This window comes from Psychrobacter sp. Ps4 (assembly GCF_022129285.1).
Lineage (GTDB): Bacteria > Pseudomonadota > Gammaproteobacteria > Pseudomonadales > Moraxellaceae > Psychrobacter > Psychrobacter immobilis_A.
Genome location: NZ_JADQAK010000008.1, coordinates 1 through 57,671 on the forward strand (window position 1 = coordinate 1; position 57,671 = coordinate 57,671).

Consider the following 57,671-nt stretch of genomic DNA (forward strand, 5'->3'; position numbering starts at 1 on the left):
GAATCAGCAAAAATCCACACAAGTTGTTCTTTAGTTATGCTTTTAAATAGTGCTCAATCACTGTCGTCCAGTAACTGATATATAGGGTAATTCTCTTGCTGTTTAGTCTCAAACCCTTGAGGGTCAAGCTATCTAGCGAGCCGACTATCTTATCATAATGATTTCGATTGTCAAGCTTTTTTATGTTTTGTTTCAGTAAGTTATTCAGGTTTGTTATATGTAATTCACATATAAGCGTTCCTGCTTTGCCTTAATGAGGTGCGTATTATAGAGGGTTTGAATCTTTAGTCAAGGGCTATTTTAGCTTAATTCAAATAAATTTGGTGATTAGACTAAACTGGCAGAATGGCGACGCTACTTTTGCTTTAACTGGATGGCAGTGTATGGGGTTTTGAGCAAGGATAGCTTTTTTCCCTTAAAACTGCTTGCCTCTTTTCTATAAATGGCAACTTTACAGTTTGCCTATCTTTTTGAAGAATTCTTTATAAGCAGCGACTTTTTTATTTAAGGCTAAAGGATAGGCACGTGAGGTAGAAGGCAACCTATATAAGGTAAGATTATTTACATCGACTTTTCGATTGTGATCGTTTTGCCATTGATATGGATAATCCATACTTTGATTGGTCTTAGGATACTTGGATTTAGCAGGTGGCTTGGCTAATAAACCAAGCAGCACCTCTGTTGCTTTACCGCCTGTGGTAAATAAGGTTTCAATCTTTGGCACTTGTGGCAATATACTATCTAGGTCAACTGCTGTGACGACCGTTAAGTTTTTATCTGAAGCATTGCCGGTTTCACGAATCGCTTGCTTGACGGTCGGACAAGAAGCAATTCCGCGCTCGAACATAAAGGCGCGAATACGCTCAGGATCAAAGCGCTTCTCATCCCCTACTCTAAAATAATCCACGTCATCAAAAAAAACACTACCATAGATACGCCACATGTCATTGTAAAAGTTTGGATAGTGAAATGGCATTGCCCATTTATCAGCGGTCGGTGGAAAAGTACCCATCATCATTACCGTAGCATTAGGTGGTAAAACGGGAGCGAACGGATGCGTTTCTACCTCTGCTGCTTGGGCTTCAGATAATATCAAGCGATTATCGGTTTGATGCGTATTATTATGGGTGTGATATGGTTGTGTAGTCATAAGATTCTTCATCAGAAAAGCGGTTTTTTTGCTATTATAGCAAGCCTAAACACTGCTTCATTTATTAGGGCGCTATTATAGTCAAACATAGTCGGCTTAAATAAAACCAACCCTGCCATAAATATACTTGACTTACTTTATTATCAAAGCAGTAAGCTTACTATTTGTGAGATAGATATAAGGTTGAAGTGCAGTAAGTGTTTGTATCTTTTATACTAATGGCAACCGCAGTAACTGCGCAAGCATCAGACCAAAAACCAAGAGAAACCTTATGAGCGACTTAAAAATCACCGTCATTGATCACCCGTTAGTCCGTCATAAACTCAGCCTTATGCGCGAAAAAGACTGTAGCACTTATAAGTTTCGCACGTTGACCAAAGAGCTTGCACGCTTGATGGCATATGAAGCAAGCCGTGATTTTGAAATTGAAACCTTCCCAATGCAAGGCTGGTGCGGTGAAATCACAGGTGAACAAATCATCGGTAAGACCGCAACGATTGTACCGATTTTACGTGCGGGTATTGGCATGTTGGACGGGGTACTCGATTTGATTCCTACAGCAAAAATCTCTGTCGTCGGTTTACAGCGTGATGAAGAAACCTTACAACCTGTGCCGTTCTTTGAAAAATTTGTCAGCCATATGGACAAACGCCCAGCCCTTATCATTGACCCAATGTTAGCCACTGGCGGATCTATGGTTGCGACCATCGAGATGCTAAAGAAAAATGGCTGTACCAACATTAAAGCATTGGTATTGGTTGCCGCGCCTGAAGGCGTACGTGTGGTCAATGAAGCACATCCTGACGTCACCATTTATACCGCCGCACTAGACAGCCATTTGGATGAGCACGGTTATATCATCCCAGGTTTAGGCGATGCGGGCGATAAAATCTTTGGTAAGCAATTATTCAACAAGTAAGAAAAAAAATGAATCAAAACTAGCTATCGTCGTAACACCCATGACACATGTGCAAAACATCAATGATAAGGATATAAGATGAACGTATTGATTACAGGAGCAAGCGCAGGTTTTGGTAAAGCGCTGGCCGAGCGTTTGGTTGCCAATGGTCATCGCGTGATTGGCTGTGCCAGACGCTTAGACAAACTAAATGCTTTAGCAGACACTTTAGGCGAAGCATTTTTACCTGTGGTGATGGATGTGAGTGACACGGCTACTATCCCACAAATCATTGCTGATTTGCCTGCTGACTTTAGTCAAATCGATGTCTTGGTCAATAACGCTGGGCTAGCGTTAGGTACAGAGCCTGCGCACAAGGCAAATCTTGATGACTGGATGCGTATGACTGATACCAATGTGAAAGGGTTGATGGCGCTAACCCATGCAGTCTTGCCAGCGATGGTGGCGCGCGATAGCGGTTATATTATCAACGTTGGTTCAATTGCGGGCAGTTGGCCTTACTTCGGCGGTAACGTCTATGGTGCGACCAAAGCCTTTGTCAAACAGTTTAGCCTAAATCTGCGCGCGGATCTCATCGGTACGCAAGTGCGAGTGACCAACCTTGAACCGGGTAATGTAGCGGGTACTGAGTTTTCAAACGTGCGCTTTTATGGCGATGACGATAAAGCCGCCAAGGTTTACGACGGCTTTAAAACCATGACCGGCGATGATATTGGCGATATTTTATTATGGCTGATTGAATCGCCTGCTCATATTAACGTCAATCGTTTAGAAGTGATGCCTGTCGCGCAAACTTATAACGGGCTGACGATTGCTAAGCAAGATTCTTAAACGCTTAACCGACCGTTTGGCTCATTAACGTAATTCATAAGACCGAAGCAATATAGTCTCATCTATATTGCTTCTTTTTTTGCCTCTTATATTCATCTCATTGACCAAGCGCAAATCCTGAAAGTCTAAAATCAATACCTCATTGCGCAAGCGCTCGCTAGTACGTTTATTATGGCGTATCGGAAATCCCAATACGTGTTTACCTTTCACCACTATCTGATTGATAATGGTAATTGGATTATTCATCCTAACTTTCCTACTCAGCTTTTGCGCATTAATCACGGCAGTGGCGGGATTAACAGTTGTGGTTAAAGTCTTTATCTGGCGCACGCTTTTTGGTAAATCCCCTGCAAAAAACAATACCTGACCTAGCGGTAAATACTGCGCGTGACGCATCAATTCTTGACGAAACAGCAAAGGCATATCACTATTGAAACTGTCTTCTGTTTGCTGAGAGAACGCCGTAAAATTACGCTGCAAGTAACGCCCAAATACACTGCTATTAATCCAGTCTTGATAAGTATCATTTTTTAACAGCTGCTTTGTGAAAGCATCAGCATCTGGCACCTCCTCTGCCATAAGAATCGCTAGTAATAGCGCCTGCGGATTGAGCAAGGTTTGCTGCTGCCAGATTTGCGGATATAGGCTGCTATCAAGCAATGGTAACGTCAGCTTGCCCATAGACTGATATCCTTATATTTTACTTGCTGACGTTTGATTCGATTGGTCAAAGTCTATGACAAGTCACTACTTTTACCACTCAACTGCTTTTAACCCTAAACAGTTTTTATGCTATGGTTAATTACCTACTTTAATATAGCAGTCTTTTAGAAATGAGATAAAGACTTTTGCTACGATACATTTTGGCTCAATCGACTTGGTAAAACCGCTTAATGAAAACAAGGTACATTGCCTTATGAAGAAAAACTTAATCAACTTGCCTATTAACTACCAGTTGAAAACGATTGATATCACTTTAACTGATGGTACGTTGCTACCAGTGTCAGTCATAGGCAGTGGCAAACCTGTAATATTACTGCATGCTTATGGTATGGACGCGCGTGAGTTTTTGCCATTTATTTTACCTTTGGTTGGCAAGTATGCCTTTTACCTGCCGCACTTACGAGGATTTGGCGCTGCAAAAAATATCGACCTCACCCAGTTTGATTTTGTGCGCCAGTATGCCGATGATATCAGTGTCGTCATTGAGCAAATTTGCTTAGCGCGCAATATAGAGTCCTTGCCTGTTGCCGCTATTTCGATGGGCGCACAAGTGATGTGGGCGTATTTTGAGCGTTATGGCAGCGCAAAAGTCAGCCGTTATTTGAATATTGACCAAAGTCCTGCTATCCATAATCAGCCTGATTGGCAAGGTGGATTGTTTGGTGCGCGGCAGCAAGAAGTATTCGATATCTTTCACGAAGTAATTGAGAAAACTTTACCTTATGCTGAAATAAAAAGCTTTACCCACCTACCGTTTGCTCTAAAACGCCGTGCAACGGACGTTGAACGACTGTTTTCTCTATTATCCGTCAACCGCACACGCTCAAAAGCCTTTATACAAGTAATGACCTACAAGAATGACCCCAAACTTGCGCTTTATGATCATAGTATTTGGCATCATAAGATGCGCTGTTTACAAGCTTATTTAACATTGCCATACGACTTTCGCGGCGCTTTAGAGCGGGTGACCATTCCGGTGGTTAATCTGATTGGCGGGCACTCTAAGCTATATGATGCTAAGTGGCAGCAAAAAACCACCCAGATGCTACCTAACGCCACTGAAGTGCTGTTGCCGCGCTCAGGTCATGCGATACCAATGGATGAGCCTGTTGGATTTTATAAAGTATTAAAAGGGTTTTTAGAAGCGTCAGCTAAGAATCAAACATTAACAAATTCTCAAAATGAGCCGCCAGTCCATGTATAAAAAGCTAGTACGCTAGCAATGACGATGGCATAAGAAACCAGCGTCTGTAGTAATCCTTGGAGAACTGCCCGCAAGAGCTTATGAGAATAATGATAAGACATGAGCATATAGACAAGCCAAGTAATAGGAACGATGACTACCCAAAAAAGCTTATCTGATGATGAAATAGGCGGTTTTTGATTGAGATAAACATCTAACCAATTGATAAATAAGTAAATAACGAACTGGACTATAAGTACTGATAGCTGCCATAACAAAGGTACATTTTTATTTTTATGTATTTGCATCTATAAGTTACCTGTTATTTTAAATTATTCCACGAGCGCTTTAATCAATTCAAACCGTGGTACTTCTTTACCATCAACTTCAACAGTTTCAGTAAACATCGCTAATGGTCGTACCCACACGCCATACTCACCGTATAGGCAACGGTAAACCACTAGCAGTTCTTCTGTTTCTGAATGCTGAGCCGTATGCAGTACTTGATAAAGACTGCCTTTATAATGGCGGTAAATGCCTTGGGGAATGGCTTGAGTCATTTTCAAATCCTAAATTTTATTATAAATGTACGAATTACATACTGCCGAAGTATATTCATATCGCAAAATAAGTAAGGTCGACAATCAATGTCGACCTTACTTTTAATACCAATAGCTTGTCCCAGTCACTTATTAAGCAACCGTCACTTTCGCATAAGCCTTTTTGCCCGCTTGGATAACGACCGTTTGACCCGACGTTAAGTTAAAGCCAGCATCGACCACTTCGCCATCTACTTTTACTGCGCCACGCTTAATCATATCTTTAGCTGATGAGCTATTTTTAGCCAATCCAGCTTGGTTGAGTACTTGAGTAATAAATAGCGCCTCAGCACCTTCCAAATCTAGCGTCACTTCTGGCAAATCAACAGGCAGTTCACCATCAGCTAATACGTTACCTGCTGACTTGTGCGCAATGGCAGCAGCATCGGCATCGTGGAAACGCTCGATTAATTCTTCAGCAAGAATACGTTTGATTTCTTGTGGGTTGCGACCGTTTTCCATCTCTGCCATTAACGCTTCGACTTCTTCCATTGGCTTAAAGCTTAAAAATTCAAAGTAGCGACGGATTAAGGTATCTGGCATTGACAGCAGTTTTTGGTACATGGTGCCCGGTGCATCGTAAATGCCGACATAGTTGCCAAGAGACTTAGACATTTTATTAACACCGTCTAGCCCTTCTAAGATTGGTACGGTGATACAAACTTGTGGCTCTTGACCATAGCGACCTTGCAGGGTGCGCCCCATTAGGATGTTAAAGGTTTGGTCAGTACCACCAAGCTCGACGTCCGCTTTTAGCGCGATAGAGTCATAACCTTGCACCAATGGGTAGAGAAACTCATGGATAGCAATTGGCGTTTGCGCGGCATAGCGTTTAGAGAAATCATCGCGCTCAAGCATACGTGAGACGGTCAATTGGCTAGAAAGCTGAATCATGTCACCCGCTGACATATCCTTGAACCATTCGGAGTTAAAGACAATCTTGGTTTTTTCTTTATCCAAAATTTTAAAAACTTGTTCCGCATAAGTCTGTGCGTTGACTTTGATTTGCTCATCGGTCAATGGCGGACGGGTGCTGTTCTTACCAGAAGGGTCACCAATCTTGGCAGTATAATCACCGATTAGAAAATAAATTTCATGACCCAAGTCTTGAAAATGCTTAAGTTTATTAATCAACACGGTATGACCCAAATGTAGGTCAGGCGCAGTGGGATCAAAGCCTGCTTTGATACGCAGCGGGCGATTCAGTTTTAACTTCTTAATCAAATCTTCTTCAGATAGGATTTCTTGTGTACCGCGTTGGATTAGGGCAAGCTGTTCTTCTAGGGTGTAGGTTTGCGTGGTCATGATGCTCTCTTTATTGTCTTTATTAAAAGGGTAACGCGTTTGGGCTATTTAGAATCTCGTAGCCAGTAAAAGATGTTAGAATTTGAGAGATATACTAGCGTTTTTTAAGGTAAATTGCCATGACCAAGCCGCCAAATATGATTTCATGGAAATTCATCTCTATTTATATAATAGAAGAGTAAGAACAGCTAGAATCTATTCAGATAAGCTAAAAGTTAAAAGATTTGATCTAGTTTTGATTATAACTAAAACTACTCTTAGTATTTCTATGTGAAGCTATTATTATCAAAGCTCTGAGCTCCTAAAAAGATTTGAACGGATTTTCATTTAATATTTGAGTACTATTCACGTTATGAGAGAGAAAATGAACACACAACGTACATACGCTATAATTAATGATTTACTAACTAAGCAATCGGAAAAGGACTGGATTGAATTTAAGCACAATAATAATGATGCTGTCATGATCGGTAAAAAAATTTCTGCATTAGCAAATGCAGCTAGCCTATTGGATCAGCCAGTCGCTTATCTGCTATGGGGTATTGAAGACGATACTCACAAAGCCTTAGGCACCAATTTTGAACCCTTTATCCAGACTCAAAGTCGAGAACCTTTAATATTTTGGCTAACTAAACGATTAAAACCAAATTTAGATTTTAGGTTTGAGACTATAGACTATGAAGGTCATAACTTAGTTTTATTGACAATACCTGCAACAACAACCTCTCCTTTAGAATTTGAACAAACCGCTTATATCCGTATCGGCAGCGCAACACCGAAGCTATCAGATCATCCTGCTAAGCTAAGTTCTTTATGGACAAAGATACAATCTTATGTATGGGAGTCTGGTACAGCTGCAGGATTTCAAACTAGTGATGAAGTCTTACAAAAGCTTGACTACGTTAGTTATTTTGACTTGACTAAACAACCCTTGCCTGACAATCGAAAAGGTATTCTAGAAAAACTACAAGCAGATGCCATTATTATGGTTGATGTTGGTGAGCGTTGGAATATAACTAACCTAGGCGCAATTTTACTTGCTAAAAGTTTAAAAGTCTTTTCACTGTCAATTGCCAGGAAAGCAGTGCGCTTCATTCAATACAATGGTAATAACCGTGCCGCCAAAGTGGTAAACCGTCAAGAAGGAGATAAAGGTTATGCTAGTGGCTATCAGGGATTACTTCAATATATAGATAATCTGCTTCCTAGAAATGAACATATTGGTCAGGCTTTTAGAGAAGAAGAACCTTTGTATCCAGAGATAGCTATACGTGAATTAGTTGCTAATGCGCTAATTCATCAAGATATGACTGTCACAGGTTCAGGTCCTATGGTAGAAATGTTTTCTGATCGTTTAGAAATTACAAATCCTGGTAAGCCATTAATCGAACCTAGAAGGTTTATTGATTATCCTCCACGTTCTCGTAACGAACGTCTAGCTGCTTTGACTAGACGTATGGGTATTTGTGAGGAGTAAGGCTCAGGTATAGATAAGGTCATTGCCGCAGCTGAGATACATCAATTGCCACCTCCAGACTTTCAGGAAAAAGGGGAGGCTGTTTGTGTCACTCTTTTTGCCCCGAGGCGTTTCGCTAATATGACTCCCGATGAACGTGTTAGAGCTTGTTATCAACATGCAGTTCTAAGTTTCCTTAGTGGTAACAAGATGAAAAACTCAACGCTATGTCAACGCTTAGGTATTGATAGTAAAAACTCTTCACAAGCTTCAGTAGTTATAAAACAGACACTTGATGAAGGATTAGTAAAACCTGCTGATACTAATCATCCACGTTCAGGCTATGTTCCTTTTTGGGCATAAAGAAAGATTTGATCGTGTTTTGATTATAGGTACAGTTTTAAGCAATGCTATAATTTAAACCTTTTTATATCAACAACTTAAAACTAAAAATACTTTTGATTGAGTTTTGATTTTACTATATTTCTATAATATTCATTCTAAATTAATTTGATAATTTGAGTCTTAATATGCTTACAGAAAACAATAATTTTGCTGAAATCAATGAAGATCTAAACTATGCCACCTTGACCGATGCACTCGAGCAAACCGTGTTTGAAAATTTCGATGATGGCTTATATATCGGCATGATGTCTGGCACCAGCTTAGACGGGATGGATGCGGTTCTTTGTCAGTTTAGTAGTGATAGTAGTGCTGAAAAAGATACACAGCAACCGATGCGACTGTTTGCAACTCATAGCCAAGAGTTTCCGCCGCGTTTGCGTAAAGTGTTATTGGCTTTATGCCAGCCTAATGGTGTTCAAGAATTACTACCCGCAGAGGGTGAGCCAAACAGCGAATTAGACTGGTTCGGTTGGGCAAGTAAAGAATACGCTGAATTTGCCAGCGAGGTGGTCAATAATTTATTGCAGCAATCGAATACTGATGTAGAGTCGGTATTGGCGATTGGCTGTCACGGTCAAACGGTACGCCATCGTCCGCAACTGGGCTTTAGCTTGCAATTGGTCGATGCCAATATCATTGCTGAGCGTACTGGCATTAGCGTCGTCAGCGATTTTCGCCGCCGCGATATGGCAGTTGGTGGACAAGGAGCGCCGTTGGTTCCAGCTTTTCATCAAGCGTTATTTGCCACGCCTGATAGCACGCGCGTGTTATTAAATTTAGGCGGTATTGCCAATATCACTGTCTTGCCAGCAAGCGATAGTCCTGTGATTGGTTATGACACGGGTCCTGCCAATTTATTGTTGGATGCGTGGACAACACTGCATACCGAAAAAGATTATGATGCGGGCGGCGCATGGGCGCAGTCAGGACAAGTGGTTGAGCCGCTACTTAATCAGCTTTTGGAACATCCTTTTTTTCATAAAAGCTATCCTAAAAGTACAGGGCGCGAAGATTTTAACTTAGCATGGCTACAGGATGAGCTGCAAAAGTTCGATCAGGCATCTGCCCATATTCGCTATTCGTCAGCGGATGTGCAGGCAACGCTCACTGAGCTGACAGCGATGAGTGCCAGCATGCAAATTAATATGTTTATTAATGCTCATGAAAATAGCTCGGTTTACGTCTGCGGTGGCGGTGCATTAAACGATTATTTGATGACTCGCTTGCAAGCGCATCTGCCCCATTGCACAGTAGAGACCACCGCAAGCTTAGGACTGAATCCAGCGTGGGTCGAAGCCGTCGCCTTTGCATGGCTCGCACGCCAAACACTAATAGGCGAAACGGGTAACTTACCAGCGGTCACTGGCGCCAGTAAAGGCGTGGTTTTGGGTCAGGTTTGTTTTGCCTGACTGGTCAAATTTTAGTTTACACACGTGCACTTATGTGTTTTATAATGAATTCTGAAATACCCTCCTCTTAGGACTCGTAAGTACAGGATATATCGCATGAGCCAACACAGCAGTTCACTTACTGATCAAGCTACCAATGATGCTAGCGCAACAGCAGAGCATCAACCGCGTCAGAAACTACCGCACTATGAGCGTAGCGATGACTTGCGCGTCGTAATTACGGGTATGGGTGCGTTGACACCTTTGGGACTCGACGTCGATAGCTCATGGACTAAGCTGCTCAATGGTGATAGCGGCATCGCGCCAATTACACATTTTGATGCTACTGGCTATCGCGCTCAAATTGCTGGCGTGGTCAAGGATTTCGATGCCAAGCAGTATATGAATGCCAAAGACGCGCGACGCTATGATGAATTTATTCATTATGGTATTGCCGCCTCTAGTATGGCATTACAGAACGCTGGTTTTATCGATGAAGTAAGTGCTGCTGATGCACCTGTACAAAATGTCGATCAAGAGCGATTCGGCATTATTTTAGGCTCAGGTATTGGTGGTATCCAAACCATTGAAAACAGTCGCGATACGCTACGAGAAAAAGGCGCTATGAAAGTTTCGCCCTTTATCATTCCTGGCTCTATTGTGAATATGGCAGCAGGCTTAGTGGCCATTAAACATACCTTAAAGGGTCCCAACCTTGCGACATCGACGGCTTGTACCACCGCTACCCATGCGATGGGTCTCGCTGCACGTCTGATTGCTTATGGTGACGCCGATGTCATGCTAGCAGGTGGTAGTGAAAAAGGCTCAAGCCCACTTGGCATATCAGGTTTTGGTGCCATGCATGCCCTCTCAACTCGCAATGACGAACCGACCAAGGCGTCGCGTCCCTTTGACAAAGACCGTGATGGCTTTGTGCTCGGTGATGGCGCGGGTATGGTGGTACTAGAAAGCCTCGCTCATGCCAAAGCACGCGGTGCAACCATACTCGCTGAACTGGTCGGCTTTGGGATGAGTGATGACGCCAGTCACATCACAGCACCGCCTGAAGATGGCAGCGGTGCGGCACGAGCGATGCGTAATGCCCTAAATGATGCAGGCATTGAGCCATCGAGTGTTGGTTATGTCAATGCTCATGGCACCAGCACCCCTGCGGGTGATGTCGCTGAATCGATTGCTATTGAAACCGTTTTTGCCCCAATTAAAGACCGCATTTTGGTTAGCTCAACCAAATCGATGACGGGTCATTTGCTTGGTGCGGCTGGTGGTGTTGAAGCCATATTCACCGTCCTTGCCCTACAGCATCAGCATGTGCCACCCACCATTAATTTGGACAATGTGGAAGACAACTGTAACCTCGACTATGTCGCCAACCAATCGCGCAAAGTTGAAAACCTACAGTATGCCGTATCCAATAGCTTTGGCTTTGGTGGTACCAATGGCTCGTTAGTATTTGCGCGCTGGCCGGTGAATCATTAAGGTATAACACTCACCATATCGGTCGTTGTAACCTTGGTGTCAGATTTGCTACGTTTATCCACTTGCAGCCCCTTATCGTATTTGCGTATGATAAGGGGTAATTTTTGGAACATTTATGGACGATACCATGTCAAGCTACTCATTTTCCCATCAGTTTTACCAGCGCTGGACGTGTGCGCCTGAACCTATTCGCGCAGCAATTACCCAAGAGCTAAAAGACATCACCACCTTATTGCAAAACGATACCCCATTTGAAAGCTTTGTCTTTAATACTCATGATTTGGATACCCACATCGATGAGCTCTACGAAAACCATGAAGCGGAGCAAGCCATCGCTAAAGCCATTACTGACAAAAAGGCCGAAGAGCAAGCGACCGCAGAAAAACAGCAGCGAGAAGAACAACAAAAAGTAAAAGCGGCAGAGGATGCCAGATTAAAAGAAAGTGCTAGATTAAAAGAAGCAGCAGATACCGCGCAAAAAGAACAACAGAAAACTGAGCAAATAGCCGCTGAGAAGAAGAATATTGCTGATAAAACGATTGCTATGAATGCCAACGATGCGAGTGATTCAGAATCGCTCAGCATTGATAACACGGTTGAAAAAAACCAAAATGTTGAAAAATCGGCTGCGACGCAATCTAGCTCTGAGAACAAAACCATCAGTGAACATGCTAATGTCGCTAATGACAAGCATATCAATGACGACCACAGTATAAAAGCGGTCAACGACAAAGCCAGCGCCGCCATCAAACTGGCACTGAAAGATGCAAAACTGAGTACCACGCATCAAGAGATGATCCGTGAGCTGGAAATGCAAATTGATGACTATCTCAGTGAGCAAATGATGCTGATGTCTGAGAATTTAAAATCTTGGTTGCGTGCTGAAGTGACTCAAAATCTAAGCGAAGATGAAGCAGTAACTGACAAAGAGTCTAAAAAAAGCTAAACGCTGCGTCCTACGCATCACCCTTTAGCAATAAATCCTTAGTAACAAATTCCTAGTACTAAAAAACCCCCGTAAACTTTACGGGGGTTTTTTCATTTTAGATTCGTCGATATGAGCGTTTACTTTAGATAGCCTTAGTACGCTCAGTCAGCCATTCAAGTGCCGCACCTTCAACGCGGTCTTTTAGCTCTGCATAGACTTGGCTATGATAATTATTCAACCAATCAATTTCAATTTGAGTCAATAATGATGACTCAATTAAACGGGTGTCAATTGGGCAGTAGGTAACGGTCTCAAAATTAAGAAAATCGCCAAATTCCGTCTCTACTGGTTGGGCAACGCGTTTATTAACCATAAGGTTCTCAATACGGATACCGTATTTGCCTTCACGATATAGACCTGGCTCATTACTTGAGATCATGCCCTCTTTCATCGCACGCTCTTTCGGCATGCTGGCACTATAAGCAATCACTTGTGGACCTTCATGGACGTTCAAGAAATAACCAACGCCATGACCAGTACCGTGACCATAATCCATCTGTGCCTGCCATAATGGTGCACGGCATATCGCATCGATGAGTGGTGAAGCGATACCATCAGGGAAATGCGCTTTTGCTAAGGCAATATGGGCTTTGAGTACGGTGGTAAAGTCACGTTTGTGTTCGCTGCTTACCTGTCCAATACCGACCACACGGGTGATGTCTGTGGTGCCGTTTTGATATTGAGCGCCTGAATCAATGAGTAATAAACCACCCTCGCCTTCATTGACATCTAGGTAGCTAAATTTTTCTGGTGTTGCGCGATAATGCGGCAGCGCACCATTTTCATTAAAGCCTGCGATAGTCGGGAAACTTGGCGATACATAATGTGGCTGCTGACTGCGCACTTCGATGAGCATACTATCGACGTCCAGCTCGCTTAAACGCTCACCGTTTGCTAAACGCTGCTCAAATGCGGCAAAAAACTCACTTAATGCCGCGCCATCTTGACGCATGGCTTCACGCACATGGTCGATATCAGCGTCAGATTTAACTGATTTTAGCAACGTACTTGGCGCCATTCGCTCAATAAAACCTATGCTATCGCCCATTTTAGATAACGTACCTACTGCCACTTTACTTGGGTCTAATAGCAATAAGTCATCAGCAGTCAATGTGCCCAACGCATCTTGCACAGCATCATAATCAGCAAGGGTGATACCGCTGTCTTTTAAGCTTTGTGCTATCTCGCTACTGACTTTATTATTATCGATAAACAATGTCGCGTCATGTTCGCTAATAAGCATATGTGCCAAAAACACAGGGTTATAGTCAACATCAGCGCCGCGTAAATTGGTCAACCAAGCAATATCGTCTAAGCTTGAAAGCAAGTGATGGGTTGCGCCTGCCTCAGCCATACCTGCGCGTACAGCGGCAAGTTTTGAGGTAGCAGACTGCGCGACAAACTGCGCATCGTGTTGATATAGACTGGCAGTAGGTAGCGCTGGACGATCGCTCCATATTTCTGTCAATACGTCACGCTCAGTGATTAACGTAATATCATTGGCATCAAAGGCATTTAACAATTTATCTTGCTCAGAGATAGACAATACATTGCCATCGACTGCCACGCTATCACCCTCAGCCAAATGCTCGGCGAGCCAATCAATATGATTCGGCTGACCCGGTGCAAGCTTCTCTAAGCTAATACCGGTACCCTCTAATTGGTCAGCGGCATGTACCCAATAGCGGCTGTCCGTCCATAATCCAGCAAAATCAGCGGTAACAACGAGCGTACCGACTGAGCCTGTGAATCCTGATAACCATAAGCGCGCTTGCCAATATTCTGGCAAATACTCAGATAAATGCGGATCAGCAGACGGTACGATAATCGCGGTCAGATCTTGTGCTACCAACGCCTGACGTAGGCTGTCGATACGATCGTGGATGCTTTGTTTATTCATAAAAGGTGTCCTTATTGATTTTAAAAAATAAGATTTGGAAAAATCATATTGTGAGGCGACTATGGATAGTCGTCTTATTTGAGCGAGTAAACTGTTTTAGGCGTTAGTTATTCATCATTCACTGAATGCTTAGCATCTAAACAACCTGCGTAAGACGCTCAATGTCTTAAAAATTAAAGTGTTGTCAATGACCAGATAGATAAGGCTAACTATTTTTAGGAGCATTACAGCAGAGCATTATTAGATGTTTGGGCGGAAAGCGGACTTTCAATAGCGTGGGGGCAATAACTTACTAAGTGTCACCATAAAACGTGCTACCGATCATGGTAACACGTCTCGCCATCTAACATTTTTGCTGGTATTGCTGTTGATCCTAAATCACGTTAATCGTGTGTCTGAATTAGCTCAGCTTATCTGCACGCTCGCTTTTTTGCAGCATATTATTGATCGGTTTGGCTAATGCCAATAAGACAACGGCTGTGACCACCAAAAAGATCGTCATCATCGTAAATAAGCCCGGTAATCCTTCGATCTTATCCGCTGATACTTGACCACCAAAGAACGCAGCAACCAAATTACCTAAAGCAAGAGAAGCAAAGAAAAGCCCCATCATCTGACCTTGCATGCCTTTTGGCGCAAGCTTAGTCATTGCAGATAGACCAACAGGACTGAGCGCCAACTCACCGAGAGTCAGTAATAATAAACTACCCACTAACCATAAAGGTGAAGCCAATCCACCATCGCTAGTCAAAATGCTTTTTGAGGCAAATATCATCAAAGCAAAGCCTGCAGCGGCAAACAACATACCGAGCGCAAACTTTACCATACTATTTGGCTCAAGGCCTCGATTGGCAAGCTTGACCCAGACAATGCTGATGATCGGTGCTAATATTAAAATAAATAAGGGATTAAGCGACTGGAACCAAATACTAGGCACTTCAAAGCCTAAAACATTTAGGTCTGTATAGCGATCGGCGAACAGGTTAAAAGACGTTGGCTGCTGCTCAAAGCTTGACCAAAATAGCGTCGAGCCGATGATTAAGATAAAACAAATTAACAAACGTAGCTTGTCAGTTTTGTCCAATCGCGGTGAAATAAACATGACAGCAAAGTATAATATGACGACTGCTGCAATGAGGTAAGTCATATACTGAGCAACCATTTCAGGGTTAAATGGCATAATACCAGTCGACACTAAGACAGTAATGGCAGCAAGTAGCGCGAGAAACCCGCCAACCCAGCGACCTACATTTTTGAAACGTCCAGTCGTTTGTTCCCATTCAGGCGTAATGTTTTTGGCACGAGCATAACGATTTAAGGTTTTTTTAGCTGAAAAACGATAAATCAATAGTGAAGCTAACATGCCAAGACCACCGACACCAAAGCCTACATGCCACATACCTTTTTCTTTAAATACGCCAACGATAAGGGCAGCCAATAGCGCACCGATATTGATACCCATATAAAATAGAGTAAAGCCACTATCACGGCGTGCATCGCCTTTGGGATACAACGTTCCGACCATCACGGAGATACAGGTTTTAAATAAGCCTGAACCAAGAACGATACACATCAAACCCACAAAAAACAGCGTCATCCCAAGCATAGCGGATAGTGCGATACACAAATGACCAAGGGCGATAATAATACTACCCCACCACAGTGCACGCTCTTGACCGAGCCAATTATCAGCCAACCAGCCACCCGGTACTGCCGCTAAATATAACGAACCAGCAAAAATACCATAGATAGCAGAAGCTGTAACTTCATCGAAACCAAAACCGCCACTACCGACGGTCGCTACCATAAATAATACTAATAGTGGACGGATACTATAATAAGAGAATCGCTCCCACATTTCTGTGAAAAACAATGGACGTAGCGGCTTAGGGTGCCCCATAAATCCATTATCTAGTGCTGCCAATTCAGCAGCACTAGCCTCTGACTTTGATTCTGTACTCATAACTTTATTCCTTTAAAGACCACTGTATTAACGACCAAATATATAATTATCCCGACAAGCGGTCATATAGGCGCATCATTGTTTCACTTGGATATAATCAAGTAAAGAAATAATTGGTCAATAATTACACAAATACCCACAAAAAAGCCCGCTATCATTGGCTGAAAGCGGGCTTTTATTTTTAGCATCAATGGCAGTGATGACGATGCTGTGGTGCTTATGGTATTACAATAATATTGCCATAATACTTAGGTTTTAAGCAAAAACACTTAGGCTTTAAGCGAAAATACTTGGACTTTAAGCGAAGCGGTTTGTCGAGCCATACTTTAAAAAGGTAGCATCGACTTACGTATATTACTGTGCGGCTACCGCTACATCAGTGGTATCACCCGCTTCCAAATCACCGTCTGCTTGCTCAGCCGTTAGATCAGCATCTGCAACCGCAGTTTGACTAACTGTACCAGAAGCAGTGGCAGTACCCGCTTCTGCGGTAACCACAGCGCTATCAGTATCGGTCGCTGGGGTGACGCTTGCATCTGCAGCAGTATCAGTCGCTGTAGCATCCGCGGCTACAGGTGCTGTTTCAGCTGGCGCAGTGTCTTCAGCAGCAATCGCTTCTGCTTCATCAGCCGCCGCTGACGTTTCGGTTGTCTCAGCAGTAATGTGCTCGCCTGCTGGACGCAAAAATCCAGAAATACCAATAAGTAAGACGATACCTAAAAATAAGGCAACACCGCCTAAAGCAAATAAGAACTCTTTCTTAGGGTTGTTTTCGACAATATGTTCTGACATACCTTATCCACCTTGCACAAAATATTTAAAATATTGGTCTATTATATCGCAATTCGTACCGATTTGTTAAAACCCTTAAGTATTTAAAGGATTTATTATCAACAAACTTTGCCACTCGCTTTTATGGTTAATTCTCATAACTCATTCGAGCGATTCATTATCACTGGTAATAATAGCCAGTTATTTTAGCGACTTACCCAAACGCGGTTGCGGCATCCCACGCTTACCAAAGTAGCTCAAGACAAGTAACAGCGTAATGATAAAGAGAATCGGATAATTACCGAAGCTCATAAAAGGTGTATTACCAACCCGCGCCTGAACATCACCGCGCAATACGGTGCGCTCAAACTGCGGTGCACGCTCGACGATACGACCTTTATGATCGATGATAGCGGTCACGCCCGTATTGGTCGCGCGCATAAACCAACGCCCATTCTCTAGCGCGCGCATCTGCACCATTTGCAGATGTTGCAATGGACCTGCCGACGTACCAAACCAAGCATCGTTTGAGATGGTCAATAAGAAGTCCGTGCCAATCGCGTTTTTACGAGTGGTATCAGGGTAAGCCACTTCATAACAGACTGCTGAGCCCAAATTATGACCACGTACACGCAGCGGTGATTGGTTGTCACTACCACGACTATAGCTCATGATTTCTTGACTACCAGCAAGATTTGGCAAGATATCTAACATGCCTTCGAAGGGAATATATTCACCAAATGGTACCAGACGCTGCTTTTTATACATCCCCTCAGCATCACTACCTAGCGCAACCACGCTATTATAAAATGGCGGATATTTATCTGTTTTTGGGTCAAAGTTTTCTAAATCTCGATAAGGAATACCTGTTACCCATGTGGTATCTGTTTCTTTGGCCATCTTAACCATTTCACTGATAAAGCCAATCGCTTCATCTTGAAACATAGGAATAGAGGATTCTGGCCATAAGACGATATCGCGATCCCACTCAGTACTGGTCAGAGTTGCATAAATTTTCAGGGTTTCTATTTGATATTCGGTGAGCCATTTTAAATCTTGTGGAATATTACCTTGGATTAAGGACACGGACAAATCAGGCGTGCCTTTTGGTTTCGTCCATTGCGGATTAATCAACCATAACGCGCTGCTAATTACCAACAATGCTATCGACGGAATCATATAGCCGCCACGGCGACGCAATAGCTCAACCAAACTGGCTGCCAATAATACCGCCACAAAAGACACTGCAAAGACGCCAGCGACTGGTGCTAATGACGATAACCAATACTGCTCCGTAAAGGCATAACCGACAAACAACCACGGAAATCCAGTGAACAGCCACGTTTTCAGCCACTCTTGGAGTATCCATAACGCCGCAAACGACAACGGCTGACGACCGACCATACGGTTGAAAACCAACGCCAAAAAGCCATGGAATAACCCCATGCCTAACCCCATCAGCGCAATCATAATCAGCGCAAGCCATGCTGGCGTATCGCCATAAACATGAATAGAGGTGTATAACCAAAATGCACCAACGCACCAAAGTCCCGTACCGTAAGCCTGACCGATAAGAAAAGCACGCTTGCCACTCATATCAGGCATCAGTAAGGCGTATAAAATAGCAGGCGACACTAGCGCCAGTGGCCAAATGCCATAAGGCGCAAGTGCAAATATAAACACCGACCCTGCCAACAACGCAATCAATACCGTCAGCGCTATAGGCAAACCCTTGGGCTTATCAGGGTTCAGGCGTTTTTGTAAATCAACAGTAGACAGGCGCATAGCAGTTATCCAAAACCATATTTTTCAAAATTTTAAGCGTCAACATTCAGATGAAAACCAAGCTGAAGCAGACCGTATTGTGTTTTGTACAGTATCTAAAAGTTAAACCCGCCCATGATACCAGTCTCAACCCATTAATAGGTAACATTGCGTAGCAAATACCCAATAGCAAACACAAAAAAAACACGACCGCAATCGTGTTTTTTTGAGTATATCAAACAATGTTTAGGTCGCTATCGACACATCAATGACTGCCTATCAATATTTGCTGATCAGGATTGATTTTGGTGAGCTCAAGATTTTGGATAAAACGCCCTTCAACATCAGTAATAGTGATTTTCCAATCATCTATCACCACGCTTTCACCTTCCAAATCGCCCACATAACCAAGCGCCTGCATGACTAGACCACCCATGGTATCGACATCCGTATCATCAAAATGACTGCCAAGCTCATCATTACAGTCTTCAATCACGGTAGACGCTTGCACACGCCAGGTATTTGGTTTTTCAGGATCAGCGACGATGTTATTGATATCACTGTCTTCATCGAAGTCATCATGCTCATCGACGATGTCACCGACAATCTCTTCAAGCAAGTCTTCCATGGTAACGACACCGCCAAAGTTGCCGAATTCATCGACGACAATCGCCATATGTACTTGGGTACGCTGCAATGAGCGTAACAAGGTATCAGAACGTGCCGTCTCACTAATATATAGCGGCTGACGTACCAGATCTCTCAAACGTTTGCTATCGATTTTATCTTCTTGATCGCGCACCATATGCACAAGAATAGGAATCAAATCTTTGGCCAATAAGATGCCAATGACGGCATCATCATCTTGACTGTCAAAGACAGGATAACGCGAATGGGTGGTCTCAAGGATGATATCCATCACCTCAGCGAGACTGGTGCTTTCGTGCAGCCCAACCACTTGCGGACGCGGAGTCATAATTTCGCGCACTTGTGTCGCAGGCAGATCCAGCACGCCTTCCAACATATCGACGGTATCAGGCTCTAAGAACTGGCGCGAGTCTTGTACCAGACGAATCAATTCGTCACGGGTTTCGGGGGCGGTCGATAGCCAGCGTTTTAAGCCGCGCATCGACCAACTACTCGGGCTGGGAGTGTCGTCAGACATGGTGATGTGATTTAACCTCTTTAGTTAATAACAATTAAAGTAATACGTAAAAACAATAATACGTAATAACAGACGTAGATGGGGATGAATACAGCAAATAAAACAGATCTTTGATTATTAAATTATAAATAGAGCAGATCAAAGTAGCTTCACTTTAGCGCAAGGCTCACCGACATTCAACGATAAATTCACTCAAATTGTATTGTCAGTACGTTATAAACTTTGCTATGGTCAAAGCCTTCACACACCAAAGCACACCCTATGTCGCTACGTTCCTTTTTCTCTCGCCTGCTCACGCCGCACTCACATAGCCATCGTTCAGATAACGGCTTGGACACGCTTGAGCCAAATAATCATGGTTCGGATAGACACAGCTTAAAAAACAACACTGCGAATGGTCGCCAACCGACGCCTACATGGCGATATTATCTTGTACAGTTTTTCATCATTATTACCTTGCTACTGTCAGCCGTTTGGTTATTGCTGGCGATTTGGTATCAGTTTGGGGCAGGCTCTGCCATCACTTGGTTAACCGCACTTTTCATTGTTGGTGTACTAACAGCCTTACTGGGCGTTCGCTGTTGGCCAAAAATGGCTCAGCGCTTTGATCATAAACAAGGCAGCAGTAAACCATGGAGCAACAAAGCAACCATAAGTAGCAAGTCAGCAAATAAATGGTTAACCGCTTTATATGGCGCTATTTGGTTGGTAGGCGTTGGCTGGTTTTTTTCTATTGAACCTCAACAAGAGCGCGACTGGATGGCTGAGGTAAGTGAAAGAGTCACTTACGAGCGCGATGCAACCAATCCTGATTTGGTGACCCTAACCAATGTACGCAACTTTGATTGGCATACCGACACGGAGGCGACCGAACGCTGGGACACACGTACCATTGATATGTCCAAACTATCTGGCGTCGATGTCACCAACTCTTACTGGATGGGTCCACTGATTGCCCATACGTTGGTCAGCTTTCGTTTTGAAGATGATAGACCACTTGCTTTCTCATTTGAGATTCGTAAAGAAGAAGGCGAGTCGTTTTCGGCATTGGCAGGGTTTTTTAGACGCTATGAGCTGAGCCTGATTGCCGCAGAAGAGCGCGATATTATTTATACCCGAACGAATGCGCGTGGCGAGCAAGTTTATCTATTTCCCGTTAGTAACTTGCAGCAGCATGAGGTCAAGTCACTATTTGAATCTTATTTAACCGCTGCCGATGAATTGAATGCCAAGCCTGCTTGGTACAACACATTACTCAGTAATTGCACCAATATCATTTTTTATATGGCGCGTATCGTCAGTGGCGATCGCCTGCCGTGGGATTATCGGATTTGGGTCTCCGGCTGGCTGCCAAATTATCTATATGATGTCGGTATGCTTGACGCTACTCCAGAAAAGACTGGACAGCCTTGGTCAATGGATACATGGTACGAGCATACCCATATCAACTCAAAGGTTAAAGCATTTAATAATCAAATCAATCTAGAGTCTGGCGTTAATAGCAACGAAAACAGCCGTGAGTTCTCTGAGCAAATTCGTCAGAACATTCCTATCCCGCCATTGGCTGACACGCAAGAAGATGCTGAGGCAAAAGCCAAATCTGCGGCTCAGGTTTCTTATTAACATCAAGTAGCATTGTACGTTTACCCTGCAATAATACCAACGTCACTGATGTCACTGATTTCAGTAACTCTCAGTATTATCAAGGCTTCACCCAGCTGACCACCCGCTCCTCCATCGCTTCATCAGACATACCAATCTCAGAAACACAGCGCCCAGCCACGCCAACATTGGCAGCACGCATTTGTTGCTGCGTTACCACTGCATCTTGGGTCAATAACAAATGCCAACTTGGCAAATTTTGTCCTTTATACAAACGCTTATAGGCGCAGTGCGAAGGCAACCACATCATCTGCGGGAGATTGTCCATGGTTAGCTGAATACAGTCTGGCACATGCTCTTGACGCGTGTCATAGTGCTGGCAATAACCTGTCGTACAGTCCATTAGCTGGCAAGTCACATCGGTATACTCGACCAACTCTTCATCCACATCACCATGCTCATCTTCGTCAATATACTTAATCAAACAGCAGCTGCCACAGCCATCACACAATGCTTCCCATTCGCTATGATTGAGTTCTGACAATGCAAAGCGCGACCAAAAATTCGGACGCAATGTGTCATTGAGTTTACTGTCATGGTCGCTATTACTTTCATTACCACTGTCAGGAAATAAGCTCACAGCTGATTTTTCCGTGACTTTTAGCGGCAAAGTTGCGTCAGAGTCTAGGTGGGCTGCACAGTTGTTTAACAAGTTTAGTGTCATAAAGGTGCCGTAGCATTTTGATAAAGAGCGTTACAGTATTATAGCTGTTTTTGCCTAGGTTGAGCGTTAAGGTAGTAAAAGTAAGAAAAACGATGTCGCAAAAACACAGACAAATAACTTTTATAACGCAAAACTCCTCACATAAAAAAGGATAATAATATGTCAATTAAGACTTTTGAATTAATCAGTACCACCGAAAACGGTGTCCAGCTTATCAGCTATGTGGCATTGCCAGAAAATGCATCTGACGACCATCCTGTTGCGGGAATTTTAGTAGCGCCAGAATGGTGGGGTATCGTTGATCACCCAAAATCAGTGGTCGAGCGCTTGGCAGAAGCAGGTTATGCCGCCGTCGCAATGGACGTCTACGGTGAAGGCAAGCTGACCACCGATGCTGCACAAGCGAATATGTGGATGGAGCAAGTATTAGAAGATCAAGATATGCTGATGGCGCGCTGCCGTTTAATCCTTAATGACTTTAGCGACCAGTTAGCCGTTGATGGTGACAATCTAGCAGCGATTGGCTTTTGCTTCGGCGGTAAGGTCGTGCTTGATATGGCTCGCGAAGGTATGCCCTTAAAAGCGGTCGCCACTTTCCATGGCAACCCAACACCAAAACAGCCAGCGGATAAAAACTTCACCGCTGACGTATTGGTTGCTCACGGTCGCGATGATTCAATGGTATCCATGGAAGCAATAGAAGGTCTAAAATCAGAACTGGATGCTGCTGGCGTTGACTATATTATCGATGTTTATGACAACGCTAAGCATGGCTTTACCAATCCACATGCCGATGAGCGCGCTGCTAAAAATGATGTTGATCTTGGCTACAACGAAGCCGCTGCCAAGCAAAGCTGGGAAAACATGCTTGAATTTATGGAAAATAACTTAGGCAAATAATCTTTGAATCAGGCATATCAATAGCTGTTTTCAGGTTATTAACACACTATTTATTAACCCCTATCTATTAACCCACTATATAGCAGAGTGCGCCCGCCGCACTCTGCTTTTTTATCGTAAACAAATCCATATTGGTCATTACACACTTACTATTAGTAAGGATTTAAGACGCTAACATGATTATTGCACAGTCGTGATTCATATAATCGGTCACACCGCTTGCTGATAGCTCTCTAATCACTCACTAATAATAAGGTAAAACCATGAAAACCATCCAACAACTATTCGACTTTCATCATAAAACCATCATTATCAGTGGTGCAGCAGGCGCTATTGGTAGCGAGGCGGCACGGTTTTTAAGCTCATTAGGAGGCAACATTGTCCTCGCTGATTTAAATGAAGATAAAGTGAAGCAAATTGCCGCTGATATCGAAAAAGAAACAGGCAATGCAACCTTAGGCCTGAAAACCGACTTTACTGACGAGACACAAATTGCAGCCTTGGTCGATGCAACTATTGCAAAATTCGGCAAGATTTCTGCAGTAGTCAATAACGTCGGTTGGGGTGCAAATACGCCTTTGTGGGAATCTACCACCGAAAAAATGGTCAATGCGTATAAGCTCAACACCTTGGGATCTTATCATTTGACTCGTTTATGTATGCCGTATTTAAAACAAGAAGAAAACGCCTCTGTGGTATTTTCTGGATCCATGGTTGGTAATACACCATCGCCAGAATTTATCGAATACAGCACAGCTAAAGCGGGCTTGCTAAATATGGTAAAAAGTATGGCGGTCGCATCAGGTCCTGAAGTGCGCTTTAACTCATTAATTATTGGTACAGTAGATAATGGTGCCTCCTCTGAAGAAGCCGGTTATACCCAAGAGATGATCGATAATGTGGTCAAAGGTATCGTCCTAAAACGACGTGGCGTGCCAGCAGATATCGCTCAAGCGATGGCGTTTTTGTTAAGTGATGCAGCGTCTTGGATTACTGGTGCTGAACTTACAGTCAATGGTGGCGGTGTTTACAAAAGCAAAATGCCAACCTCATAAACTCAGTCATCATTTTAATCATAAATTTATAAACGATACATAATAGGGCGTGTTGAGCATTCGACCATACTGGGTAGGATTTTATCTACTCAGTATTTTTTATGCATAAACCTATTCGCTTGGACTTGGAACATAAACCATGACAACAACATTAAACGCAAAATTGCTAAAAGGCGCTATGCTTACTGGCGTAATCAATGCCTTCATTAACGGCGGCATACAATACTTCTTCTTAAAAACATACTCATCAATCGCAATATCTGTTGACTCTATTACCAATAATGAAGACACGGTGCTCGGTACCTCCGTTACCTTATCGATTACGTTAGCCATGATTTTAACTATGGTGGCTTATTTTGGTATCAAAGAAAAAAAAATAGCATTCTTCCCAACCGCTTTTTGGTTGACGATAAAGCATGGATTTTTTACCTTTGGGGTATTAACCTCTCTTGCTGTACTATGGCAAAAATACGCAGGTACGGTCGAAGTATCTTTGATTTCAGCTTTAATTATTATCGGTGTTATTGCAGGTATCGTCTCAGGTATGGTGAATTATCTAACCTTGCGTGAATGTACATTATCAGAAAGACATAAATTATATGCCGCTTAAATATCTTAGTTTATAAAGCATCAAGGTCAGCTCCATGATCGTGAACGAATAATCTTGGGCTAGCCCTTTTTTTGATGAGCGCTTTGCTTGTGTTTGCTTTGAAATCGAGTCATCATCAAGCCATCAAATATTGAGTAACGGTGTGGTAGCGCTATGTCTGATATCAGCGGGTTTGTATTGCTTGTTTGTCTAGTAGTGATTATCGTTTTTTACCATAAACTAAAGCGACGCGTTGATCAGCTTCAACAAGACATCACGCAACTGCAAGATGAGTTACAAGCGCAGCAACACCGTGTCAGCTCTATGAATAATAACGCCGATAATGACGTTGACGTTCATACTGAACCAATGGCTCAAACGATAGCTGAGACTCACTCGCCCAAACCTATTATCGAGGAGCTATTTGACTCAGCACCTCCTTTACCTACTGCTACGATTCACCCGAAACCAGCCCCTTCTCCAAAAAAACCATCGCCCATAGAGCCGGATGAGCGCTCACTGCCTATCGTCACTTCGCTGATTCACTCTATCAAAAATTGGTTTTTTGGCGGTAATCTAGTCGTACGCGTTGGCGTGATCGTCCTACTTATCGGTGTGGTGCTACTACTTCGCTTGTTAAGCGACTATATCGAAGTGTCGATAGCGTCCAAGCTTTTAGCGATAGGCATCCTCGGTTTAGGTCTAGCAGCATTAGGTCTAAAATTGGCAAAAAATCGCTTTGCTTATGGCATCACCCTACAAGGCGCAGGCTTAGCGATTGCGTATTTAACGACCTTTTTTGCCTATAGCGTTTACCAAGTCTTGCCTAGTTTACCGAGTTTTATTGGGCTTGGGCTATTATCTGCGATTACCATTGCACTCGCCGTGCGTCAAAACGCTTTTCCACTGGCTTTGTTGGCATTATCGGGTGGTTTTTTTGCGCCTATTTTGACCAGTGAAAACACGGGCAGTTTGGTGGTACTGTTTAGTTACTATCTACTATTGAACGTGACGATTGCGATTATCGCGCATTACCGCCCATGGAAAATACTGAATTTATTCGGTGTCACTGTGACATTTGGATTGGCGTACTACTGGGGCATCAGTGAGAATTTGAGCACGGTCATTGAGTCGCAGCGCTGGTCTTTAGTCTTACTGGTCACCTTACACTTACTGCTATATCTGTTTGTCGTCATTCGCTACACCCAACAAATCATTGCCTACAATACTCTTAATGAAACAGACATCATCCAGACAGAGAGCGCAGACAACGTAAAACATCTAGATAGCGTTCACGCAAGAAATAATAGATATGTATTCCCTATTGATACTGGCTTACTGTTTTCAGTGCCGATATTAGCCTTTGGTTTATTTGCGGCATTATTAGATGACATTCCTAACGCCTTAACCATCGCTAGTGCTATTTTAGCCACTGTTTATTTAGGACTTGGCTGGTTGTTTGTGCAGCGTAGCCAGCGTTATGCCTTAATCACCGAAGGCATGCTAGCTTTAGGGTTTGGCTTTTTAGCACTGGTGATCCCGCTGGCATTCGATGCTGAATGGATTGCTTTTGGCTGGTCAGTACAAGGACTGGCACTGGTGTGGTTTGGACGGCGTTCATTGCGAGCGTGGTCAGTGCTATTCGGTCTTTTATTGCAGCTAATCAGTATCGGCATGCTGATGGTAAAAGTGGTCTTCGCCATTCAAGATTATCCGACATTGGCATTAAGCATTTCCGCTATGACTTATTTAGCCACTGTATTTATTTTACGCACGAACAACTCGCCAACTACATTGAACGATAGCAGCGACATCTTGGATAACGACTTAAATGATAGCTTAGATAATCATTCAACATATTCTCAAGAGCAAAACGCCACGCCAGATGCGATAGCAACCTATGCCAACGCATTAGGTATTAGCACTCATGCCGCCCAGCAATGGCTAACCTCAATCAACAGCCACAGCACAGTATTTAATCTTGTTTGGCACAGTCCTATACTCATAAGATTTTTGACCTTTACGGCTATAGCGTGGCTACTACAAGTGCTGCTACTTGATTTTAACCAGTGGTTTGCCAGTTGGACACTAGCAACGACGACCATGATTGCACTCGCAGCACTGGTCAGTGTTGCCATTTATTGGACAATCAATCGTTATCGCTCGTGGATAGAAATCAGACAACTTAGCCACGGCTTATCGATCGTCTTTTATCTCATGCTCGTCCTACAATTGCCGCAAAAATTCGAGTTTCATTTAATATGGCAAGGAGCAGATTGGCTACTATTGACTGGTCTAATCATTGGTTGGTTGGTCATCGGACAGTTGTGGTTAAAGACGTGGTACGACCATTCCGAGCTGTCACGCTATGATGGCACAAGCTGGCTGGGAGCTAGCACTCTAATCATTGCTGCCGCCGCCCACTATGGACTCGCAGAGTCCGCTGGCGTAATGGCTGTCTTGATGCCAGCCATTTTAATATTGGCTGGATTATGGTGCTGTCATCGTTATGCCAGCTATCGTAAGCAAAATACGCGTACAAACAAGGCATTCAAGCAAAGCCCACTGTACTGGTTTGATTGGCAACAAGCGCTATTGAGCTGCGCGGCTATCTTTGCGCCCATTGCTTTAAGTTGGGTCATCATTACCAACTGGTCTTATGATGGTGTAATTTGGGATATGTCATATTTTCCGCTATTGAATTTATACGACATTACCTCTGTTCTGGCGTTATTGGTTGGGTTTAGTCTATATTACATGAGCCAACATCGCCGCGATGAGAGTCGTATCGAATCAAGTGCAGCTCCCCAAACTAAGCGCATACTTACCACCAGTTATTTATTGGTTACGTTGGGACTTATTAGCTTTTGGCTGATTTCCAGTATATTGGTCAGAACGCTACATACCTTTATCGGTACACCGCTTTGGGACAGCGCTCAGGGCGGCGCATGGAATAGCGAGCAAGTGCAGACAGGGTTGACTATTTTATGGACGCTCTTGGCTTTAGCCGCCACCATCGTCGCCAGTCGCTATTGGCAGCGGACGCTTTGGTTTATGGGTATCGGGCTATTAGGCGTCGTCGTAATTAAACTGGTAATAGTTGATTTGTCACAGACCGAAGCGATTTGGCGGGTGATATCTTTCCTTGGCGCAGGCAGTTTAATACTATTAATTGGTTATCTTGCACCGTTACCCCCTGCCCGCGATGAAATAGAAAATCTAGCTCAAGAGTAACCGCGCATCTGGTTGGGCGAAATTATGGCGTGAGTACTGTGGTTCTGTAGTAAACTGGACACCATGAAAAGTAAATGACGATCGTCTTACTTTGCGCATTTTTTATAAAAGGTTATGAAAGCAGATGGATAAGAGAGCAAGTATTCAGTGGTTCCCTGGGCACATGAACAAAGCCCGTAACGAAATCAAAGAAATCATGCCGCAGATGGATTTGGTCATCGAGGTGATCGATGCGCGTATCCCATATAGTAGTGAAAACCCAATGGTCGCGGCATTGCGCGGCGAAAAACCCGTCATCAAAATTCTGAACAAAGCCGACCTTGCTGATCCTGAATTGACCCAAGCGTGGATGGACTATCTTGAGCAGCAAAGCGGTGTGAAAGCCATTGCTTGCGATACTGATAAAGCCAATGATGTCAAACGTATCATAGCCATCTGTAAACAACTTGTGCCCAATAAAGTGGGTACGGGTCGCCAAATTAAAGCCATGATTATGGGAATTCCAAACGTTGGTAAATCAACATTGATTAATACCTTGGCTGGACGTGCTGTCGCCAGAACTGGCGATGAGCCAGCGGTCACTAAGTCGCAGCAATTGATTAAACTTGACGATGACATCATGCTCTATGACACGCCCGGTATGCTATGGCCAAAAGTCGAAAACGAAAACTCTGGCTATCGTCTGGCAGCGACGGGCGGTATTCGTGATACCGCTTTTGACTTCGCTGATGTTGCCAGCTATACCGCTGAATACTTGATGCAAGCCTATCCTGAGCTGCTAAAAACCCGCTATAAAATTGAAGAACTACCAAAGACTGATTGGGAGTTTTTTGAAGTCGCTGGACGCAATCGTGGCTGTGTACGTTCGGGCAATCAAGTCGATACCTACCGCATGTCTGAGATTTTGATCAACGAGTTACGTAGCGCTAAGCTTGGGCGTATTACGCTTGAGACGCCAGCTATGTCTGAAGCTGAAGAACTCGTCGTCGCCGAGCAACGCTTAGCAGCAGAAGAAAAAAGAATCGCTAAAGAAGAAGAAAAGCGCTTACGTCGTTTGAAAACGCGGAAGAATCGGAAGTAAATCGACAACCCTTTTTGTCTATAATGTTAGCTGCATAAAATTATTTTAGAGCTCATGCAAAAAAAGCCCCTAAGGGCTTTTTTTATGTCTACTGCTAACGATATCGAAGTTATTCGATGATATCTAAATCATTTAGCGATATCTAAGTCATCGACTACTTCTGTTTAGGCATGACTTTTTCGATAGCTTTCAACGCACAAGCTTCGTCTTGTACTGCACCGCCTGCGCCGCCCGCTGCAATAGCGCCAATCACATCATTGCCAAACTTTAACGGCACACCACCGCCGATCAGCAGTAAATCATTTACCGTATTCAGGTTATTTGAGTCTGGATTAGCGCGAGCATTATCCGCCAACGTACGTGAAGGCGTTTTGGTAGATAATGCCGTAAATGCCTTGCGAACAGCAGCATCAGTATTGTGCGGACCAACGTTATCATCGCGCTGTAGCGCGATTAAATTACCAGCACGATCAACAACTGCGACAACGGCAGATTTGCCCTCTGCGTGACAGGCTGCCATGGTGGCATCGATTAATTCATTGGCCAACTCTAAAGAAACATTGGGCTGTTGTAATACTAGATTTGGTTTGGCGGCCAAAACGTTGGCTGAACAGCCAATGACTGCTAGCGCCAATATTGCTTTAGATAAGTAGTTCGAGATTAACTTCATAAAGAGTCCTAAATATTACTCATACATGTGAGCGTTTGTTTGAAATGATGCTTAGTGAGCTTTAATAAGCGTATTTGATGAAACCAGACAACGAGTTATCGTTAACTCAAAGGTGCTCTTGCGACTCTAGCGAGAATGAGAGTCATAATCTTGCAAAAAGCACAACAATGATAAGTTAATTTTTCTACAAAATTCACTTAATTCTGTAAGATTTACTTTATAAATTTGCAACTCTACATTAAGTTTTCTGTTACATACTCTATTTTTTAACACTCATACTCAAAAGACGCTTACATCGTGGTAATCTCAAACAGCGATATCAACTTACTTCTCTCAAAAATCGGTTATAATTCATACACTAATATGCCAAAAATTGATGATATGACTCAGCTTACTCCCACTGCAAACCTCACAACGATAGAAAATAATTTTACTCAATACTCTACTTCTCTCGATTCATTCGCCCCGCGCCTACTCGATTGGTTCGCCGAAAACGGTCGCCACGATTTACCTTGGCAGCAGCACCAAACCGACGCGCCCAATCCTTATATCGTCTGGCTATCCGAAGTCATGCTACAGCAAACACAAGTAACGACAGTGCTGCCCTATTTTGCCCGTTTTATGGCATCGTTTCCGACTGTGCAAAATTTAGCCGCAGCAGAATGGGATACGGTTGCGGAGCATTGGGCAGGACTTGGTTATTATGCGCGTGCGCGTAATTTGCATAAAGGCGCGAAACAACTGGTCGAAGTCATTGATGAGACGGGCGACTTTCCGCAGACGCTAGCAGGGTGGGAAGCCATATCTGGCGTAGGGCCATCGACTGCTGGCGCGATTATGGCGATGGGCTTACATCGTTATGGCGTCATCTGTGATGGTAATGTCAAACGTGTCTTGACGCGTTGGGCAGCGATTGACGGTGATATTACCAAATCTGCCACCACCAAAGAGCTATGGGCATTGGCAGAGCGTTTAACGCCTGTCGATGACTCAGGGTTGTTCGCACAAGCGATGATGGATATGGGCGCGACGTTATGCACGCGTAGCAAACCTGCCTGCCTATTATGTCCCCTTCAAGAGGATTGTTTTGCACATGCTGAGGGACGCGAAACGGATTATCCGGTCAAAGCAAAAAAACAGCCCAAACCCAGCAAGTTTAGCAATGCACTGTTAATTAAAAATTCTGATGGCAAAATACTGTGGCTACAACGCCCTGACAATGGCATTTGGGGCGGACTGTGGAGTTTGCCTTTACAGTTTGTAGAAAAAACCGCAGGCAAAGTGAATACTAAAACTGCCGCAGAAAAGACGACTGAAATTGACGATACATCATTAAAAGTGACCAGTAATGAAAAAGTATATGAAGCAGAATTTACCACTGCCGAGCAAATTATCAATGAATGGTTAGATAAGCACAAATTGACAGCAAAAGCAGTCAGTAAAACTTTATTAGACAATACTCCTATTAAACATTCACTGACCCATTTTCATTGGTATTTAACACCGCAATCAGTCACTTTAAATGCTAAGCAAATTACCGAAATAACCGAAGCCTTACAGGCAGCAGAGATCAATATTAATTGGTTAAATGCTGTTGATGCTCAGGCAACGCTTGGATTGCCACGAGCAATGGTTAAGATTTTAGAAGATGGAGAGTAGAATAAATATTACGGAATAGTATATCTGTTATATTAATCTTTAAAAAATAATTCAGTACAACGGAATGAGAAACAATGAAAATTGAGGCAGATGATAAGGAAATCCAAGATATCTTTTCTTTAGGCATATTCAAGATCCCGAGATTTCAAAGACCTTACTCGTGGGGTAAAGCTGAAGTAGAAAACTTCTGGGACGATATCATCAACGATGTTACTGATAGCTATTTTATAGGCTCTATGGTTGTATATCAGACCAAAAAACCATATTTCGGGATCGTGGATGGACAACAACGATTGACAACAATCACTATTGTCCTGTCTGTTATTAGAGACGCTTTTGCCAAACTGGGCGATACTAATTTAGCGAAAGGTATTCATAGATACATTGAAAGGCCCAATAATGACTTTGTTGATGAGTTTGTATTGGATACAGAGACTTCTTTCCCTTATTTACAAACACATATACAGTCTTTTGACGAATCACCTTCCAAAATAAACTTCGATTGTGATGTAGGTGCAGAGGAAACAAATCTAAAGCTAGCTTACGACCTTCTTTCAAATAAACTAGAAGACCATATTCCACAAATCTCTAAAAATAGTCATCAAAGAGACCTTTTTACACCTGAAGACTCTATTATTGAGCTAAAAGCATTACGCGATAAATTTCTTTCGTTAAAGCTTGTATTTATACAACTAGACAACGAAGACGATGCTTACTTAATTTTTGAAACTTTAAATGCACGTGGTCGAGATTTGAGAACGTCCGACTTAGTCAAAAACCTTCTCTTAAAAACAATCAAATCTGCAAATACAACCTATGATAGCCCTAAGCAAGCTTGGAACAAACTTGTAAAAGGTTTCGACGATATATCTGAAAATGATGTAATAGACACTTTTTTATTACATTATTGGATTTCAAGGCAGGAATATACAACTGATAAGAAACTGTTTTCATGTATCAAAAGCCATATACTGAAATCTCCTAGTAACGCTAGAACACTACTAGAAAGTTTAAGCACGTCTGCTATAAATTACTGCGAAATGCTCAGCCCTGAAAACTCAGTATGGACTAAAGAGCAATTTGAGGTTAAATTGTCTTTAGAAGCTTTAAATAGTTTTAAGGTGAAACAGCAATCTTCCTTTGTTTTATCTCTCTTATCCGCTTATAAAGAAAGAAAAATCACGCTCAAACAATTAAAGACTATGTTAAATAAAATTGAGCATTTCCACTTCGTTTTTAATGCGATTACACAACAACGATCATCTGGTAGTATCGCAACCATGTATTCACAGCATGCTATTGATTTATCAAATACTGAAAATCCTGATGAATTGCAGAAAATATTGGCAAGTTTAAGTAGGAAGTTGAAAGATAAGTTACCTTCTTATGAAGAATTTGAAGTCAAATTTCTAGAATTACATTACTTATCAAATAAGACTAGAAACAAATCAATTATTAAGTATGCGTTGAGAAGGTTAGTAGGAAATAACAGCAATGGTTTAGATATAAATCATGATAACTTAACTATAGAACACCTGATACCTGAAGCTAGAATTAAAATAGATTTAGAAAGTGATATAGTTGGTAGCATAGGAAACCTTATTTTGACAGACTCAAATACCAACGGTCATGGACTAAAAGATAAGATCATTACTGAAAAACTAGCATTACTAACTCAAACCGGCTTTCCACTAACTAAATTCTTTTTAGATAATTCAGAGTGGAACGAGAATATGATACTAGAACGTACTAAGAAGATATCTAATGCTCTTTATGCTAAAGTAATTTTTTAATCAACCATATCTAGAATAACTTCTTAAAGAACTACCTCATATACCATAAAAAAAGCGACTCAAAATGTATCTTGAGTCGCTTTTTTTAGTTATCAGAAGATGAGAGCTTAGGACTTCGGCACTCGCAAACGCATCAGGCCTTCTTGTTGTACCGTAGCCACCAGCTTACCGTCTTGCCAAAACTGCCCATGGTTTAAGCCCTTGGCATTAGACGTGGTATCACTCCACATGTCGTATAGCATCCAACCGTTTAGATCAAAATTACGATGAAAATGCATCGAGTGGTCAATACTAGCCGCTTGCAAGCCGCTGGTCATAAAGCTAACACCATGTGACATCAGCCCTGTACCAACCAGATAAAAATCGGACGAAAATGCCAATAGCGCTTGTTGAATCGCAACAGGTTGATTGCCCAATTCACGGATACGCAACCAGTTCGCCTGCTTGGGTTTCATTGGCTCTGGATGAATCGGATCACGCGGCTTAACAGGTTTAATCTCGACATGGCGACGCCGCATAAAGCGAGCTTTGAGTGCGTCTGGGACTTTTCCGACATACTCTTCTTTTAAATCTTGCTCAGCCAGTAAATCCTCTGGTGGCGGATAGACAGGCATATCCTCTTGATATTCCAAACCCTCTTCCATCGGCGAAAACGAGGCTATCATTGAAAATATTACTTGCTCAATGGGCGCTTTACCACGCACTTCTTTATACTGAATCGCCGTCACTTCACGCGCAGACAGACTACGACCGTCACGCAAGCGGCGTACCTGATAAATCACTGGCTGCGTGATATCACCACCGCGCAAAAAATAGCCGTGCAGTGAATGACAGGGTTTGTCTTTATCCAGTGTATGCGCCGCCGCCATGATGGCTTGGGCGAGCACTTGTCCACCAAAAATACGACTGCCAACATAGTCATGGCTCTTACCCTCAAAGACATCGGGGGTCACTTCAATAAGCGCTACGGTAGCTAGCAGCTCATCAATCAATTGCGAATAATCGGACATGACGATATGTTTCCTTATTTTTATCAAAAACGCTAAGCATCTGAAAATACGCACCTAAAGATATCGATATGATATCGCGAAAGACAAAAGACACTTTGCATTTGAATGTAAAATAATATGAAATCACTTGCTGAAAATGCACAAGAGAGATTTAACACGAAAATTTTAGCGCAAAAAACACGGTCATAGCAGCGCTATCACCAGCATTTATTATATAGTTGTTTCAGCTTAGATGAAGTACAAAGCAATCGAGTACAAAGGTATATGTGATACTTCACACAAGATGCGGTCACCCTTTTATAGCAAACGGGCTATAAATCGAAAAGATAAACATCTTACCCAATATCGATGGCTTTGACTAGAGAGCGACGCTCACTTGGCAATATCATGTTGATATTTTTGCTTAACATGCCTTAAGGCGCGCTCTAGGGCGTGTCCTCATTTTAAAAATGGTCATAAAAATGAGATAAATTGTCGTCAAACAAGGAAAGTAGCGCAAATAATATCGAGATATTGATAAGCTATTTGACGATGTTTGGCAAAATTTAGCCATTTTTAGCCCATTTAGAAGATAATCGATGGAATTGAGGACACGCCCTAATATAAACGATATTAATCATAAAAAAACGAGATGCTATTAAACATCTCGTTTTTTTGATCATTTACATTTATGGCTTCACTGCCACTAACACACGGATAGAGTCTGGGACTAATAACAGACTACCTAGTGCTTGCTCACCCTGGGCTTTCAGCTGCTCCAAACGCTCAATTTCGGCAGGGCGTACGTTAGGATTAATCGTTTGTAGATGTTTTAGACGTTTGATTTCACGTGACCACTGCTGGCTAAAACGGGCACTGGCTTGTTCGCCAATCTCAGCAAGCTGCTGACGGGCAATCTCTTCCGCTTCATAATAACGCTGCTCAATTACATCACCGCGTACTTTAATGACTTGGCGAGCACGGTTTTTATCCAGACGTTCAATATGCGGCATAATCATCTCCGCACTGATACGCGAGGACAAATCACTGCCTTGCTCACTGATAAATACACGGATATTTTGCGTGGTCAGCGTCGCGGGTAAATTGAGTAACCTTGGCGCAATGGCTTCAACGCGGAAATTCACTTCGAGCAGCACCATACCTTGTGGTACAGCAGAACTTTTTAGCATCGCCACCGTGGTATTACCAAAGGTGCTGGTACTCGCCAACTCATAAATCGCGCGCATCAATGGATGCTCATGAGTGATAAATTCGATATCTTCACGTTGCAGTGCTTGCTCACGCTCGAATGTCAAGGTCATACCGTCTTCGTCACCGAGTGGCAGACCATCGATATAATCACTAATTTCAGTGCTGTCAATCGGAGCAATCACCCACGAGCCATCGCGCTGGATATTGTGATCGATATTGGCTGAGGCAAAAAAGCGCTCAATAAACTGCGGCAATAGATTATGGCCATCAAAATCGCGCATGGCGTCAGCGATACGTTTAGCAACACGTGGGCGACACGAATTGTATTCTAATAGGCGATCACGACCCGCTTGTAGCTGTGCCTCTAACCCCAATCGCGTCTGTTTCGCTTCTTCGATGATATCTTGTAGTATCGCACGGTTCTCGTCAGTATCCGCGCCTTCAAGCATGGGTTTTAGCTCTTGAATATACTGCTCTTGCACGCTCTGCGCCGTTGGAGAGATTTGATTAAACATATTCAGTGCGTCGTGATACCATTTATACAGACGCTCTTGTGCTGTGCCTTGTACATAAGGTACATGCAGCATGATTTGCTGCGTTTGTCCGATACGATCTAGGCGACCGATTCGCTGCTCTAGGGTATCTGGATTGGCTGGCAAATCCCACAATATCAGCTGGCTTGCAAACTGGAAGTTACGACCTTCCGAGCCAATCTCCGAGCATAATAATATCTGTGCGCCTTCGCTATCAGCAAAGAACGCCGCTGCTTGGTCACGCTCAAGCAAGGTCATCTGCTCGGTAAAGATAGCCGTTTTAATACCAGCATGTAAGCGTAATACCGCCTCTAAGCTCTCAACCGTCGCGCCACTACGGGCAATCAACAGCACTTTTTTGTGCTTAAGCTCGCCGCGCAAAATATCAATCAACCAAGGCACACGTGGGTCATCTTCTAGCCAGCCACCATCAGGTTGGTTTTCTTCGCCCCATAGCTGCTCACGCAATTTACCATTGGTTTGATAGCTGTCTTTCCATGCGGCAGGTAATGCCAGTGGATACGGCTGGCTGCTACGACCATAGAACCCTTTCACACTTTCACGGGTATTACGGAATAGAATACGACCTGTACCATGACGATCTAATAGCTCGTTGAGCGCATAGGTGCGCAATTTTTCGTCATCATTAATCGTTGCCAACTCATCAAGACTGATGTCTAACAAGCTGCTCAAAGCGGCAATTTGACTGTCGCTTAATGGCTTATCTTCTATCAATACACCAGCGACGGCAGCCGTTTCTGCAAAGGCTTCTTGACCATTGATAAACTCATCCAAATCATCAAAGCGATCCGGATCGAGCAAACGCAAACGAGCAAAGTGACTTTGTGCGCCAAGCTGCTCTGGCGTTGCTGTCAATAGCATGACCCCTGGCGTTTCTTCGGCAAAGTCGGCGATTAAGTCATATTTATCATTGCCGCCTTGCGCCTCATCCCAATGCAGGTGATGCGCCTCATCAACCACCAGTAAATCAAACCCTGCATCCATCGCTTGGTCGTACAAATCAGGGTGATCGAGTAATAAATCCATACCCGCAATGATACATTGCTCAGTGGCAAAGACGTTTTGCTCAGGATCGTGTTCTTTAATGGCTGCTGCACGTACCAAATCGAATAAGGCAAAATTTAGATTAAAACGACGACGCAGCTCAATCATCCACTGATATTGTAGACTGTCTGGTACCAGAATGAGCACACGCTCAGCTTTGCCTGTTAACAGCTGTTGATGAATAATCAAACCTGCTTCGATGGTTTTGCCCAAACCAACTTCGTCAGCAAGCAACACACGCGGTGCGATACGTTTGCCAACTTCATGAGCGATATAGAGCTGATGCTCAATGATATCGACACGCGCACCCATCAAACCTTTAAGCGGATGACCCGCTAGCGCCGACTGCATACGCAAGATATCTTGACGCAGCTCATACCAATCACCACGCTCAATCCGACCAGCTAGCAGACGCTCAAGCGGCTTAGCAAGCGTGATATTGGCAGCAAGACGGGTTTCCATAATGCCTCGTTCATGCTCATCGACACTGTATTTGAGTACACCCATCACTTCTTCGACCGCGGTTACGGTATAGCTCTTACCCGCTTGATCAGAAATACTATCGCCGACTTTAAACACCACGCGTGATAATGGCGCGGAGTTTTTGGCGTAGACGCGCGTCTCTTCACTTTGTGGAAATAGAATGTGCACACATCGGTCATCTACATCGATGACCACACCCAAGCCCAGCTCGGACTCCGTATCAGATAAATAACGTTGACCAACGGCAAATTCAGTATTGTGCAATGAAGCGATAGAGATAGTCATAGGGCGATGTCTTTTGTACTCAGATAATAGGAAAAAATAGATAGCTCATAATGAGAGTTGCTAGCGTGAATCACTAGCGCGATGTCATTACTTAATAGTCTGAGAGGTCGCCGGCCATACCGGCAGCGTCAGCTCATTAGCTAGGTCGCAAGATAAAGCCGACCATTATATAACGTTAGCAGCTAGATGAGTGCGCTAAGTTGACTTTTCAAGAGCAGATTATTGCAAGATTATATCAACGCCAAGCATAAGTTGGTCATATAAAACAATAAGATAACGACTCGCAAGTAAAGAAAAAATATTGTCATTATAAAATTGATTCTGTATTGTTAATAAATACAATAGAACATTTCTTCTTTCTTACCTGAATTATTCAAACGCACGTCTATACATACTCTTTTGCCGCCTAGTATTCATGATTAATTATCCTTCAGGGTTTACGGGCACATTATGGCCTTTTATAGTCCTTTAAGTTATAAAACCATCAATAGTTAAGTCGGTTAAGTTATAAGAGTAAAGCAGTACTTTTAATTTTTTGCTATATGTACAGACCATTTTAATTAAGATTACGCATTACCACCTGATTGATTGCCACCAATACCTAGCATTGGCACTCTTCTTCGTGGTCACTATTATCCAAGGACTATCACCATCATGAGTGCCTCCAAAAAAGTTGGCTTTTTTAATCAAGTCAGTACCCAAGTAACCACTATTTTATTTATTGCTTTTGCGGTCGTACTGGCGGTCGTCGTTTATGTTGTTGATAAAGAGGGCTATGAGAAAATCCGCCTTGAATCTGCAAAATTGGTGGCTGAACGTGGCAATACCGCGGTAAATAGTATTTCAGCCGATATCAATCGGGTGATGCGTAGTGCCTTACTACTACAGCAAAGCGCGCAAACCTTGCCCACAGAAGAGGCGATTTTACAAACCAGTACTGCCAATGCCTTTGATAAGCGTGATTATAACTTACTGGGTAGTGGTGGTATTTGGCCTGAAAAAGGCGCACTTGGGGCAAATACCGCGACCCATCCATTTTTGATGGTTCGTCAAAACGGTGATTATCAAGCGGTGTTGAGCGATCCAAATCCTACCAATCCTTATTATCAAGAAGATTGGTTTAGCGTCTTAAAGTTGCTCAAACCTGAGAGCTGTATTTGGAACCATGTGCGCGCCAGCCAAACCAAAGGCGAGCTTGCGATGAGCTGCGGTGTGGCAATCGAGCGTGACAATCAGTTTTGGGGTGCCAGTACGGTTAACTTTACGCTGAATCAGCTACAAGAAAACATCGTCAAGTTAAGCGAAAGCTCAGGCTCAGGCTACATTCTACTCTTGGATAATAGTGACAAGGTGATCGCCTCCTCTAACCCTGAACGCTTAAGCTATATTGATGAGAAAACGGGTACGCCGCTTGATATCAAACAAGTCATCAACTCAGACCCTGCTTGGCAACCCGTGCTTGATTTCTTAGATGTCCAACGTAATGAGATCATCGAACAAGTCGCCGCCAGCGTCTCACCACAAGTTCAGCAGGTACTGACCACGCTTGATAAAGCTGAGACTGGTACGGCAAAAGGTTATTATTTGGTGAACTACGCCGCTTACCTAAATAATGGCGAAAACAAGCAAAACGCCATGGACAGCCGCTTATTACAGAGCTTTGAGTTGGCAAAAGACAGTTACTACAACGGCAGTCAAGCCTATGTCTTTGAGATTCCTGAGACTTATTGGAAGCTGATCGTTGTCCAACCTGATGCTGAAATTAACGCCATTGCCGATAATCTCAGTGAAAACTTGGTTAACTGGATTGCATTAGCACTATTGATTACGGCTGGCGTCATTTACTTCATGCTGACCTTCTTAGCATTCAAACCCTTGAAAGAAACCACTGATAAAATCTCTGAAGCGGAAAGCTTAATTAATAATAAGCAATACAATAAGCTGAGCGAGGTTAAATTCGCAGAAGGTCGCAACGAGATTGGACTGGTGAACGGCTCTATTAATGACCTACTAGACCGAATCCAGTCTAATGAAGGTAAGCTTGCCAACATTAACCAACAGCTAGAGATTAAAGTCGAAGAACGTACCGCTGAGCTGCAAGAAACGCTAAAAGAGCTGAAAAACTCGCAGTTGCAATTGATTCGTTCAGAAAAAATGGCAACGTTGGGTCAAATGGTGGCAGGCGTTGCTCATGAAGTGAACACACCTTTATCATACGTGCAAAATAATCTTGAAATTATTGGTCAGTTAACTGAGCAATACGAAGAGCTGATTGAATTGGTACAAGGATTAAAAAGCGTTAAAACTGATGCGGCGGCTGATGGAAAAATTGACAAGCTTCTAGCAGATATTATCCGTGCTTCTGATGAAATCCAAGAAGATGACCTATCAGCTGAATTAAAAGAGCTGATTAAAGATTCGTTATTTGGCGTCGAGCAAATCACTGAGATGGTACTAAATCTACGTAACTTTGCCCGTCTTGATGAGTCAAAAGTGAAAACCATCGATGTGCGCGAATGTATCGAAGCCTCGCTTAAAATCGCTGGCAACTCTATTAGACATCAAGAGATTGTGACTGATTTTGCGCCCACGCCTGAAGTGAAATGCTCACCGTCGCAAATTAACCAAGTCTTGGTCAATCTACTGAACAATGCCGCGCAAGCCATGGGAGAAAAACCTGATGGCAAGATCGAAGTACGCACCCGTACCGATGATCACCATGTTTATATTGATGTGATCGACAACGGTAAAGGTATGAGTCCAGAAGTTCTCAATCAAATCTTTGAACCGTTCTTTACGACCAAAGGCGCAGGCGAAGGTACTGGTCTTGGTATGGCAATCAGCCAGCAAATTATGGAGCAACATAATGGCGATATCAAAGTCGTATCGACCGAAGGCGTTGGCACCACATTTACGTTAATACTGCCGATTAATAATAACTTAACAGAGCAAAACCTAGTCGCGTAAGCGCTGGATCAGCTGCCCTGTTACGTAGAACAGATTTAGATATTTAACGACTATTATTCATCATCATAAGGAACTCATCATGAATGAATTAGAAAATGACTTAACCACAGTTGAAACCAGCGCTGAGTCAAAGCCGAAGTTGGCATTTATCGACGATGAACAACGCATTTTACGGTCTATGAAACTGCTGTTTCGTAAGACCCATGACGTCTTTATCACCACCGACCCGACTGAGTATATTGACTATATCAAGAACAACCATGTACACGTGGCGGTCAGTGACCAGCGGATGCCTGAGCGAGTCGGTGTGGATATCTTACGCGAAGTAAAAGATGTCTCACCGTCTACCATGCGTATTTTATTGACGGGCTATGCCGATTTAAACGCCATTATTGGCTCTATTAACGATGGTGAGATTTATCGTTATTTGACTAAGCCTTGTAAATCTGAAGAGCTGATCACCGTGGTCGGACGCGCTACCGAAATCGCCTTGACCTATAATCCAGACGAAGATGCCGACCAATTCGACAGTTCAGGTAATAAGCAAACGCTGCTAGTAATCGATGAAACCAATGAGTTGATTGAGCAAATACGTAAGCAATTTTCTCACAGTTATAAAGTACTGCATGCTGAGAGTCTAGAAGAAGCGTACGATTATTTGGCGAATGAAGATATCGGTGTTTGTATCACCGATATCAATGTCAGCGGTGAGAATATCGCGCCGATTATCTTTACCTTAAAACAAGATGCGCCGCATTTGGTGGTTTTGGTACAGACTGAATTTCAAGACGCTGGCTTGCTGATTGATTTGATTAATAAAGGTCAGGTTTATCGCTGCTTGCCGAAACCGATGCGCGCCAGTCTGCTTGAGATTAGCGTCAACCGTGCGTTTCAGCATCATGCGAAGCTGAAAGCCAGCCCTGATTTGGTCAAACGCTATGAAGTCGAGCATGACCCTGAAAACGATGTGCGTATTGATTTAAGCAGTCGCGTACGTAGCCTTATTGGCAAATTGCGTAAACGTTTCTCTTTATAAGTGCATAAAACCAAATAAGCACAAAAGACTACTGTCTCAATAAACAAAACCTCTATTTCAATATTGAAGTAGAGGTTTTTTGCTTTGTACTTTTTTGATGGATTTTTTGACGTGCTTTTTGACTAAAATCACCAACGTGCTACATTAAGTCTATAACTATTAAAAGCATTTTAAAATAACTATTTAATAAGGAATAACCATGCGCGCGGTTTTTTTAGATAAAGGCACTTTTTCTGATGGCATCGACTTACCAGCCCCAGCAGGCATCAGCGACTACCTCACTTATGATGATACCCCAAAAGATGCTGCTGTTATCGTAGAGCGCTGCAAAGACGCCGACATCATTATCACCAATAAAGTGCAAATCAGCGCTGAAGTGATAAGCAAATTGCCCAAGCTCAAGCTTATTCAACTGACCGCTACTGGTATGAACAACGTCGATCAAGACGCTTGTGTTGAGCACCATGTGGCGCTTTACAATGTCGCAGGTTATGCAGTCAAAAGTGTGCCCGAACATACCTTTATGCTCATGCTCAACGCCATGCGCGCGGGTATTTATTATCATCAAAAAGTCGCTGATGGCACATGGCAAGCAAACGGTAATTTTTGCCTACTGGATATTCCGCTGATAGATTTGGAAGATAAAACGCTAGGTATTATTGGGGTCGGTACCATCGGCAAACGCGTGACCGATATTGCGCGCGCTTTTGGAATGACAGTATTGTGGGCGGAGCAGCAAGGACGCGCACCGCGCAATGACGACTATACCGCGTTTGACGACGTACTGGCACAGTCTGATGTACTGAGCTTGCATTGCCCATTAAACGAGAAAACTCAGCACCTGATTAATGCAGATACTTTAGCAAAAATGGTCAAACAGCCGCTCATCGTCAATGTCGCTCGTGGTGGCATCGTGGATAGCCAAGCGCTGACTGATGCCATTAACAATGAGCAAATCATCGGCTACGCCAGCGACGTTTTTGAGCAAGAGCCAATCACCGCTGACGACCCTTTATTGACCATTGCCAAGCATCCGCGCGTTATATTTAGCCCGCATAATGCGTGGGGCAGCAAAAGTGCGCAAGAAACCTTGTGGCAGATCTTAAGCAAACAAGTTACTGATTTTATTAATAGCCATTAAAAAACATTTAGCAAATGACTGTAACCAAGCGACCTTAACGACTAAAACGTAACCAATCATCTTTTATTTTGCGATGTTTGAGCATGATGCGGTCGCTTAGGTAGTTGTTTGTCACCCGCCAAGGATATATGTCACCTTGCTTGGGTAGCTCGTGTTGAGCGCGCTTGACATATCCTGAGGATAGCGCGCCCATCACGGTATCTGTCTGCGTAAGCGCTTTGGCATCTTTAGTATGCGCTTGTGGCAATACCACTTGATAGCGATGCTGATGCATATAACCCAGCAGCCGCATTACATACTGACACGCCAAATCGATTTTTAGCGTCCATGAGGCGTTGGTATAGCCAAATAGCGCCACCATATTTGGTATATCTTCAATCATGACCGCTTTATAAGTCATGCGCGAACCAATATCTATCGCCTGCCCGTCAATATATACTTTGGCACCGCCGAGCATTTGTAGCTTTAGTCCTGTCGCTGTGACGATGATATCAGCATCGAGAGAGTTACCCGATTCGAGCATGATGCCCTTCTTGGTAAAATGGCTGATTTGATCGGTGACGACGCTGGCGCGTGTACCATGCAATGCTTTGAATAAATCACTGTCTGGCACCGCACATATCCGCTGATCCCAAGGATTATAGTCCGGTACAAAATGCGCCACATCGATACCGCTACCTTTTAGCTCTGTTTTGACACCGCGTTTTAATAACGCTTTCATAAGCTTGGGTGCCAATATAGCCGCTCGATAAGTACCTTGCTGAATCAATACATTACGAGTACGCAGCAGCGTATAAGCTTGCTCTTTTGACAACGGTGAAAATTTGCCTGCTAGCCAATCAAGCGTATAATCATCGCCCGGTACGCTTGCCACATACGTGGGAGAACGCTGTAGCATAGTGACGTGACGCGCGCATTGCCCACCTTTTTCATCCACCAAAGCTGGCAACAATGTCATCGCTGTGGCACCGCTACCGATAATGACTACCTTCTTATCGTCATAATCCACATTTTGCCAATGCTGCGGATGAATGATTTCACCTTGAAAATCTGCTTCTTTATTAAAAGAGGGACGATAACCTTGTTCATAATCATAGTAACCCGTAGCGCCAACGACGAACTTTGCCGTTATCTTAAACACCTCACCGCTAGCATGATTTTTTACCATCGCCGTCCATTGTTGATGGCTACTTGACCACGATAGCTGCTTTACCTCGTGTTGATAGCGAATATGTTCGCTGATACCACACTCACGCGCCGTATCAGCAATATAGCTTTTAATATCACCGCCTTTTGCCAAAATCCTGTGATTTAGCCATGGTCTGAAACTGTAGCCAAACGTCAAGGCATCAGAGTCAGAGCGGATGCCAGGATAGGTGAATAAATCCCATGTACCACCCAAATCTGCTCGTTTTTCTAACACCAAAAATCGCTGTGCACTTTTCTGCTGTTGCTTTGATGATTTGCGTTTCTGCTTATCTGGATTTTTATGACCAAACAGTCCTTTGTGTTTTTGCTGCTGCAATCGGCACGCCATACTAATACCAGCAATTCCTGCACCGATAATCAGTACTTCATAATCCACTGGTGTGTCTGAGAGTGCCGATTTAGCTTTGAAGCGTTTCTTAACTGCCTGTTTGGCTGCCGTCATATCAAGCATAATACGTTCCTTGTTTTTGCATGATGGGTTTAAAAAAATTTGACATAAATTCATTTAAAAAGGGCTTGGGCTTTCCCAATCCATCCACGCACCAAGCGTAGGATGCTTGAGACGCAATTGCTGAGCATGGAGATTAAGCCTTGGCGCAATCGCTAAAGCCGTACCTTCTGCATAAATAGGATCGCCAATCATCACATGACCCACATGCACCATATGGACGCGCAGCTGATGACTACGACCGGTGACAGGCTTTAGCATTACGCGCGTGACTGTCTGACCGTTGCATTGCTCATGGCTGATGACTTCATATAAAGTTAAGGCATGCTTTGACCAGCTAGGATCGACGATATGGCGCGGTTTCGTCTCCGGCTCATAGCGCACTGGTACGGATATTTCACCAGTTGCGCCGGCACGCTCCCACTCTCCAAAGACGCGTGCCTGATATTTTTTTTGTGGCAGCCGTTCAATGAATTGCTTACTAATATGGGTTTGCGCTTCGACATTCTTGGCAAAAATGAGCAGCCCTGAGGTATCCATATCTAGACGATGAATCAGCTTGACTGCGGGATTGGCACGCTCAAGTCTTGCCAGCAAACTGACCTTGAGCGTTTTGCCATTGACACTCAACAGACCTACAGGCTTATCAACCACCCAAATATCATCATCTTCGTAGACAGTAATCTGTTGCGCAAATGCTTGAAAAAACTCAAGCGGATAGGCGTTTTCTTGAGCATTGAGGGCGTTGACTTCTTCAGCAGTAAAAGGCATAAAAATAGGCACTTATATAAATGGGCTTGAATGATTAATGAGCTTGCATATGAAAGCGGTCTTAAGTGGTAGATATTAGAGTATAGATATAGTGTTATAAACCGCTTATTTTTGAGCAAAAAACACAGACAGGATTATCAAGTGACAGATAACACCATGCCTGTGTCGTTATGTGTCGATTTATTGTGCTAATCGTAATTGTTAAACAATTTAACCAGCGTGTATCTGTTAACCCTGAACAAACATGTTAATATAATGGCACATTTTAACCACTTCTAAACGCTTCTTTGGTCACTCATCATTCTATTATGCAACAAATATATTAGTTGATGGATGGCGATAGAAATAATAAAACAAGAGAGATAAATTATGTCAGACCTTATTTTACATACTACCGATGCCGACTTTGACAAAGACGTATTGCAATCAGATGTGCCAGTATTGGTAGACTTCTGGGCAGCATGGTGTGGTCCTTGTAAAGCAATCGCCCCTATTTTAGAAGATCTAGCCACTGAGTACCAAGGCAAAGTTAAAATCGTCAAAGTTGATGTGGATAGCAACCCACAAGCGGCCAGCCGTTTTGGTATCCGTAATATCCCAACACTATTTGTCTTTAAAGATGGCGAAAAAGTTGACTCAGTGATGGGTCTACAGCCAAAAGCTGAATTGGCAAAAGTGTTAGACAAGCATCTCTAAGTCGAGACTTGCTCGTTTTGCATAAGCATTCTAAAGAGACAGCAACACCGCCGAAAAAGTCATTATCTAACGTAGATAGTGGCTTTTTTGCTTGTTTTTTATGCAAAAAACTCAATTAGACGACTTTTTTGGCAAAATTTATTGACAATACTATTGTGAAGACCGTATAGTCTGCTGACAACAGAAAACTAACGGTTTTCCTAACTGTCTTATCGCTATTCTCCTCGTGTTTATCAACAAAAACACAATCGTCGTTATAAACACCATTGCTGAACGAAATGACTAAACACAATTACTGATATTGAGTTTTTGACGCAGACTCTTATGTAGACTTCTTTATCCTTATTTCTTATTACCTTGCATAAACGATTGCAATTCGTATATAAGCTGACACGTAATATCCAAACTACATAAATCCAGCTCTGTGCACACACCCTCTATCACCATACTATCGTTGTTTTAATCACTGTCGTGACTTGTGCTGCTAATGGCATCTCTCATCTGATCAATTGCTAATGACCTATCTATGAATCTTACTGAATTAAAGAAAAAATCAATCGCTGAGCTATTGGCTATCGCCAAAGAAATGGGTCTTGATAATATGGCGCGTAGCCGTAAACAAGACATCATCTTTGCTATCCTAAAAACCCATGCGCGGAACGGTGAAGCCATTTATGGTGACGGCGTACTTGAGGTTCTTCCGGATGGTTTTGGCTTTTTACGCTCATCAGAAGGCTCATACTTAGCCGGTCCTGATGACATTTATGTCAGCCCTAGCCAAATTCGCCGCTTTAGTCTGAAGACGGGTGATAGTATCGCTGGTACGATTCGTCCACCAAAAGATTCTGAACGTTATTTTGCGTTATTGAAAGTTGGTGAAATCAACTTTGATACGCCAGATCGCTCACGTCATAAGCTTATCTTTGAAAACCTGACACCCCTATTCCCAACTGAGCATTTGAAACTCGAGCTTGGTAACGGCACTACTGAGGATCTGACGGGTCGTATTATCGATCTAATCGCGCCGATTGGTAAAGGTCAGCGTTCTATCATTGTTGCACCGCCAAAAGCGGGTAAAACGATGCTGCTACAGACCATTGCTCAGTCGATTACTCGTAATAACCCTGAATGCTATCTCATCGTCCTATTGATTGACGAGCGTCCAGAAGAAGTCACCGAAATGGTACGTACGGTACGCGGTGAAGTAGTTGCCTCTACCTTTGACGAGCCGCCACAGCGTCATGTACAAGTCGCTGAAATGGTTATCGAAAAAGCCAAACGTTTGGTCGAGCACAAACAAGACGTGGTTATTTTACTGGATTCGATTACTCGTTTGGCACGTGCTTATAACACGGTTATTCCGTCGTCAGGTAAAGTGTTGACCGGTGGTCTAGACGCCAATGCATTAGAGCGCCCAAAACGCTTCTTCGGTGCTGCTCGTAATGTTGAAGAAGGTGGTAGTTTGACCATTATTGCCAGTGCGCTTATCGATACGGGTAGTAAAATGGACAGCGTTATCTTTGAAGAGTTCAAAGGTACTGGTAACCAAGAGATTACGCTTGAGCGCGATCTGGCTGAAAAACGTGTCTTCCCTGCGATTAATATCAAAAAATCTGGTACACGCCGTGAAGAGCGTCTGCTTGATGAAGATAAACTGCGCAAAGTTTGGATTTTACGTAAGCTGCTTCAGCCGATGGATGGCGTACAAGCTACTGAGTTCTTACTGGACCGCTTGAAAGAAGCGAAAACCAATGACGAATTCTTTGAGCAGATGAAACGTAAATCACAGAACTAATGATAGATTCGTGCTTCTTTGCCAGACTCAATAGATAAGCAACTTAAGTAGAAAAGACCGCATTCGTGCGGTCTTTTCGTTTTGTATTCATTTTTTATATATTCAGGCATGTCCTGAATTTAAAAATGGCAATAAAATGAGAACAGACCTTAATACCTCACTATTAAACGCCAAAAGTACTATTTTAAAAACAGTTAGCTTACTATCAATATAAATACAATAACCCTAAGCAAAACCCCTACCAACGATACAGTGGAGAAACATCCTTTACAGGCTATTTGCAAAGCTTAGCGCTTTTACTACGCCTAGAAATTATTATATGGGTTAATATAGGAGCCAGTATAGATATACTCTGCTATCACGTGTTGATAGCAGTATAATTTTCGAGATATTTAACATCCTTGATGTAATCCTTACTAATGCAGACCTTTGTATGTCTTGCGGTAGCACAATAGATTATTCTAAGATACTTGCCCAAATATTTTAATACAACCTACTATCGGTATTAAAGTTAGTGGTAATAAAAATATCGTATTTTGATTTTGATAAACTAACTTGATAACCTAACAGGTGATACTATGAAATTTGCTAAAACTATCGCAATGACTGCTCTTACTAGCTCTGCCCTTATCATGGGTGGCTGTGCAACTAACGGATACAATAGTGGCTTGAGCAATACCGCTAAAGGTGCTGCTGCCGGCGCTGCTGCTGGTGCACTTATTAGAAGTGGCGGCGATAGCAAAGACATCGCTCGTGGCGCACTTGGTGGTGCTGCAGTAGGTGGCGCTGGTGCTTACATTCTTAATAACAGCAGATAATCGCTAAATGATTATTTGGTGCTATCAAGACCGTTTTTAAGCATTTCAACTGTGTGTATTTTAAATCTATTGAATATGTCTAAGACGCTCTAAAATACAAAAAGCCTGCAATCGATATTGCAGGCTTTTTGTTGGATCGCCTTTTTTAGGCGATAGTTACTACGCTAAAATATCATAGCGATACTGACTATAATGCCCCGCTAAAAGTATCACAAGACTGCACGTTGCCACTTTCCAAACCACGAGTGAACCACTGAACACGCTGCTGACTGGTGCCATGAGTGAAATTATCAGGTACGACTGCTCCACCGCTAGCGCGCGCTAAACGATCATCACCGATTTGACCAGCGGCATTGATGGCCTCATCGATATCACCTGCCTCCAAAAACTGTACACGCTCTTGGTTACGTTGTGCCCAAACCCCAGCAAAACAATCAGCCTGCAGTTCTTGTAGTACTGATAGCTTATTGGCTTGTGCACGAGTGACTTGACGGCTGGCTTCATTAACTTGCTGACTGATGCCTAACAAAGTCTGTACGTGGTGACCAACTTCATGCGCAATAACATAAGCTTGCGCAAAATCGCCCGCTTTACCTTGATTATCTTGGTCGCCAGAGCCTTGCTTATCACCCGTTATACCGAGATTTTGGCGCATTTCTACAAAGAAAGATTTGTCTAGATAGACAGTCTGATCGCCTGGGCAATAAAATGGGCCCGTCGCGGAGCTAGCACTGCCGCAGGCTGAGCTAACTTGACCATTGAAGAGAATCAATGATGGCTCCTGATAGGTGCTGCCTGCTTCTTTGAATATTTGATGCCAAACTTCTTCAGTATCAGCCAAGACTACTTTGACAAACTGCGTATCTCGATCGTTACTTGTCGCAGGTTCGGTAGCGGCACTGTTATTGCCAGCGCCTGCTACTACTTGACCCGTCTGTAAAGCGGTCATTGGGTTTACCCCAAATACCAGCCATAAAATGCCAGCAATAATAATTCCACCGATACCACCGCCTATCATTTTGCCGCCACCACTACTGGTGCGCACATTGGAACTGCCGCGTCTACCTTGCCATTTCATTGTTTCATTCCTCAAATATACGATATATATATTGCTACTCGTATTGATGATTTTTTATATAGTGTAATTTTGACTCAATTCTTTATTTTTTTGATCAAATCCGATTTCTGATACGTAAGTAGTGCCAAAGTATTTTTGATAAATTCTACTTTACTGGGCTCTTGATATCGCACTAATCAAGACATTTAATGACTATTAAACTCCTAATAGATACAATAGATGCTTAAAAACATAGTAGAAATCAAGACATCGAATAAGTCATCAGAATAGGGTGATGTCATTGATTATACGTCTATTAATTTGGCTCGTTGTATTAAAAATTATAACGAATAAGTGATGTAAAACACTATTTACAATTTTATTGTTACTTAATTGTACAGCCTATTTCTATTTATATAGAAATCCTATAGAATGCGTGAAAGCTGAGTAGCTGTAACTAAGACTAGTTGAATTCTGAGAAATCTCAGCTTTCAACCTTTTTTGCTGCTACTGATCATTTCATTTTCCCGGAGAAAACCTTATGAACTTAAAATTACTTGCTCTAGCTGGTATCATGACTGCAACTATGGGCCTTACTGCCTGTGACAGCAACAAAGAAAACGCTGCTGAAGATTTATCTGACGCACAAGAAGAAGTGCAAAATGCATCAGAAGAGCTAAACGAAGCTGCTGCTGAAGGCGAAGTAACTGCTGATGCTGACGCTGCTGTTGCTGAAGCTGAAGCTGACATCGCTGATGCTCAAGTTGCTACTGCTACTGACGAAATCGATGCTGAAGTACCTGTAGACGGTACTACTACTAGCGTTGACGTAGCTAGCGAAACTCCAGCTGTAGACGCAGCTGACGAAGTTGTAGTTATTGAAGAACCAGCTCAGTAATTTTATCGTTTATATGATAGAAATACCGTAGTAAAAAAAAGAGAGCCTAAGCTCTCTTTTTTTATGCGTGTCATTTGCAATCGTTCATGGTTATTCATAGCTAAATATGATATTTAATGGCGCTTTCAAGTGTAGATCAACCATCTCACATTAATAATAAAGCGTAACTTTAAAGACCATCATGAAGTCATGATATATTTATATGTTCAGTTTTATACTATTGACAGTTACTGCTACTCGTCAAATAGACGCTCATCAACTTGTTGACGGAATTTTTGCCCTGTCTTGAAAGTCACCACACGGCGTGCTGATACGGCGACTGGCTCTCCTGTCTTAGGGTTGCGACCTGGACGGCTATTTTTATCTTTAAGCTCGAAGTTGCCAAAGCCTGAAAGCTTGACCTCTTTGCCATCAATTAAACTCTCTGACAATTCATCAAAGAAATTCTCTACCAAACAGCGGCCTTCTTGGCGTGTTAGGTCAAGATGACTCATCAAATGTTCAATCATGTCAGATTTGGTTAAGGTGCTCACAGTACGACTCCTATGCTATGTCGTGATGTCAAATATCATGGTTTAGCGGTATGAGGGTTAATGCTAGCTATTATAAAGGTTTTCTAACCTCTTTTTAACAAAGACTGCTTTAAAATCCTTTATTAATAACCACTTAACTATTTTTATGAATAAAAATTTTATAAAATCATAATTCTTATAAATAGCAATGCCCTATAGCCTCTTTAAGAGTGAGGCTACAGAGCATGTCTATGATAAGAGTTATATGTTAGCTGTCACGCAACTTTGCAGCATGTTGCTTCGTTAGCGCCTGTACCACTTTGTCAGTCGCGGTTTTGATGGCGTCATCAGATAGCGTTTGTGCATTGTCTTGCCATATTAGCGCAAAAGCTAATGAGCGCTGACCAGCTGGCACGTTGTCGCCTTGATACACATCAAACAACCACAGATCAGCCAATAGCTCACCAGCTGCCGCGCGTATCGTCGACTCTAATGTCTGTAAGCTGATCTCACTGTCTACTAAAATGGCAATATCACGGCGTACTTGTGGAAATTTGCTTGGGGTGGTGATGGTATGCTGCTCACGGGCAAGGGTCAGTAATGGAGCAAGTGATAATTGAGCAACCCACGTAGCTGGCAAATCTAACTGCTTAGCCGTGTTAGGATGCAATTGACCCAACCAACCGACATATTCATCATCAATATAGAGCTTAGCGCTTTGACCTGGATGCAAGAAAGCAAGCTCACTGCGCTCATAGCGAATACGGGCGCTATCCATTTGTGCAGGTAATAACTGCTCAATATCATGCTTAAGATCATAAAAGTCTAACGCACGGTTTTGATACGCTTGCTCGTCCCAGACATCGCCAACTGCTACTAACGCAATACTTGGTGTCTGCACCAACTCACTAATACTTTGACCAACAAAGCTAAGCCCTGTTTCAAAGAAACGCACGCGCGGCTGTTGACGATTGAGATTGTACTGCACGCAAGGTAATAAGCTTGATAGCAAAGTACGGCGCATCACGGCTAAGTCACTAGAGATAGGATTGGCCAGTGCCAACACTTCTCCTAAGGCTTTATCATCAAGCAAGGCTTCTATTTTTGCGTCACTAAAGCTAAAGCTAATGGCTTCCATATAGCCATTATCGACTAGTGCCAGCTTCATCTCGTGAGTCAAGTCTGCGGTATCGTCATAATCCATGCTGACTTGCAAATGCGGCAACACACTTGGAATATTGTCATAGCCATAGATACGCGCAATTTCTTCAATGAGGTCTTCTTTGATACTCATGTCAAAGCGATACGATGGCGGCGTGCAAATCAGACTATCGGCTTGCTGCGCTACCTCAAAGCCCAATTGGGTTAAGATACGAACCATCACTGCTGGCTCAATCTCAATACCGATGACATCACGAACTTTAGCAATTGGTAAAGTAATCGGTGCGCGAGCTGGTAAATGCTCACTGCTTTCTGCTTTTACTATTTGTCCGGCTTGCCCATCAGTCACGCTTGTAATCAAATCAACAGCGCGTGCCAGTGCTAGCTCTGGTAACTCAAAGTCTACCCCACGCTCAAAACGTTGTGAGGCATCGGTATGTAAGCCAAAACGACGTGCGCGCGCGGCAATAGCTAGCTGACTAAAGAAAGCGCTTTCTACAACAATATTGGTTGTGCTATCAGTCACACTACTACGCTGACCGCCCATAATACCAGCAAGTGCAAGTGCGCCTTTATCATCAGCAATGAGCAATTCATCACCGGTTAAGGTAATGGTTTGCTCATTCAACAAAGTAATCGTTTCTTCAGGCTGTGCCAAACGCACCACGATATCACCAACGATGGTATCAGCATCAAACGCATGTAGCGGTTGACCCAATTCCATCAATACATAGTTGGTCACATCAACCAAAAAGTTGTGTGAACGTAGTCCTGATTGAACCAGCGCATCTTGCATCCATTTTGGGGTGTCGATGCTACGATCAATATTGCTGATTGATTGTAGTAAATAGCGTGGGCACGCTTCAATTGCACTGACCGTTACCGCTGGCGTAGCAGTACCAGCAGCGTTATCAGTAGCTGCTACGTTGGCAGGAATATCAGGCAGCTGCATTGGCAAATCATTGATAACTGATATTTCGCGTGCAATACCGCGTACACTAAAGCAGTCACCACGGTTTGGGGTGATAGAGATATCTAGTATCTGATTGTCTAAACCTAAATACTCACGAATATCCATACCAATCGGTGCATCTGCTGGCAATTCAAGCAAACCATCGATGCTATCGGTTAAATCAATTTCAGAGGCACCGCACAGCATACCGTTAGAGTCGACACCACGTAGGTTACCGTTTTTAATTTCAAAACCTGCACCATTATCAGAAGGCAAAATGGCACCAACGGTAGCAACAGGTGCTTTCATACCAACGGTGACATTGGGCGCACCGCAAACGATTTGTAACGGTTCAGCTGCACCAATATTAACCTGTGTGACGCGCAGTTTATCGGCATCTGGATGCTGCTCGACGCTGATGACTTCACCGACGACCACACCACTAAAGGCACGGGCAACCGCAAAGCGATCATCAATCTCTAGCCCTGCCATAGTGAGTTGTTCAGCCAATTGCTCACTAGTATTGTTGGGGTTTACCCATTGACGTAGCCACTGTTCGCTAATTTTCATAAATATCTCAGATCAGAATTTTATAATAAAGGTTTTGGAGTAAAGGTAGAGGTATTATTAAATAATAAAATCTAGCCAAACTGCTTTAAAAAGCGTACGTCATTTTGGAAAAATAAACGCAAATCATCGATGCCGTAATATAACATCGCGAATCGCTCAATCCCCATCCCAAAAGCAAAGCCAGTATATTTTTCAGCATCGATACCGCAGTTGGTCAGCACTTGTGGGTGTACCATACCGCAGCCCATAACCTCAAGCCATTTACCATTGTCATCGAGAATATCCACTTCAGCTGACGGCTCGGTAAAGGGGAAAAATGACGGGCGGAAACGTACAGTCAGCTCTTTGGCAAAAAATGCTTCTAAAAACTCGCTAATCAAGCCTTTTAGCTCGGCAAAGGTGCTTGACTCAGTGACCATTAAACCTTCTAGCTGATGGAACATTGGCGAATGCGTTTGATCCGAGTCATTGCGATAAACGCGACCTGGGCAAATAATGCGAATAGGCGGTTCATTCTTTTCCATGGTGCGAATCTGCACCGGGCTGGTATGCGTACGCAGTAGATAATGCGCATCAAAATAGAAGGTATCGTGCATCGCGCGTGCTGGATGATGCGACGGAATATTAAGCGCCTCAAAGTTATAATAGTCGCTTTCGACTTCAGGACCAGTAGCAACGTTAAAACCTGCTTGTATAAAATATTGCTGCATACGCTGGGTAATCATGGTCACTGGATGCAAATGACCTTTTTGACCACCGCGAGCAGGCAAGGTGATATCAATACTTTCGCTTGCAAGCTTAGCATTTAATGCAGCCACTTCTAGCTGCTGCTGCTGCTCTGTCAACGCATCTTGAATACGGCTACGGACTTGGTGTAACCAGCCGCCGTAGGTCTTTTTATCGTCGCTGCTGAGTTTACCCATCTGCTTTGACCAGCCAGTTAATTGGCTCTTTTTACCGGTCAATTGCACACGCAAATCTTGCAACGCACGCACATCGTTTACTTGTAGAACCAAGGCTTCAGCGGCACTGGCCAACTCATTTAGCTGAGCTTCATTAAGCTCGCTTAACTCTGTGGACAAGGTCGGTAGCGCCGACAAATCGGTGGTAGCAGCAGGGGTAGTCATAAGATGCATTCTTCCTGATTTAAACGGACTATTAATAATAGTGATTGGTAATTGTAGGGATTTGACCAAATATTGCAAACCATTTACCCAGTCATTCAAAAATAATACCAGTGATATGAATGGCTTGAATATTTAGACGATAATAAAAGCTATCTCAAAAAAGCATATTTAGCGTTGGTGCTAAAACAAGGCTGTGACATGAAGTATTAAGATAATGTGATATAAAAAAAGCCACCGACCAGCGGTAGCTTTTATTAATATCATACTATTAATCAATATTATCCCTGTCCATATAGATAACTACTTGTAAATTCTGACTAAACAAGCAGCAACCCTAAAGGAAGGTTAATATTTATGCTAATGCCGCTTTTGCTTTTTCGACCAACGCTGTGAAAGTCGCTGCATCATGCATAGCGATGTCAGCAAGTACGCGACGATCGACAGTGATGTTAGCCAATTTCATGCCATTGATAAAGCGGCTGTAGCTTAAACCGTTTAAGCGTGCACCAGCATTGATACGTGCAATCCAAAGACGACGGAAGGTACGTTTTTTGTTGCGACGGTCACGATAAGCATATTGACCAGCTTTGGTCACTGCTTGTACCGCTACGCGGTAAACACGTGAACGGGCACCGTAGTAGCCTTTTGCGCGTTTTAGGATTTTTTTGTGACGACGATTCGCCTGTACACCACGTTTTACACGGGCCATAAATTACTCCAAGATTTCTTTAATCATTATTAAACGAATCACGATGCCATCGAATAGTAGACATCGCTATCAGATTGCAAAGTCAGATATTTTTAATCCAGTCGCCATAAATTAAACAGCGCTTAATTAAAGATAAATGACGATAGCCTACTAGATGTATGGGCACATGCGACGAACTGCTGCTTCGTCAGACTTGTCCACCATCTTTAGACCGCGCAACTGGCGAATACGCTTAGCTGATTTCTTGGTCAAGATATGGCTTTTATTTGCTTGCTTACGCTTGAAGCCGTTCGCTGTTTTTTTGAAGCGTTTAGCTGCACCGCTTCTGGTTTTCATCTTAACTTTCATGATGATTTGCCTCTTTGTCTTTGATAGAACCTGGTCGTCAAATAGTTAATAACGAATAGTGGCTGTAAAAACACCCACTAAACCTCTATTTGCCTCGAGGTGGGAGGCGGTATTTTAGCAGATAATGCACTGTTTTGCCAAGGAAACTTTTACGCCTCGCCTAGGGCGTGTCCTCAATCTGAACGAAAGCAACTAAATGGACTGAAAACGGTTAGATTTTGCCAAGCTACGTTAAACAGCTGGTTCATATCTCGATATCATTTGCGCTACTTTCCTTGTTTGACGGCAATTTATCTCATTCTTATCATCATTTTTAAAATGAGGACACGCCCTAGTAGGCATGACAGTGGATAATGGGTATGAGCCCATTTATAAAGATTTTAGTCAAAACACTCATAAAACTGCGGATTTACCGCCAAATAGATTGAATGTCAGCTTAAGCTGTGCTTAAGTAGAGACTGAACCTTAGTATAAGCTGAGCGTTAATAATACAAAGTTATTTATCACACTTATCGAGCGTCTATCGTACGATGATGACGCTACCAACCTACACCATGATTAGCAGAACTCATAGCCTGTAATCAATCTAGGAGATAACGTGTCAAAACAAGAATTAGACTTTGATAACGACATATTTGTCTTTGAAACAGTGATGCGTGTGCGTCATATTGAGCTTGATATGGCTCAGTACCTGACGCTCGAATCATTGACGGCGTTGCTATGTGAGGCGCGGCAAAGATTTTTTTACTCTAAAGGTATTAAAGAGATCGATGCAGATTATCACGGTTTAATTATCAATGAGTTACAGCTAAGTATTGTCAGTCGCATACGGGCGCGTGAAGAGCTATTATTTGAAGTAGGCGTTGAACCGTTATACGATAATGGTGGCACTATAGTGATAAAAATTACCCGTATGCATACTGGAGAAACAGTAGCCAAGGCGCGGCAGCATTTTGTCAATTATGACTTTCGCCTCAATAAATCCATTGCGCTTGATAAAATTATGAAAGAAGCGCTGTACCCACATCTCTACAGAATTTGATATTGAGGACATGCCCTAACGCCAACCGCTTTTTTATTCAGACCATAGATAGAATCAGTTACGATTCATTTATTCCCCTTTGATTTCTATATAAACAAGAAGACAGATATATTATGACTTTACCTGCTTGGCTGGCTGCCATAAAATTTAATGATGATGGTTTGATTCCTGCAATTGCTCAAGATCATAAGTCTGGGCGTATTTTGATGATGGCTTGGATGAATGCCGAAGCACTACAGTTAACCGCGCAAACGCAGACAGCGGTTTATTTTTCGCGCTCACGTGCCAAATTGTGGCATAAGGGCGAGTCATCGGGTCATACTCAGACCGTACATGATATTCGCTTGGACTGTGATGCAGACGTGATTGTCCTTAGTGTCACTCAGGCTGGCGGTATCGCTTGCCATACTGGTCGCGAGTCTTGCTTCTATCAGCGTTTAGATTTGTCGGGCCAAACGCCTGAATGGCAAACCGTCGATAAGGTATTAAAAGACCCTGCTGATATTTATCATTCAAGCGATGCAGAAAAAGCC

Annotated in this window: 47 protein-coding genes (1 of these 47 running past the window's edge); 25 read left to right on the plus strand and 22 right to left on the minus strand. The window is 43.0% G+C overall.

Going from position 1 to position 57,671, the window contains the following annotated elements; translation table 11 throughout:
* Positions 1-451 precede the first annotated feature (451 nt).
* The gene (locus I3252_RS06245; protein WP_345945880.1) at positions 452-1,018 is read right to left on the minus strand and encodes a DNA glycosylase; all 567 of its coding nucleotides are present in this window, start codon (positions 1,016-1,018) and stop codon (positions 452-454) included.
* Positions 1,019-1,421: 403 nt separating this feature from the next.
* On the opposite strand from I3252_RS06245, the gene upp reads away from it, so the two are divergent.
* Positions 1,422-2,069, plus strand: coding sequence for a uracil phosphoribosyltransferase (gene upp / locus I3252_RS06250; protein WP_045445969.1), 648 nt, complete (start codon positions 1,422-1,424; stop codon positions 2,067-2,069).
* A gap of 78 nt (positions 2,070-2,147) precedes the next feature.
* Positions 2,148-2,900, plus strand: coding sequence for an SDR family NAD(P)-dependent oxidoreductase (locus I3252_RS06255; RefSeq protein WP_238034574.1), 753 nt, complete (start codon positions 2,148-2,150; stop codon positions 2,898-2,900).
* Positions 2,901-2,924: 24 nt separating this feature from the next.
* Here the strand turns inward: I3252_RS06255 and I3252_RS06260 are convergent, their stop codons facing one another.
* Positions 2,925-3,581 (minus strand): hypothetical protein, encoded by a 657-nt coding sequence (locus tag I3252_RS06260; RefSeq protein WP_238034575.1) that lies wholly within the window; start codon positions 3,579-3,581, stop codon positions 2,925-2,927.
* 235 nt (positions 3,582-3,816) lie between these two features.
* Between I3252_RS06260 and I3252_RS06265 the strand changes: the two genes are divergently transcribed.
* On the plus strand, positions 3,817-4,827 hold the full coding sequence (locus tag I3252_RS06265) for an alpha/beta hydrolase (RefSeq protein ID WP_238034576.1): 1,011 nt from the start codon (positions 3,817-3,819) through the stop codon (positions 4,825-4,827).
* On the opposite strand, the gene I3252_RS06270 is transcribed toward I3252_RS06265, so the two are convergent.
* From I3252_RS06270 to tyrS, 3 genes are all read right to left on the minus strand, one after another.
* A complete protein-coding gene (locus I3252_RS06270; RefSeq protein ID WP_238034577.1) occupies positions 4,800-5,114 on the minus strand; it encodes a hypothetical protein in 315 nt (104 codons plus the stop codon). The genes I3252_RS06265 and I3252_RS06270 overlap by 28 nt on opposite strands.
* A gap of 24 nt (positions 5,115-5,138) precedes the next feature.
* Positions 5,139-5,366, minus strand: a complete 228-nt coding sequence (locus I3252_RS06275) for a DUF1653 domain-containing protein (protein ID WP_238034578.1) — start codon at positions 5,364-5,366, stop codon at positions 5,139-5,141.
* A 132-nt stretch (positions 5,367-5,498) separates the two neighbouring features.
* Positions 5,499-6,710, minus strand: a complete 1,212-nt coding sequence (gene tyrS, locus I3252_RS06280; RefSeq protein WP_238034579.1) for a tyrosine--tRNA ligase — start codon at positions 6,708-6,710, stop codon at positions 5,499-5,501.
* A gap of 364 nt (positions 6,711-7,074) precedes the next feature.
* Here tyrS and I3252_RS06285 point away from each other — a divergent pair, with 364 nt between their 5' ends.
* From I3252_RS06285 to I3252_RS06305, 5 genes are all read left to right on the plus strand, one after another.
* Entirely contained in the window at positions 7,075-8,187 is a 1,113-nt protein-coding gene (locus I3252_RS06285) for an RNA-binding domain-containing protein (protein ID WP_238034580.1), read from the plus strand.
* Between the two features lie 120 nt (positions 8,188-8,307).
* Positions 8,308-8,529 (plus strand): hypothetical protein, encoded by a 222-nt coding sequence (locus I3252_RS06290; protein WP_238034581.1) that lies wholly within the window; start codon positions 8,308-8,310, stop codon positions 8,527-8,529.
* A gap of 167 nt (positions 8,530-8,696) precedes the next feature.
* Positions 8,697-9,980 (plus strand): anhydro-N-acetylmuramic acid kinase, encoded by a 1,284-nt coding sequence (locus I3252_RS06295; protein ID WP_238034582.1) that lies wholly within the window; start codon positions 8,697-8,699, stop codon positions 9,978-9,980.
* Positions 9,981-10,076: 96 nt separating this feature from the next.
* Positions 10,077-11,456: a beta-ketoacyl-ACP synthase II gene (gene fabF / locus I3252_RS06300; RefSeq protein WP_269129646.1), complete on the plus strand. Its 1,380-nt coding sequence runs from the start codon at positions 10,077-10,079 to the stop codon at positions 11,454-11,456.
* A gap of 115 nt (positions 11,457-11,571) precedes the next feature.
* Positions 11,572-12,402, plus strand: coding sequence for a hypothetical protein (locus I3252_RS06305; protein WP_109592086.1), 831 nt, complete (start codon positions 11,572-11,574; stop codon positions 12,400-12,402).
* 124 nt (positions 12,403-12,526) lie between these two features.
* Here the strand turns inward: I3252_RS06305 and I3252_RS06310 are convergent, their stop codons facing one another.
* The 5 genes from I3252_RS06310 to I3252_RS06330 all read right to left on the minus strand — a co-directional run bounded on the left by I3252_RS06310 (position 12,527) and on the right by I3252_RS06330 (position 20,007).
* Positions 12,527-14,344 (minus strand): aminopeptidase P family protein, encoded by a 1,818-nt coding sequence (locus I3252_RS06310; protein ID WP_238034583.1) that lies wholly within the window; start codon positions 14,342-14,344, stop codon positions 12,527-12,529.
* A gap of 400 nt (positions 14,345-14,744) precedes the next feature.
* Complete coding sequence (locus I3252_RS06315) at positions 14,745-16,307, minus strand: peptide MFS transporter (RefSeq protein ID WP_238034584.1); 1,563 nt, start codon at positions 16,305-16,307, stop codon at positions 14,745-14,747.
* 354 nt (positions 16,308-16,661) lie between these two features.
* Positions 16,662-17,099: a hypothetical protein gene (locus tag I3252_RS06320; RefSeq protein WP_238034585.1), complete on the minus strand. Its 438-nt coding sequence runs from the start codon at positions 17,097-17,099 to the stop codon at positions 16,662-16,664.
* Positions 17,100-17,279: 180 nt separating this feature from the next.
* Entirely contained in the window at positions 17,280-18,863 is a 1,584-nt protein-coding gene (gene lnt / locus I3252_RS06325) for an apolipoprotein N-acyltransferase (protein WP_238034586.1), read from the minus strand.
* 244 nt (positions 18,864-19,107) lie between these two features.
* Positions 19,108-20,007, minus strand: coding sequence for a CBS domain-containing protein (locus I3252_RS06330; protein WP_045445952.1), 900 nt, complete (start codon positions 20,005-20,007; stop codon positions 19,108-19,110).
* A gap of 261 nt (positions 20,008-20,268) precedes the next feature.
* Here I3252_RS06330 and I3252_RS06335 point away from each other — a divergent pair, with 261 nt between their 5' ends.
* Positions 20,269-21,630, plus strand: coding sequence for a DUF4105 domain-containing protein (locus I3252_RS06335; RefSeq protein WP_238034587.1), 1,362 nt, complete (start codon positions 20,269-20,271; stop codon positions 21,628-21,630).
* A 79-nt stretch (positions 21,631-21,709) separates the two neighbouring features.
* Here I3252_RS06335 and I3252_RS06340 read toward each other — a convergent pair whose 3' ends face one another.
* Entirely contained in the window at positions 21,710-22,183 is a 474-nt protein-coding gene (locus I3252_RS06340; protein ID WP_238034643.1) for a YcgN family cysteine cluster protein, read from the minus strand.
* A gap of 309 nt (positions 22,184-22,492) precedes the next feature.
* On the opposite strand from I3252_RS06340, the gene I3252_RS06345 reads away from it, so the two are divergent.
* The 5 genes from I3252_RS06345 (at position 22,493) to ylqF (ending at position 29,192) form a co-directional block, all read left to right on the plus strand.
* Complete coding sequence (locus I3252_RS06345; RefSeq protein WP_238034588.1) at positions 22,493-23,233, plus strand: dienelactone hydrolase family protein; 741 nt, start codon at positions 22,493-22,495, stop codon at positions 23,231-23,233.
* Between the two features lie 263 nt (positions 23,234-23,496).
* Positions 23,497-24,288: an SDR family oxidoreductase gene (locus tag I3252_RS06350; protein ID WP_198329984.1), complete on the plus strand. Its 792-nt coding sequence runs from the start codon at positions 23,497-23,499 to the stop codon at positions 24,286-24,288.
* A gap of 139 nt (positions 24,289-24,427) precedes the next feature.
* Positions 24,428-24,898 carry a hypothetical protein gene (locus I3252_RS06355; RefSeq protein ID WP_238034589.1) on the plus strand — a complete coding sequence of 157 codons (471 nt, stop codon included), beginning with the start codon at positions 24,428-24,430 and terminating at the stop codon, positions 24,896-24,898.
* 153 nt (positions 24,899-25,051) lie between these two features.
* The gene (locus I3252_RS06360) at positions 25,052-28,111 is read left to right on the plus strand and encodes a DUF2339 domain-containing protein (RefSeq protein WP_238034590.1); all 3,060 of its coding nucleotides are present in this window, start codon (positions 25,052-25,054) and stop codon (positions 28,109-28,111) included.
* A 124-nt stretch (positions 28,112-28,235) separates the two neighbouring features.
* Positions 28,236-29,192: a ribosome biogenesis GTPase YlqF gene (gene ylqF, locus I3252_RS06365; RefSeq protein WP_238034591.1), complete on the plus strand. Its 957-nt coding sequence runs from the start codon at positions 28,236-28,238 to the stop codon at positions 29,190-29,192.
* A 154-nt stretch (positions 29,193-29,346) separates the two neighbouring features.
* Here ylqF and I3252_RS06370 read toward each other — a convergent pair whose 3' ends face one another.
* Positions 29,347-29,862 (minus strand): heme-binding protein, encoded by a 516-nt coding sequence (locus I3252_RS06370; RefSeq protein WP_238034592.1) that lies wholly within the window; start codon positions 29,860-29,862, stop codon positions 29,347-29,349.
* Between the two features lie 297 nt (positions 29,863-30,159).
* Here I3252_RS06370 and mutY point away from each other — a divergent pair, with 297 nt between their 5' ends.
* Positions 30,160-31,521, plus strand: coding sequence for an A/G-specific adenine glycosylase (gene mutY, locus I3252_RS06375; RefSeq protein ID WP_238034593.1), 1,362 nt, complete (start codon positions 30,160-30,162; stop codon positions 31,519-31,521).
* Positions 31,522-31,595: 74 nt separating this feature from the next.
* On the plus strand, positions 31,596-33,314 hold the full coding sequence (locus I3252_RS06380; RefSeq protein ID WP_238034594.1) for a DUF262 domain-containing protein: 1,719 nt from the start codon (positions 31,596-31,598) through the stop codon (positions 33,312-33,314).
* Positions 33,315-33,421: 107 nt separating this feature from the next.
* On the opposite strand, the gene I3252_RS06385 is transcribed toward I3252_RS06380, so the two are convergent.
* Together I3252_RS06385 and rapA are read right to left on the minus strand one after the other, a co-directional pair.
* Positions 33,422-34,324: an acyl-CoA thioesterase II gene (locus tag I3252_RS06385; protein WP_045452453.1), complete on the minus strand. Its 903-nt coding sequence runs from the start codon at positions 34,322-34,324 to the stop codon at positions 33,422-33,424.
* Positions 34,325-34,992: 668 nt separating this feature from the next.
* Positions 34,993-37,881: an RNA polymerase-associated protein RapA gene (gene rapA, locus I3252_RS06390; protein ID WP_238034595.1), complete on the minus strand. Its 2,889-nt coding sequence runs from the start codon at positions 37,879-37,881 to the stop codon at positions 34,993-34,995.
* A gap of 654 nt (positions 37,882-38,535) precedes the next feature.
* Here rapA and I3252_RS06395 point away from each other — a divergent pair.
* From I3252_RS06395 to I3252_RS06405, 3 genes are all read left to right on the plus strand, one after another.
* Positions 38,536-40,848: a sensor histidine kinase gene (locus tag I3252_RS06395; protein ID WP_238034596.1), complete on the plus strand. Its 2,313-nt coding sequence runs from the start codon at positions 38,536-38,538 to the stop codon at positions 40,846-40,848.
* A gap of 79 nt (positions 40,849-40,927) precedes the next feature.
* Positions 40,928-41,884 carry a response regulator gene (locus I3252_RS06400; RefSeq protein WP_045445938.1) on the plus strand — a complete coding sequence of 319 codons (957 nt, stop codon included), beginning with the start codon at positions 40,928-40,930 and terminating at the stop codon, positions 41,882-41,884.
* A 199-nt stretch (positions 41,885-42,083) separates the two neighbouring features.
* Positions 42,084-43,025 carry a D-2-hydroxyacid dehydrogenase gene (locus I3252_RS06405; RefSeq protein WP_238034597.1) on the plus strand — a complete coding sequence of 314 codons (942 nt, stop codon included), beginning with the start codon at positions 42,084-42,086 and terminating at the stop codon, positions 43,023-43,025.
* Positions 43,026-43,059: 34 nt separating this feature from the next.
* On the opposite strand, the gene I3252_RS06410 is transcribed toward I3252_RS06405, so the two are convergent.
* The gene (locus I3252_RS06410; protein ID WP_238034598.1) at positions 43,060-44,685 is read right to left on the minus strand and encodes an NAD(P)/FAD-dependent oxidoreductase; all 1,626 of its coding nucleotides are present in this window, start codon (positions 44,683-44,685) and stop codon (positions 43,060-43,062) included.
* Positions 44,686-44,739: 54 nt separating this feature from the next.
* Entirely contained in the window at positions 44,740-45,453 is a 714-nt protein-coding gene (locus tag I3252_RS06415) for an RluA family pseudouridine synthase (protein WP_238034599.1), read from the minus strand.
* Positions 45,454-45,822: 369 nt separating this feature from the next.
* Between I3252_RS06415 and trxA the strand changes: the two genes are divergently transcribed.
* The 3 genes from trxA to I3252_RS06430 all read left to right on the plus strand — a co-directional run bounded on the left by trxA (position 45,823) and on the right by I3252_RS06430 (position 48,762).
* Complete coding sequence (gene trxA / locus I3252_RS06420; protein WP_060491956.1) at positions 45,823-46,149, plus strand: thioredoxin; 327 nt, start codon at positions 45,823-45,825, stop codon at positions 46,147-46,149.
* A 526-nt stretch (positions 46,150-46,675) separates the two neighbouring features.
* A complete protein-coding gene (gene rho / locus I3252_RS06425; RefSeq protein ID WP_055125334.1) occupies positions 46,676-47,944 on the plus strand; it encodes a transcription termination factor Rho in 1,269 nt (422 codons plus the stop codon).
* A gap of 578 nt (positions 47,945-48,522) precedes the next feature.
* Positions 48,523-48,762, plus strand: a complete 240-nt coding sequence (locus tag I3252_RS06430; protein WP_055125335.1) for a hypothetical protein — start codon at positions 48,523-48,525, stop codon at positions 48,760-48,762.
* Positions 48,763-48,949: 187 nt separating this feature from the next.
* Here the strand turns inward: I3252_RS06430 and I3252_RS06435 are convergent, their stop codons facing one another.
* On the minus strand, positions 48,950-49,840 hold the full coding sequence (locus tag I3252_RS06435) for a neutral zinc metallopeptidase (protein WP_201502829.1): 891 nt from the start codon (positions 49,838-49,840) through the stop codon (positions 48,950-48,952).
* A gap of 520 nt (positions 49,841-50,360) precedes the next feature.
* On the opposite strand from I3252_RS06435, the gene I3252_RS06440 reads away from it, so the two are divergent.
* On the plus strand, positions 50,361-50,717 hold the full coding sequence (locus I3252_RS06440; protein ID WP_238034600.1) for a hypothetical protein: 357 nt from the start codon (positions 50,361-50,363) through the stop codon (positions 50,715-50,717).
* Between the two features lie 233 nt (positions 50,718-50,950).
* On the opposite strand, the gene I3252_RS06445 is transcribed toward I3252_RS06440, so the two are convergent.
* The 5 genes from I3252_RS06445 to rpmI form a co-directional block, all read right to left on the minus strand.
* Positions 50,951-51,250 (minus strand): integration host factor subunit alpha, encoded by a 300-nt coding sequence (locus I3252_RS06445; RefSeq protein ID WP_045445928.1) that lies wholly within the window; start codon positions 51,248-51,250, stop codon positions 50,951-50,953.
* A gap of 247 nt (positions 51,251-51,497) precedes the next feature.
* The gene (gene pheT, locus I3252_RS06450; RefSeq protein WP_238034601.1) at positions 51,498-53,912 is read right to left on the minus strand and encodes a phenylalanine--tRNA ligase subunit beta; all 2,415 of its coding nucleotides are present in this window, start codon (positions 53,910-53,912) and stop codon (positions 51,498-51,500) included.
* A gap of 71 nt (positions 53,913-53,983) precedes the next feature.
* Complete coding sequence (gene pheS / locus I3252_RS06455; RefSeq protein WP_238034602.1) at positions 53,984-55,039, minus strand: phenylalanine--tRNA ligase subunit alpha; 1,056 nt, start codon at positions 55,037-55,039, stop codon at positions 53,984-53,986.
* 352 nt (positions 55,040-55,391) lie between these two features.
* Complete coding sequence (rplT, locus tag I3252_RS06460) at positions 55,392-55,748, minus strand: 50S ribosomal protein L20 (protein WP_025651520.1); 357 nt, start codon at positions 55,746-55,748, stop codon at positions 55,392-55,394.
* Between the two features lie 150 nt (positions 55,749-55,898).
* A complete protein-coding gene (gene rpmI, locus I3252_RS06465) occupies positions 55,899-56,096 on the minus strand; it encodes a 50S ribosomal protein L35 (protein ID WP_010197866.1) in 198 nt (65 codons plus the stop codon).
* A gap of 598 nt (positions 56,097-56,694) precedes the next feature.
* On the opposite strand from rpmI, the gene I3252_RS06470 reads away from it, so the two are divergent.
* Positions 56,695-57,138, plus strand: a complete 444-nt coding sequence (locus tag I3252_RS06470; protein ID WP_060491958.1) for a hypothetical protein — start codon at positions 56,695-56,697, stop codon at positions 57,136-57,138.
* A gap of 113 nt (positions 57,139-57,251) precedes the next feature.
* Positions 57,252-57,671 carry the 5' end (the start) of a bifunctional phosphoribosyl-AMP cyclohydrolase/phosphoribosyl-ATP diphosphatase HisIE gene (hisIE, locus tag I3252_RS06475; RefSeq protein WP_238034603.1) on the plus strand. It continues 435 nt past the right edge of the window, so 420 of the gene's 855 nt are visible here — the first part of the coding sequence; the start codon lies at positions 57,252-57,254; its stop codon lies off the right edge, out of view.

What these genes read in the sequence shown, in the direction of transcription:
- I3252_RS06305 (WP_109592086.1), top strand. Translation starts at nt 11,572, where the DNA reads ATGGACGATACCATGTCAAGCTACTCATTTTCCCATCAGTTTTACCAG.
- rplT (WP_025651520.1), bottom strand. Translation starts at nt 55,748, where the DNA reads ATGGCCCGTGTAAAACGTGGTGTACAGGCGAATCGTCGTCACAAAAAA.
- I3252_RS06310 (WP_238034583.1), bottom strand. Translation starts at nt 14,344, where the DNA reads ATGAATAAACAAAGCATCCACGATCGTATCGACAGCCTACGTCAGGCG.
- ylqF (WP_238034591.1), top strand. Translation starts at nt 28,236, where the DNA reads ATGGATAAGAGAGCAAGTATTCAGTGGTTCCCTGGGCACATGAACAAA.
- I3252_RS06265 (WP_238034576.1), top strand. Translation starts at nt 3,817, where the DNA reads ATGAAGAAAAACTTAATCAACTTGCCTATTAACTACCAGTTGAAAACG.
- I3252_RS06260 (WP_238034575.1), bottom strand. Translation starts at nt 3,581, where the DNA reads ATGGGCAAGCTGACGTTACCATTGCTTGATAGCAGCCTATATCCGCAA.
- I3252_RS06335 (WP_238034587.1), top strand. Translation starts at nt 20,269, where the DNA reads ATGTCGCTACGTTCCTTTTTCTCTCGCCTGCTCACGCCGCACTCACAT.
- rho (WP_055125334.1), top strand. Translation starts at nt 46,676, where the DNA reads ATGAATCTTACTGAATTAAAGAAAAAATCAATCGCTGAGCTATTGGCT.
- I3252_RS06285 (WP_238034580.1), top strand. Translation starts at nt 7,075, where the DNA reads ATGAACACACAACGTACATACGCTATAATTAATGATTTACTAACTAAG.
- rpmI (WP_010197866.1), bottom strand. Translation starts at nt 56,096, where the DNA reads ATGAAAGTTAAGATGAAAACCAGAAGCGGTGCAGCTAAACGCTTCAAA.
- I3252_RS06275 (WP_238034578.1), bottom strand. Translation starts at nt 5,366, where the DNA reads ATGACTCAAGCCATTCCCCAAGGCATTTACCGCCATTATAAAGGCAGT.
- I3252_RS06295 (WP_238034582.1), top strand. Translation starts at nt 8,697, where the DNA reads ATGCTTACAGAAAACAATAATTTTGCTGAAATCAATGAAGATCTAAAC.
- upp (WP_045445969.1), top strand. Translation starts at nt 1,422, where the DNA reads ATGAGCGACTTAAAAATCACCGTCATTGATCACCCGTTAGTCCGTCAT.
- I3252_RS06315 (WP_238034584.1), bottom strand. Translation starts at nt 16,307, where the DNA reads ATGAGTACAGAATCAAAGTCAGAGGCTAGTGCTGCTGAATTGGCAGCA.
- I3252_RS06405 (WP_238034597.1), top strand. Translation starts at nt 42,084, where the DNA reads ATGCGCGCGGTTTTTTTAGATAAAGGCACTTTTTCTGATGGCATCGAC.
- I3252_RS06355 (WP_238034589.1), top strand. Translation starts at nt 24,428, where the DNA reads ATGACAACAACATTAAACGCAAAATTGCTAAAAGGCGCTATGCTTACT.
- trxA (WP_060491956.1), top strand. Translation starts at nt 45,823, where the DNA reads ATGTCAGACCTTATTTTACATACTACCGATGCCGACTTTGACAAAGAC.
- I3252_RS06435 (WP_201502829.1), bottom strand. Translation starts at nt 49,840, where the DNA reads ATGAAATGGCAAGGTAGACGCGGCAGTTCCAATGTGCGCACCAGTAGT.
- pheS (WP_238034602.1), bottom strand. Translation starts at nt 55,039, where the DNA reads ATGACTACCCCTGCTGCTACCACCGATTTGTCGGCGCTACCGACCTTG.
- I3252_RS06430 (WP_055125335.1), top strand. Translation starts at nt 48,523, where the DNA reads ATGAAATTTGCTAAAACTATCGCAATGACTGCTCTTACTAGCTCTGCC.
- I3252_RS06415 (WP_238034599.1), bottom strand. Translation starts at nt 45,453, where the DNA reads ATGCCTTTTACTGCTGAAGAAGTCAACGCCCTCAATGCTCAAGAAAAC.
- fabF (WP_269129646.1), top strand. Translation starts at nt 10,077, where the DNA reads ATGAGCCAACACAGCAGTTCACTTACTGATCAAGCTACCAATGATGCT.
- pheT (WP_238034601.1), bottom strand. Translation starts at nt 53,912, where the DNA reads ATGAAAATTAGCGAACAGTGGCTACGTCAATGGGTAAACCCCAACAAT.
- tyrS (WP_238034579.1), bottom strand. Translation starts at nt 6,710, where the DNA reads ATGACCACGCAAACCTACACCCTAGAAGAACAGCTTGCCCTAATCCAA.
- I3252_RS06255 (WP_238034574.1), top strand. Translation starts at nt 2,148, where the DNA reads ATGAACGTATTGATTACAGGAGCAAGCGCAGGTTTTGGTAAAGCGCTG.
- I3252_RS06400 (WP_045445938.1), top strand. Translation starts at nt 40,928, where the DNA reads ATGAATGAATTAGAAAATGACTTAACCACAGTTGAAACCAGCGCTGAG.
- I3252_RS06350 (WP_198329984.1), top strand. Translation starts at nt 23,497, where the DNA reads ATGAAAACCATCCAACAACTATTCGACTTTCATCATAAAACCATCATT.
- I3252_RS06345 (WP_238034588.1), top strand. Translation starts at nt 22,493, where the DNA reads ATGTCAATTAAGACTTTTGAATTAATCAGTACCACCGAAAACGGTGTC.
- I3252_RS06360 (WP_238034590.1), top strand. Translation starts at nt 25,052, where the DNA reads ATGTCTGATATCAGCGGGTTTGTATTGCTTGTTTGTCTAGTAGTGATT.
- I3252_RS06395 (WP_238034596.1), top strand. Translation starts at nt 38,536, where the DNA reads ATGAGTGCCTCCAAAAAAGTTGGCTTTTTTAATCAAGTCAGTACCCAA.
- I3252_RS06270 (WP_238034577.1), bottom strand. Translation starts at nt 5,114, where the DNA reads ATGCAAATACATAAAAATAAAAATGTACCTTTGTTATGGCAGCTATCA.
- I3252_RS06370 (WP_238034592.1), bottom strand. Translation starts at nt 29,862, where the DNA reads ATGAAGTTAATCTCGAACTACTTATCTAAAGCAATATTGGCGCTAGCA.
- I3252_RS06380 (WP_238034594.1), top strand. Translation starts at nt 31,596, where the DNA reads ATGAAAATTGAGGCAGATGATAAGGAAATCCAAGATATCTTTTCTTTA.
- rapA (WP_238034595.1), bottom strand. Translation starts at nt 37,881, where the DNA reads ATGACTATCTCTATCGCTTCATTGCACAATACTGAATTTGCCGTTGGT.
- I3252_RS06290 (WP_238034581.1), top strand. Translation starts at nt 8,308, where the DNA reads ATGACTCCCGATGAACGTGTTAGAGCTTGTTATCAACATGCAGTTCTA.
- I3252_RS06440 (WP_238034600.1), top strand. Translation starts at nt 50,361, where the DNA reads ATGAACTTAAAATTACTTGCTCTAGCTGGTATCATGACTGCAACTATG.
- I3252_RS06330 (WP_045445952.1), bottom strand. Translation starts at nt 20,007, where the DNA reads ATGTCTGACGACACTCCCAGCCCGAGTAGTTGGTCGATGCGCGGCTTA.
- I3252_RS06245 (WP_345945880.1), bottom strand. Translation starts at nt 1,018, where the DNA reads ATGATGATGGGTACTTTTCCACCGACCGCTGATAAATGGGCAATGCCA.
- I3252_RS06410 (WP_238034598.1), bottom strand. Translation starts at nt 44,685, where the DNA reads ATGCTTGATATGACGGCAGCCAAACAGGCAGTTAAGAAACGCTTCAAA.
- I3252_RS06320 (WP_238034585.1), bottom strand. Translation starts at nt 17,099, where the DNA reads ATGTCAGAACATATTGTCGAAAACAACCCTAAGAAAGAGTTCTTATTT.
- I3252_RS06385 (WP_045452453.1), bottom strand. Translation starts at nt 34,324, where the DNA reads ATGTCCGATTATTCGCAATTGATTGATGAGCTGCTAGCTACCGTAGCG.
- lnt (WP_238034586.1), bottom strand. Translation starts at nt 18,863, where the DNA reads ATGCGCCTGTCTACTGTTGATTTACAAAAACGCCTGAACCCTGATAAG.